Genomic DNA, 57,671 nt, shown 5'->3' with positions numbered 1-57,671 from the left:
AAAAACACCTCATAAAGGTGCTTGGTGCTACACATAATGGTCCTAGAGGCGTCTTTAATATGATGATCTCATGTTGTTCAACAAACGCACCCTCTAAAGGAAAATCGTTCTTCGTTATTTGCTTGCTAAAATCATTAAAAACATCGGTCTCCGATTTTCATTTTCCATTTGGGGATCATTTTTTAACATTTCATCAGAAGGGAATGATTCTTTAACTGTACTAATAATAAAACCTGCGTCAATCAAGTCGTTCATATATGTTGAGATTGTACGATGATATTTTATGACATTCTCATTTAGAAATAGTGCTTCACGCACTCCTTCTTTTTGATAATTATCAACTGGCCAATGCAGGCGATTCCCATATTCGTCATAGTACCAATCTTGTTCATTTCGAGAAGTGAAAATTGGGTGCTCAACAGAAAAAACAAAGCTTCCCCCAGAACTAAGAGAATCATAAACATTTGCACATATTGACTTAAATGACTCAATGTAGTGAAAAGCAAGCGAACTTATTACTACATCAAATTTGGATTCTGAATAAGCATAGTCTTCTATAGAAGATTTGACGTATGATATTAAGGAATCACTCGTCAGTTCACGGGCTCTTTTAATCATATTTTCGGAAATATCTACACCCACAACTGAACTTGCTTGCTGCTCACGAGCATATCGACAATGCCAACCAAAACCGCAACCTAAATCAAGAACATTTTTATTTTTTAAATTCGGTATTAATTCTTTTAGTATATGCCATTCTCCAGCACCTTTAAGTCCTTTAATAGACCGAGGCATTTGTTCATATGCGAAAAAGAAATTTGAATCATCATATTTATTTTGTTTCATCGATAAAACATCTCCTGTTACTTTAATCATTTAAGTAGCTATTTGTGGCTCTATGAACATAGAAACCACTTGTTTGGATAGTACCATAATTAATAACTTATCGATACTTCACTTATATGTTTGCCACGACGTGTTATGGTCCGAATGCGTCATAAAAAAGACCGTCTGTCACGATCTCTTGTTTTTCAACAAACGCGCCCATTTGTTGAATCATCATCTACAAGCCATTCGATAAACATTAGCACTTGTAGGTACAAAGAAAAAAATCATTTTTTTCTATTTATCAAACGTACAATGCCAAACACAATAAGAATTAGAGCAATTGGTAATGTATAAAATTCATTAATAGGTGTTAGAAAACCTATAAAGAAAGTTACAATACCCAACAGTATTATTCCGATATCCAAACTATTCACCCCGTTTATACATTGTCTTTCTAGCCCGATTGCGGAACGAAATCTAATTATTCCACAATACCATAATAAACCAATTCTGAGTAATAAAAAAACACCTCATATAAGGTGTTGTTACGACACTTTATGGTCCTGGTCCGACACAAAAGCCAACAATTAGTATGTTGACTTCAGTAATCCGTATTATATGGGTACAGTTCAAAGAATCACTTCACAAGGTACTTACTAATTTGAAGTCACTTTTTTAGTTCTGATTTGCTTTTTTTTCTAATTTTGAAATAGCATTAAAAACCGCATTACGATTTTTGGCAGATTTCATCCACAAAGGTAGCCTACTTTCTACACTAAGATAATAAGGACGACATTCTCTTAGTTCAGCTTGAACATAGTTTTTAAGATACTCTAAATGTTCGAGGTTATATGCCCATGAAGTCTGACCACAACACAGGATTTGTAAATATAAAGGATAGCCAAAATACCAGTCAAATGCCCCTCCAATGTTTTTAAATCCCTCATTCCAATTACTACTATATGATATTATAGATTGATTAAAGCTGTTGTTTTTTGGAATAATTTCATTGGTCATTCCACAGTTTAAACAAATAAACCTTTTTGTAATTCCTGTGCTATAAGGGTAGTGTTCACCCAATGGAATAACCTTTGATTTACTATTACAATTGGGACAAGCTACAAGGAATTCATAACTGAAACTTTCTAACATTCGGTGCTCATTTTTAAAGTCTTTTTTCATTTATATGACCACGATTTATTTTAGATAAATTTATATCTCCACAAAATTTACAGTAATTCCTTATTGAACTAACCTGCCTCGTTTGTTGAATAACAGCATTCAATCCATAGCACCATAATAACCCATTTGAAAAGCATTAAAAAACACTTCATAGTAAGGTGTTGCTACGACGTGTTATGGTCCGGATACGTCATAAAAAAAAGAGTCCGTAGACGATCTCTTGCACTTCAACTAATGTCCGCAATGCTTGAACAATGATTCTTTAGAAATCAATAGAATTTGCTATCTGAACTAAAATTTCAGGAGTTATGCTATCAGAAACTTTTTTATCGATACTGAACACATATTGCCAATTATCTCTTTCAAACGCTAGCAAATTAAAACCAGGAATTGGTTTTTCCATATACTTTGCATCACTGCCGTTATTCAGTTTAAAGGTTCTGAGAACATAATTGTCACTAAACTGAATTTTATGTTTAGCAGGACGAACATCAATTTTGAAATGATTTTCAGAGAACTGATCATTAATAAATATTACTTCAAAAGTGTCATTAATATCGCCTTCTAAATTATTTAACCTACCGAAATAATGAGTAAAGCTTATTGGAGGTACTCTAAGCGGAAGCTTAAGCTTTTGTTTGAAATGCTGTTCAAAATCATCCAACGCACCTTCCACAGTTTTGTAACCTATTTCAGCATAAACTTCTTCGTAACGACTAGGCTTATCGTTTGCGACTGCATATATCGTCAACAAACAAAATGAAATCAACAATAGCGACAGAGTTTTGATCATTTTTAATCACCTCAAATATTCTTTAGGTGTATGATCCCCAGCTTTATTAAAATTATTAAATTTACATTGCTAATTAAACCAAATAGCTCGATAGTGGAGTAAAAGTATTTATACTATTGTTCCATAATCAACCAATTTGGACTCATTAAAAAAACACCTAATTATAAGGTGTTGTTACGACACTTTATGGTCCGAATGCGACTTAAAAAAGCCAACAAATAGTATGTTGACCTCAGTAATCCTTATTAAACTAAAGCACCCTAAGTGCAATAAGAAACTCATTTGATTCTTTCTAAAATTGATTTAATAAAATCCGCTTTTTCCTCTGTATACTTATGTTTATTATTTTTATTTGATGACGACAACTTTAGTTTAAGTTGTTCGTACTCATTTCTTGCCTGATTATTCTTTCTCAAATATTCTCTAAATTTAAGTTGTTCAAGTAAATATTCATTTCCACTTTGAAACATATGGATTTGATGAGTTCTAGGTTCACCTTTGCTAAAATAATGTCTATCAGGTAAAATATTTGTCCCTCTATACGAATAACCTATTTCGTCTAGAGGAGAAACACAGTCCTCTCCTTTGCTAAATTCTTCAACTTCCACAGCAATATCTAAGATTGGTTTTGCACTTAATTGTTTAACTGATGTGCTACCTATATGATAGACACCCACTATTTTTCTACCAAGTTTATTCTGTATTCTTTCTTTTTCTATTAAGAATTCAGTTTCCCACTCTGCTGTCCAAGGAACTAAAAACACCTCCCCCTTTGGTAAACCAAGCATATGTTACACCTTCCATCTACAAAGTTATTTGCTTCTTCTCAGTTTATACTATAATATTCACATTTCTTCTTCCACTATCATGCCAAGTTAGTTAAAGAACAAAATCTATTTTCATCGTACCATAATCACCCAATTAAAAGGCACTAAAAAAACACCCTATAAAAGGTGTTGCTACGACGCATTACGGTCCGGGTATGACCTAAAAAAACCTTCACTAGAAGATCCTTTCTTGTTCTACAAACGCCCCCTTTAGTTTAAGACCCAATCGTCCAACGATTCTTCAATAATGTTTTCTGTGGTGGTAAATGGGAGTGTGTGATATTCCCAGTCAAGGAAACCATTTTTAGACGCTCTAGTTAAAAAAATCATTTCAAGTTTATCTTCAACAAAGACTTGCGTTAAATAAATATTGTTTCCGGAGTATTTAGTATAGAAGTTGAGATCAATTATTTCTAACAGATTTTGTCCTTTTCTATCTCTTTCGGCATTTATTTCACTGACATAATAATCTGCATTACTTACTTTGTTTTCTTGTAACTTTAGGTACACTGTATCTAAATTCACCAGAATAACAACAACTAATATTACAAGAACAAACGATATAATTATCTTTTTCATAAACTTCCCCCATAAGTCAAGTCAACTTCTTCCTCTTCACTCTACTACCCTCTTAGCACAAAAGCTAAGTTCTTCTTCAACTCTTTGGCCCGCTTGCAGAACAAAATCTATTTATTCCATCGTACCATATTCCCCCAATTTCGAGGAATTAAAAAACACCTCATATAAGGTGTTGTTACGACACGTTATGGTCCGGATGCGTCATAAAAGACTGTCATTAAATGACCTAATGTTTTCTACAAACGCCCCCGATTGACGAAATGAAAAATCTTTATTCTGCTTTGTGTACTGAATCTATTGCCTGTTTGAATTCATCTGGTTTTTGAGTACCGATTACCACTTTGTTATACTTCAACCTTAATTCTACTCCCTTTTTCCCATTCAAGTTATAAGCCGTTTCACCCTTGGAATTAAAACGAATTCCCCAACCTCCAAAACGTTTGAGAGGGCTATAAGTAAGTGTTTCATAGTTACTAATTTCTTTAAATAGGAACTGCTTATAATGAATTTGGAAAGGAAATAAACGCACGTAAATTCCATCACTACGAACTTCAATAATTAACTTCAATACTCCAAGCATTAACACTGGGAGAGTAACTCCAAAAAGCACCCAAAGAATAATTATAACCACATCTGAGGCAGGATTATTACCTATTGGCACGTCAAAAACAATTTGCTGAATGAACCAGTACCACATATAGGCAGCTTCCAATAAAATCAGCACCCATAACCAAATTTGTTGTGGTCGTTGAATTTCTCGATACAATACTTTAATTTGTCTATCCACCTAGATACCTCACTTCCTCACAAATAGCCTGTTTGCGGAACAAAATCTATTTATTTCATCGTACCATAATCACCAAATTCTGAGTAATAAAAAAACACCTAATTCAAGGTGTTAATACGACACGTTATCGTCCGAATGCGACATAAAAAAGACCGTCAGTAGACGATCTCTTGTTGTTCAACCAACGTGCACGCTTATTGAATATAGAAATTACAGGGCTTTAATTTCGCTAATGAATAACAAGAGAATAAATCCACCAACAACTACAAAGCCTAAAATGAGCCAAATCAATAAAAGACCACTAGCGGTAAAAAATATTTTTTCAAACCATTTGCTATTGATAAACCTCATTTTCTACCTCCGTCCATATTGAATCTGACCCGTTTACGGAACAAAATCTATTTTTCCCACCTTACCATAATAACCCAATTGGGAGTCATTAAAAAAACACTTCATATAAGGTGTTGTTACGACACGTTATGGTCCGGATATGACATAAAAAAGACCGTCAATAGACGATTTCTTGTTGTTCAACTAACGCTATCGATAGCGGAAATACAGATTACTTAGTTCTTTTTGCAAAGATTTTTTTAACAAATTCCTCTTTGAAATCTGTATATTCATTTATTCCTGTTGAAGAATCTTTTAAGTACTCTAGTTTTATTTCTAAATATTGCTTCCTTGCATCTTCATTTGAATTTAGATGGTCTCTAAAAAAGATAAGATTGTTCCAGAGTTCTTTCTGAAATTCGACTAAGTGGATAAAATGCGTCTTTTCTTTGTAAGTGTCATCGGTAAACTTTGCTAGCACAATTTCTCCTGGCCTCTCGACTTTCAATCTTAAGAATCCTGCTTCACTAAAGCTCTTGAATAACGGCTTTTCTACCTCTTGAAGATCGTCAACCCCAACTATAATATCTATTAATGGTTTTGCAGACATACCTTTGATCGCCGTACTCCCAATATGCTCAATGCGATATTCCTCAAGATTTGTGTACTTCAATAATTCATTTTTGACTTAAATAAATTCATCTTTCCATTCGGGTGTATAGCTTTCTAACCTGACTTCATCACTTTTAAGTCCTAATTGCAAAGTATATTCCCCCTTAATGTTTCCTGTAACTGGTATAATCCTTGAATTACAGTATTTATCTCATCATACCATATTCACCCAATTGGGAGTCATAAAAAAACACCTCATATAAGGTGTTTTTACGACACGTTATCGTCCGGGTGCGACATAAAAAAGACCGGAAATAGAAAATCTCTTCTTGTTCAAATAACGCACCCGATGAATGGATAATAACTTACTTTATAGTGTTTCTAAAATCTCCTTGGCAATTTCATCAAGTTCTTCATAGAGTTCATTCTGTGTAGGCGTTTCGGACACCCTTGTTAAATATTCTTTAAACTGAACTTTTGACTCTACTGGCAATTCAATTACTAAAAAGTGCATAATAAACCACTTCCAGTTATCATCATTGGAAGAAAACACATCTTGCACATGTGGGACAATTTCCTCTGGAAAAGTTAAAAGTATTTTCAATACACTTGGTGCCACTGGCCAATTTATATCTTGAATCCATTCGAGTAAACCAGGCAATAATGGCAATATTTTATCTCTATCCATTTTTTTAATCATTTCCACGCGATCTGTATCGTACTTATGTCTGGGCAAAAGATCTATAAAACTTTCGATATATATCACTCCCTTTGATTTTTATACATGGCTCTAACTTTGGCATGAAAATTTGGAGCCCTAATCTAGCCAATAATTCAGGTAAGTGCAAATCATTGTTTAGGAATTTTGCACGATAGGTGAATATCAGCATTCATTAAAACATACCATAATCACCCAATTGGGAGTCATAAAAAAACACCTCATATAAGGTGTTTTTACGACACGTTATAGTCCGAATATGTAACAAAAAAGCCAACCAAAAGTTGACCTGTCTTGTTAAACTCAGGCACCCGTTAGTTTAATAAGATTATTCTTTAATAATCTTAATTTTGCTTGTAATCTATACTTCGACTATAATCGAAATATAAAATGCAGAAAGGTCGATAAAAATGAGTATTAATCCTAATGTAGCTGTAGTTGCATCCCTCCTTGGAGAAACCTCGCGGTCTACAATGCTTACAAGTTTAATGGATGGTCGTTTTCATACTGCTAGTGAACTAGCATTCATGTCTGAAATAACACCTCAAACTGCTAGCTTTCACCTATCTAAATTAGTAGAAGGCAACCTTATTAATGTTGAAAAACACGGACGGCACCGCTATTATCAGTTAGCCAATAAAGAAGTTGCACACCTTATAGAAACATTTCTCTCAATTTCTCCACCTCCTGAAGTACGTTCTTTAAAACAGTCTAATCAAGTAAAATTACTACAGGAAGCTAGAACTTGTTATGACCATTTAGCTGGAAAATTAGGAGTCACTTTAACCGACTCTATGTTGAACTCCAATTACTTAGAAAAAGAAGACAGAGTATTTATTGTTACACCTAAAGGAGAACAATTCTTTACTGATTTCGGCATAGATTTAACTGAATTAAAGAAAAAACGACGCTCATTTTCTCACGTTTGTTTAGACTGGAGTGAACGTCACTATCATCTCGGCGGTGCTTTAGGAAATGGACTGCTGACACACTTTTTTGAAATGAATTGGATCGTGCATATTCCATCTATTCGTGCTGTAAAAGTTACTGATAGTGGAAAAGAAGGATTTAAACAATTTTTCAATATTAATATTTAGTTAATGGGTTATATCCCTCTCCTTAGTGGACAGATTAAGTTCGTTTTCTTTTTCTGTCCACTAGTAGGAAGAGGATCTATTCGAGCTTAGACAGATTATTTATTAATTAAACTTTCTTCAATACTTTTCTTTGCTGGAAATTCCGATTCACTAGATAGATACCCATTATTATTAACAAGCCACCAACTATAAGTGACGGATATAAAGGCTCTCCTAAAAGTAGCCAACCAGACAAGACACCAAAGAATGGAGCTAAAAATAAGAAGGCGCTCGTCTTCCCTGAATCTCCTTTTTGTAAGAGATAAAACCACACAGCAAATTGAACAATAGAAGACATTATACTTAGCCATAATAAAATGGACAAGGATTCACCATTCAAAATGAAAAAAGGACTTTCAAGTGTGAAACTTCCAATTAATAGTAGTAATCCACCAAATAGCATCTGATAAGCGGATAGGACCCATGTATCGAAAATTGCCCCCCACTTTTTAGCTAATAATGTGGCCAGTGCCCAAAACACGGCGGAAAAAATGCCGAAAAGAATACCAATCTTAAATTCAATTTGTGCCCCCATTGTTATAATTACCCCTACCAACCCTAAAAGAACACCGATCCATTGATAACTTGTATAACGTATTTTCAAAAAAATGGTACCGAATACAACTACAAGTAATGGATTCATGAATGTTAGAATCGAGGATTCACTAGCTGTAATCGTTCGCAAACTCAAGAAAATACAGCCCATAACACCGGCTGTTTGGAAAGCTCCAATGATCAGCATTCTTATCCAATTCTCTTTAGATGTTGGATGTGGCCTCTTTAAAACGATAACGATGACTACCATTATGATTCCCGCAAGTATGAAGCGTAATGCTGCTAGCAGCAATGGGGATGCGTATGGTAAACCCATTTTAACGACAGCAAAAGATGAACCCATTAAAAATGTTGTTAAAAGTATCAACGATGTAAATTTGAAAGTATTCATTTCTTCTCTCCCTACATACTATAATGACCTATCTATGGTTATTATAAATGTAGATTACTTCAGCAAGTATCGAAGTATGGAATGCATTTCTCGAAAAAAAACTATCACAACCTCAAAGGTTATGGCAGTTCATTCTATTATTTCTCTTCCGAATACCTCGTATTATCAAATCCACGTTTAGCTTCTCTTCTTAAACTATACTGCGTCTTTAGTTGAATAACAGTATTTATTCCATAGTAGCATAATCACCCAATTGTGAGTAATTAATAAACACCTCATATAAGGTGTTGTTACGACATGTTATGTTCCGAATGCGACATAAACAAGACCGTCTGTCACGATCTATTGTTGTTCAACAAACGCACCCGATTGCTTTAATAAAAAGTTTTAGTAAAGATTTAAAATCAAAGTGGGAAGGTATTCTTTTTAAATTTACATTTCTTTTTTGCTTCTTTTTACTAAAGCAACTGTAAAAGTAACTACACCTATTAATAAACATACTGTTGAAGTGATAATAGCAGCTAGCAATAAATACATTTCCATCAACAAAGTGTCCCGATTGCGGAACAAAATCTATTTATTCAATAATACCATAATAACCCAATTAGGTGTAATAAAATAAACACCTCGTATTAGGTGTTGCTACGACACGTCATGGTCCGAATATGACATAAAAAAGAGCGTCAATAGACGATCTCTTGTTCAACAATCGCGCCCGATTGTTTTACGAGGAAATTCTTTTTTTATTTCTTATTACTCTGATAATAAACATGATAATTACGGTCGTTACAAGTAGAAATCCATTAACGAAAGTAAACGCAGCACACATTGCTGCAAGATAACCACCGCCTTCTCCTCCTCCGAAACGAAGAAATAATTCTCCACCTTTAATACCAAGAACATCGAAAACCATCATCATAATAATTCCTAAAATAATAACTAAACTAAGATTTCCTCTTTTCAACAATAAGAAGGATCCAATATTTAAAGAGATTAGTAATAAGAGAAATAGTAATACTATTAAACCAATAATTTTCTTCTCCTCCTTCTTAAATTTAGTATTAAAGCCTGAACTTGAATACAACAATTAATCTTTTATCTAGCCCGATTGCGGAACAAAATCTATTTATTCCATAGTACCATAATAAACCAATTTCGAGTAATTAAAAAAAACACCTAATATAAGGTGTTCATACGACACGTTATCGTCCGAACGGGTCTTAGACGTTCTGCTCTGAATGCGTCTTAGCCCATAGCCGCAATAGTCCGATTAGCGATTTCGATTTCAACTTCCGAACGGATTCCATAATCAATTCCGCCGATCAACTTAATTTCGGGAACATCTTCAATCTTCATGCGATCAGCCATAACTAATACTGCGTACGATTCTACCAATTTCTTTTGTATGATATTCATCTACAACACTCCTAATTCTATTAGTAAATCAACCACAATTAATTCCGTTTTTGCTTTATCCGCTTCATCTGCACCAGGCGTGATGGACTCTAAAAAATCACGTTCAGCATTTTCTTGTTGCATAATCGTTTTTTCTTCTTCTGTAAATTCCGATTCGGTCACTTCATTAGACTTACAGTTTACAAGAGCTCTCATTACCTCACCCCATAAAGAAGTATTTTTAAACCGGGTTTAAAAAGGCTACTATCCTCAAACTTTATTTTTATAGATGTGATTGGAGTGGATTTATTATACTTACCGACCACTAAACTAGTATTAGACGAATCATGCGAACCGATAACTGAAATGATTTTTTGGTTATTACTGGCATACTGAAAAACTTCTAACAAAGAACTAATGACCTTTCCTGCGCCCGCGTTATATGGGACGCCTAGTACTATTCTTTTATCCGCTATGCCCATACTTTGATCCGGTACTTTTAGTGTGTAAGATAACGTGTTGTCGTTATTTAATAATGCAATTAATGTCGTTCCCGAAATCTCCGAACGCTCTGCATTATAAACAAGTACTTTTTAATCCTTGTATCCCTGTGGAATATTAGAGAAAATCACCTCGGCGATTCCCGATCCGCTATACTCCTGTATTAATTCCATACTGCCACCGGGCAATGCACTTACACGACCATTTTCGTCAACGGTTAAATTATCCCCTACAACGACATGACCTAATTTAGTTAACGACGCTTTTTCCGCCTAATGCGTCTTAAGGAAAATCCGAATCTCCCGGATTGATACCACTAAATCCGCTTCATCAAATCCTTTATAAAGAAGCTAGCTTATAGACTTTGCACAATCTGTGAATACATATATACCTCATGCTGCTCGAAAAAACCTAATCTATCAAAAGCCGAATGGTCAAAAGAAATGTTTCATGCACTAGCATCTTTTTTGATTTTGAACATTTTATAAAGGGAACTGCTAAATTTAGGAGAAGTATTGCTTACCCGAGTACAAGTATTGATTCAAATTTTTCATCGATTCGATTTTGAAGTGTCTTTTCAAATCAATAGAGGAAGATATGCCTTTGGACAACCAATTCTAGGTGCCCCGAAAAACTTGAGGGCTTCATTCAGGCGCTTAATTTATAATTCACATCCACAACTACAAAAATAGTAGCGAACTGATGCTAAGTTGATCGTATTATTGATAAAAAAGAAGAAATTTCCCTTGAGCTTGAAAAGACTATGGATCTATAAGAGTAATTTCGAGAAGAGTGATAAATGTTGAGCAAGTTTATATATAGTGAGGCATTGTGAAGGGTCAGGACAAGCCCCTGGAGCACCTTTGACTGTACAGGGCACGCAACAAGCTGAGCAGTTAGCTGAAGTTCTTCTCAACTCTAAAGGTCCATCAAATCATTTCTAGTCCTTTCGAGCGCGCAATTCAATCGATCTTCCCTTTTGCACAAAAGGCTGTAATTCCAATTGCAACTGATGAACGTTTGAAAGAACGAGTGTTAAGCAACGAAAATCATGAGGATTGGTTAGACATATTGAAAGCAAGTTACGAGGATATGGAACACCGGTTCGATGGTGGTGAATCCAGCTCGGAAGCATCGAACCGAATTATTGAGCTGTTTGAAGAGATTAAAAGGTGTGAAGTGAAAACATCTATCAAAGTGACTCATGGTAATTTATTTTCCCTAGCGATAAAGTATTATGACCAGGCTTTTGGATTTTCCGATTGGAAGAAACTAAGTAATCCTGACATTTATCTACTCTAGCTTGGTGGTGATCAAGTAATTATTAGATGCTAATGGGAAGATCGTGAATAAATGTAATTAAAGAAATTAAAGATGCTAAAAATATATAATCCTTCAAATTGTTATTTCACTTAGTTTAAGTTATTTCAATTAGGCATGTTTTTATCTAAAGAATAACACCTGTTGAGCAAACAAAAAAATAACCACCGCGACTACTCGTCTTAGTAGTTGGGATGGTTACTTATAACACTCTTATCCTAGTTGTCAACCACGCTTCATACGATTATCACACTTCAAAAAGTTATTAGACCAATCCAATCTGCAGAGTTGGATACCAGAAATTCCTCTACAGTCTTGCCAATAATTTTCCGAGCTCTTCGCCCATTTTTGTCCAGGAATATTGAGCTCCCTCGATAGCACCTTGGCGTGCTTTTGTTTCTTCACTAAATCCTGTTTGTTCGAAATGCAGATTAGTTCCTCCATCTACACTCTCTTTTAACGTCCAAGTGACAGTAGTCGCTTCTCCAGCACTGACCCACGTGTAAGAAAGCGTATGGGGCTCATCTACTACTAATACTTCACTATCTACAATCCCATTCCACCATTCGTTTGGTTCTGAACGAAACTTAAATTTGTGTCCTACAATTGGTTTAAAGTCATTATCCCATATCCAATGTGCAAGCTTTTCGGAATTTGTTAGCGCATTCCAAACTTTCTCGATCGAACTTTTATATTGAAAATCTAAAGATACATCAGGCTTCATAAATCTTCCTCCAATAACTTGTTTAGTTTTACAAATCGGTCTTTCCAGAATCCTTCGTAGAAAGAGAGCCAATCTTGAATTTCTTTCAATGGTTCAGCGTTCAGACGGTACCTCGTTTCCCTGCCAACTTTTCGTGCGCATACTAGATCCGCTTCTTTTAGAATTGCCAAATGTTTTGAAACTGCTGTGCGTCCCATTTGAAAATGCGTCGTAATCTCATGGAGAGGCAATTCTTCCACATCTGCAAGTAGGCGAATCAATTTTCGTCTAGTTGGATCAGCAACTGCACCATAAACGTCCCCTGTTGGATTTTTCCCTCTCAAAATCACCCTCCTCCTTTTCTAATTATCCCTTTTACTACAATAGTTATACTTCATGGAAAACAAAACGACACCAATTAGTGTCCTAATAATTATAGGACACTAATTGGTGTCTCGTCAAATCTATTTGACTTTCTATTACGATAGTTAACTTTTCCTTTGAGCAGTTTTTTTATCTTATCTTAATCGATATCTTCCTCAACAAGTCTTTTAAGAGCAGACAGCTTATCCTCCCAGTATGGTTCGAATAATGCTAGAAAATCCTGTATTTCAACAAGGGGGTTCGCTTCAAGTATATAGCGGGTTTCCCGTCCCACTTTTCGACTTTTTACAATTCCAGCATTCGAAAGAATATGAAGGTGCTTATTTACTGCAGTACGACTAATAGGAAAATGATTGGCTATTTCTACAATCGACATTTCCTTCCCAGCAAGTAATTTCAATAGGGTTCGTCTGGTAGAATCGGAAATCGCTTGGAACACATCGTGCTTCCTTTGCTCAGACATATTAAACTTCTATATATGCAGGTAATTTCACTTTTACAATCTTTTCCCAACCGCCATTCATGGTATCTCGTACAGGTGCCTGTTCTGCATTCCATCCCGAATGGATAAGAGTAAATTCTGTTTGTTGTCCTTCTAATTCTTTCAATTCAAACGTTAGATGCCATCCTTTATCCCAGTCAAACCCTAAACGATGTGGTGGTTCAAGCTCCGTAACAGTACAAGGTGAATCACCATAAGGTCCTGCATGAAGAACAAAATCCTTTCCTAACGCGGGCTCAAATGTATTGGGCATCCACCATGCAGCCAGCCCTTCCGATGTAGAAACGGCTTTCCATACTTTTTCAATTTGCGCGTTAAGAATAATGGTTTTACGGATTTCTGGTAGTTTATCTTTTGTATTCATCTCTTCATTCCTCCTGAAAATAAGTAACACCTTTAAGTGTTACTTTGGATATTAACACGGGTCAGTTCAAATCACAATTTTTTTATTGTTAATCATCGTTTGTTATACATATATTAGAACAGTTCTGTTATACTGATAGTAGATCAGTTAGGAGGTGACCAGGTGTTCATCCAAATCGAACCAACATCCGATATTCCGATTTATACTCAATTAGCCAATCAGATCATTGAATTGATAGCACGAGGTCAATTAAAAGGAGGCGATACTTTGCCTTCAGTGAGAGCTCTAGCTTCAGATCTCAGTGTGAATATGCACACTGTCAACAAGTCATATCACGAACTTGAACATAAAGGGATCATTCGTATTGTGCCTAAATCCGGAGCTATCATTAATCCAATAGTTCAAGAAGGAATCACGAATGAAAACAGTCGCAGGATCATCGAGCAACTTAAGCCTATTATCGCTGAAGCTATTGTGCTCGGGATGAGTCCTGAGGTGATCCAAGAGCAGACTACATCTATTCTTATAACTTTGAAGGGGGAATAACCACATGTCCTTAGCGATTTTTCTAGTCACACTTGCTTTCTTGATTGTCCTACAATCCGCTATTCCATTTTTGTTAAAACGTACGATTGTCTTTGGAGTTACAATTCCCGAAGAGTATGCTATGGATTCATCACTTGCTTCGTTTAGACGCAAATATTCTACTATCATTTTTTTATCAGGTGCCATCTCACTGGCAGCTTTACTGCTTTGGTCAACCAACACATCCGCATCTGAGAACCAACTCGTTTTAACCGGATTAGCGATTCAATCTGGTCTTCTTTTATTAAGCATGGCTTTGTATCTCTATTTCCACGCAAAAACTACGAAATTAAAACAAATCAATAACTGGGGTTATGGTTTAAAACAAATTCGTATTGCCGATTTGCAAAGTCACGCAAAAGATTCCATGCTGCCAAATTTTATGTACGTACTACCTATGTTTGTAACGGTTGGGCTTATCGTTTACACAGCTAGCCAATATAGTCTGTTGCCTGATCAGATTCCAACTCATTGGGGCCCTAATGGTCAACCCGATGCGTTCAGTCAAAAAACACCTTTCTCTTCTATTGCCTTATTGCTTATGCTTTTGGTTCTACAAGTGATGATGCTTGGCATCAACGTGGCAACGAAAATGTCTGGAGTTAAATTGAATTCCAGCAGAAAAAAATCTTCTCAACTACAACAACTGGCATTCCGTAAATATTCAAGTTGGTTTTTATTGTTAACAACGATACTATTGACAATACTTTTCGGGTTCCTGCAACTAACAACAATACATGGTACATTACAAAACGACACGGTAATGATGGCTTTACCTCTTGCTTTTCTAGTTCTTATGTTGGTTGCCTCAGCTATCTATGCATTTAGAGTTGGCCAAGGTGGTTCACGTATTGCAGTATCTATTGCGGAAGAAGACACTACTAGTGTTTCAGAAGATGATATGGATGACTATTGGAAACTTGGTGTCTTTTATGTCAATAAACAAGACCCTTCTATCTTCGTGGAAAAACGGTTCGGAGTAGGTTGGAGCATTAACTTTGGTAATCCAATTGGATATTTCGTCCTCATCGGACCTATAGTACTAATCTTGCTCATTACTTTCTTTGCCTAACCTCTAGCTAGAGCATCCTTGTCTACCTTAACAATAGACAAGGATATTTTTCTGTTTCCATTTGGACATATCTCGCTGTTTTAAGTAAAATTTCGCTTTGATACAGATTTGTATATTACAACAAGGGTATTGGATTCTTTAGTAGAAGTAATACTTTAATGTAAACTAGAAGCGACTTTATATGAACAACTATCAGTTTTTCCTATAAGGAAGGAGTCATATTTGGTAGGACACTAGAGGTTGGGATGCCATTGGACAACCATATTCTTTTTTCTTAGTCGGGGAACAAAAGAGGCGGACTTCTCTTCAAAATATGCAGCTCTAGATACTGTTTTTTTCATCAATCATCATTCGGGTCTTATGACAATATTACTATTCAACCGTTCTACCTAGGTGATTATAAAGATGAAAAAGAAGTGGTTACATTGAGCTTGAAAAGACGATGGACCTATGAGAGTAAATAAGATTGGTGGGTTTAATGTTGAAAAAGTTATATTTGACGAGACATTGTGAAGCGGTAGGACAAGCTCACGATGCACAATTGACTAAACAAGGGATGCAACAAGCTGAAGTGTTAGCAGATTTCTTCTCGACTATTCAAGTTGATCGAATTATTTCTAGTCCCTACAAGCGTGCAATTCAATCCATATCCCCTTTTAAAATGAAAACTGGAGTCCCACTTGAAACAGATGAACGATTGACTGAACGCGTGTTAAGTAACGAAAATCTAGAGGATTGGTTCGAGAAATTGGAAGCTAGCTTCGAGGATATGGAATTACGATACGCAGGTGGCGAATCTAGCTTAGAGGCGATGAAACGAATTATTGAAGTACTTGAAGAGATAATTCAGAGTGATGTGGAGACTTCAATCGTTGCGACACATGGCAATCTTTTATCACTTGCGTTGATGCATTATGGCGGAGATTTTGGATTTGAGAATTGGAAGAATCTCAGTAATCCTGACATTTTTCTACTCGAAATTGATGGTGATCAAATAGTTATTGAACGGGTTTGGGCATCCGAGGATATCAAGGAAATTCTCTAAGCTTAAGACAAATACAAATTGCTATCATAGAGGGATCGACATTAGCGAAGTCATTCTGAACACCTTATTTCAACTTTCATGTAACGTTTCCATATGATTGTCCGTCTATACTCGGAAGGAGGTATTGCATGAAAAAGTCACTAATTCTTATTATGGTGTGCGTAGCTCTAATTGTTGCAGGATGTTCTTCAAAGGAAAAAGAAAAGCAATCACCAGAAAGCGCTAATTTGGTTGCTTCTGAAAAGACGTTGCCGAGTGGATTTGAAAGTATCGCTGAAGCGCACGATCCCAAAAACCATTTTGCTGTTCTTGTCACTAATCAGGAGGATTATGAAGCAATGTGGCAGCAGTTTCAACTCGACGGAGAAATTCCTGAAGTTGATTTAATGGAAAATGATCTATTTTTTATAGGGATGTTCGAATCCAGCAGCTGTCCATATGAAATTGACTCCATGGATGCAGAACCTGTAACAAAAGAGTTATCAATAAATTTTTCTCCGTTGGCTGACGCGTGTACTGCTGACCTGAGTCCGAGAAGTTTTGTGATTGCAGTCCAAAAAGAGATCTCTAGTCAACTTGATACACTTTTGTTAGTCTCTCAAGGAAAACAAACAAAAGTACCGATTCAACCCCATGAGGAGATTCTGAAAAAACCTTAATTTCAATCATGAATTAGAAGAAGAGAACCCCAATCTTGACGGGTCCTCTTCTTCCTTTTATATTGATTTTATTCATCTTTTTCTGAGTACTTGCTCTCTAAATCCCAACTCATCACAGGTTGGTCCGCTTCCTTTGCACATAAATTGATATACTTTTTTATCTTTCGATGTAGTAATTTCTACAATATAATCGAAAGGGTGGTCAAAACTTCCTTGTTTCGGGTCTCCGATAACTTGAACAGTTTTCAAATCCACAGACGTCAAATTTAGTTGTTGATAATCAGGGGATCCCGCTAATAGTAATAGTAACGTATTTTGTTCATTTGACAGATACTTAGGTTCGCTAACATAGGCTTCATAACTAATGAAAACAACTTGCAAGACAAGCAACGTCGTAAATACTAATTTTATGACGCTAGACAAATTTCTCCATAATTTACACAGAATTAAAATCAAAATAGAGCTAATTAAGAAGAGGACTGTGTATTTAAACATGACATCATGAAATTGAATCCCATTTCTGAAAAGAATTAAACCATACAGTACAAGCAATGCAATACCGATAGTCGCCATATAATTCCTCATTTCAGTGAGTACTCCATAAACCCCTCCGATTAATGACTACATCAGATAAAAATATCCTGAAATCCAGAAAGAAATCCGTGTAATTTGACTATTCACATTCATTATACCTTGTAGTTGTCTAATGGATTCCTGTTTTTTCTTTAGAATTTACTACATGAATAGAAAGGTGATTGCATGAAGACTGAATCCGGCAATAATATCACATCACCCCACAGTGACACTACTCACTTTCGTAAAGAATCTCGTAACAAATTCTCCAAATAAGTGACATCCGTAATTTTCCCATTACATTCATGACTGTCTACACAAATCAGATTGCCAATCGTTCTGAAGTAATCTGGATTATTTTGCTTTTTCTCTTTTGTAATCGTAGTAAAAAAAGTGACAGCTCCCTGACCATGGCAAATCGAACACGTATTATTTGACGAATTAGGTGAAAACGAACATTCGATCCCTACTAGTTTGCCATCCAGCTCGTACAATATGTACTTGCGATTGGATCTACTATCATTCCAACTTAAATACGTAATCTGTTTTAAATCTATGGTCGTTAAATCCGGTAGTTTTAGCTTTTTAGTTTTCGGAAAAAGCTTTTTCAATTGTTGCTCGGTTATTGTAGGGAATGATAGGCGATATGGATCTAAATTCACGATCGCCTGGTCGTATTCTTCTACTGTTTTTAAATTGGAAAAATCCAAAATATCTCTTTGTTCTGGAGTCATGTTCGGGATGCAATTCATTATTTTTTCATTCGATAGATCATAAACTGAAGCTAGTACACCAGGAGGTATATGTTGCCTTACGCTATCTCTTATGAATGTCACTTGCTTACAAATATAGTTAAATTGTTCATTTTTAATAAATCTATCAGTCATTACCCATCGCTCCTCACTACTAGCTGCTACTTCAATAGATTTATTGTAATTGAAAACAAGTCCAACTACTAGGGAGAGAACTAGTTAGAGTCATTTTAGACATATAAACCCCTTTGCAAAACTATTTCGCATAGGGGTTCAGACTTATACAATTAATGAGAGTAGACAATCTTTTTGATGGTATCAACCGCAAGATGATTGTGATCCGCTAATTCTTCAATAGTTGCACCTTGCACAAAATTTTCACGAATTGAAGCGTTACGCCGATCTAATCTCTTTCTGTTGCCACTAGTTTCTCCCCACTTTTTGAATTTATCTTCTTGTTTTGGAATATATAGAGTTTCACCTTGCACATACTTTTGGATCTCTACAATCAATTCTTCAGGTAAAACATTGTGTGCGTTCACATACGTCAATTTCACTCGCTCCTTATTTTAAATTCGAATAAGGGAGCAAAGCCAATTGATCAGAAAAGCACTAGCGATATATTTAACTTAACCGCCCCATACAAAGTATCGCCTTTCTAACAACTGGCTTTGCATGAGTGCGGCTCGTATCAGACAATCGTCGTACATTGTCCAACTTTAAGCACCTCCTTCAAAAGTACATTCAATCCTGGTTCTTCCAAAACATATCTAGATTATTGTCCAATCCCGTTAACGATTAAAAAAATAATTTCATCAATTTCCTCGTCACTAATTGACTGTCTGTTTAACAAGACAAAGCGAGAAATGAAGAATCCTGAAATCACTGTACCTAATGTTTTTAAGATAAATTCTGCCGGTTTATTAACGAGTTCTCCTCGTTTTTGAAAATTCTCGATAACTTTAGTCAAACGCGATGATCCATTCTCTATAATATAAGGAAGCAGTTCATTCTTCAAATTTTCTTTATAGATTAATTCCTTAATAAAGATTTGAAAAACTTCTCTGTTTTCTAAAAAAAACTCACTTCGGTTTTTGAGTAAATTTTTCAAGAAGCCTTGAAAGGAAGTCTCCTGAGTCATAAGATCATCCATTAATTCATCCGCCATAACAGGTAGAAAATCTCTGAGAAATGGAACCAACAAGGATAATAACAAATTTTCCTTTGTTCCATAGTGTTTGAATATAGTCCCCTCTGCCACCTCTGCCATTTTGGCAATTTCCGCTGTGGAGGTATTGGAGTATCCTTTTTCCGCAAAGAGTATAATAGCCGATTCTATAATTCTTTCCTGTTTAACGGTTTTCTTACCAGACGGTTGCATCGTTCCAGCCAATGCGTTTAACAAGTTTTTATCTATCATATTAGGTCACCAGCTTTTATCATTCTAAATACATCTTCTGCTTACAGTTTACGATATCTTTTAAGTGCAAACAAATTCAGCACAATGAATACCGCTGCGAATGCTAACAAAATGTAGAGGTCTCCGCTAATGTCAGAAAAGTTGAATCCCTTATACATAACCCCTTTTAACGCATCCGCTGCATAATAGAACGGCATGAGTTTTGCTATGAATTGTAACCACCCTGCCATCCCATCAATAGAAAAGATTCCAGAAAAAAAGATTTGCGGCACTATGACGAGTGGAATGAATTGCACCATTTGAAATTCTGAGCTAGCAAAGGTGGAAAGTAACATCCCAAGTGACAATGCGACAAGCGCTACGACCACATTTATTAGAATCACATTCCAAACGGAACCTACGATCGTCAAATCTAATACATTGATTGAGTAAACAACGACTAAAATCGTTTGCAATAACGCTAACAGCCCATATCCAATGAGATACGCTGCAATAATTTCTCCTCTTTTAATGGGAGTGGCGAGTAATCGCTCTAGAGTACCTGTCGTTCTTTCATTTAGTAGCCCGATGCCGGAAATTAAGAAGACGAAAAAGAAGACAAAAAATCCGACTAATATAGGACTGAATGTGTCAAAAAACTCTGTGTCGCTACTTCCATATACATAGCTGGTTTCTACAGAGTCTTGTGAATTCGGTTTCTCCTTCAAGGCGTTTTTTCCACTCATCATTTGCAACTGGACTTCTTTGTTGAGGACTGACTTCACTTTCATCTCCAAGCTTTTTGAGACACCTGGATCATCATTCAGTAAGGTTAATCTTTGATCTTCATCATGTATTTGTAAAAATCCATCAAGATTATTTTTATGAATTGCGTTTTCTACATCGGAAACGTTATTATATTCTTTCACATTGATGTCTGCATCTTTTAACATGTCAATCGTTTGCTCGCTTGAATTTTCAATCCCTAATACTGGATCTACGGTTTCTCCATTAAAGACTAAGTTCATAAGTGTTAATACTAATAATGGAGCGATGAAAAGTAGTGCGAGTGTTCGTTTGTCTCGGACGATCTGCAATAGAATTCGTTTTATGAGTGCTATGATTCTCATTTCATTTCACCCCCTGCATGTAAGAATACACCGTCTAGCGTTTCCACCGAATACTGTTCTTTTAGTTGACTTGGTGTGCCATTCGCAATGATTGATCCCTCTCGCACCATTGAAATGTGATCGCATTTTTCGGCCTCATCCATTACGTGAGTCGTTACAATAATCGTTTTGTCTTCTTCATTTTTCAATCTAAGTAATTCGTTCCAAATGCTAACTCTTAGTTGTGGGTCGATACCTACCGTTGGTTCATCCAAAATGAGAACTTTTGGATTTTGAATTAAGGCAATTGCCAGGGACAAACGACGTTTCATGCCGCCTGAATAGTTGGATACTTTCTTATTAAGTTCGGATGTCAAGTTGACTAATTTAGAAGTATACTCAATACGCTCAGCTCGTTCCGCTTTGTTAAGTTTATAGAGTGAGGCAAAAAATTGAAGGTTTTCCTTACCTGTTAGTGCTGAGTACAAAGCATCTGATTGAGCCATATACCCGATCTGTTGAAGAATATCCAAGTTTGGCATTTTTTTATTTAACAGAAACACAGTCCCCTTTTCAGGAACGTCCATACCAACAATCATTTTGACGATCGTCGTTTTACCTGCACCAGAAGGCCCGATTAGCCCGTAAATTTGACCGGCTTCACTCGAAAAATCAATATCTTCCAGTACAACATGTTTGCCGTAACTTTTACTCACGCCTTGAATACTCACTGTGTGTTCCATTTAAAATCCTCCCATCATTATAAATTGAGTGGTTACTCACTTTCTTTCATTATATTGATAGATAGAGACTTTCACAACTAAAAGTGAGTGGATACTCAATATATTTTTCTTACTATCTAAATGTCCCTAAAAAAGAGTGTCTGCACAAGGAAACTGGATTCCTCGATGAGCAGACACTCTTTTTATTTCACCGTATGTTGAAGAAACTGTTGTACTTTTTCCTTGTATGCTTCAGGTGCTTTTGCGTAGGATTCTCCATGGTTCGCCTCGTCTACTAAGAAGAGCTCGGTGCTACTTGAGGTTTTCTCGTACAATTCAATCGCATTTTTAACTGGAACAAAAGTGTCTGCCTTCCCATGGATGTAGAGAATCGAGACATCTGTACGTTGCACTTCTTTCAATGCACTGGCTTCTCTAAATAAGTATCCGGCACGTGCCTTTGTGACGAGACTTGTGCTATCGAGTAAAGGAAAGGCGGGCAGATGGAACATACGCTTCATTTGATAGGCGAATAGTTGGTAGACCGATCCATATGGGCTATCTGCCACGATTGCTTTCACTTGTGTCGGTAACTCTGCTTCCCCACTCGCCATCAGGACAGTTGCTGCCCCCATTGATAACCCATGATAGATGACGTCTGTGTCCGTCCCTAATTTATCAACCAGTAAGTCCGTCCAGTCAATTAAATCCAAGCGATCCGGCCATCCAAATCCATAATAATTCCCTTCACTCTTTCCATGACCTCGCGCATCTGGCATGAAGATGTTATAACCTAATTCCTGATAATAAAAAATACCGAACAGCCCCATTTGCTTCGCGTTCCCTAAATAGCCATGCGTCAAAATGACAAGTTTATCCGTTGGTATAGTAGAAGGTAAAAAGTAGCCTGACAATTTTAATCCATCTCGTGATTCTAACGTTAGTTCTTCAAAGTTCTGTTCGTGAACCCAGTCAACCCAACCGCCATTTACATACAGATCCATTGTTTCATCAGCGACCTCTAAGTCTGCATTATTTTGCAAGAAATCTTTCGGTCCTCTCTTAATAGCTAGATCATAAAAAAATATCCCACCAATGACTTGGATACTGAAAAACATAATGACCACTAGTAGCAAAACTTTTTTCCAATTTCTCTTTATCCTCTTCATTCAATTACCCTCAGTCCTTCATTATCTTTCTGATTATAAGTATACAGGAATGAGAAAGAGAGTATGAGGACAAATCTATAGAATAAATGGATATTATTTCTTGTGATGATGAAGAAAGGAGGTTTGTGCTTGTGTAAGTAGTTATAATGTATTTTTAAACATTTAAAGAAGATTTATCCCGATGTAGATATTAGTATCTACAAAATTGAAGGTACAATTACGCAAAAATAACGACGAAAAAGGAACGCTGCCTTCGACAAGACGGTCGCTCCCGTGTTTTCAAGCATTCATTCTTTTTTAGTTTCCGCATAGGTTTTGTTCATCAGGTCACTGACTGTAACAAATTCATACCCTTGTTTTTTAAGTTCCGGTATAATCTTTTCAAGAGACTGAACTGTTTGAGATCGATTTCCTCCACCGTCATGGAACAAGATCACATCTCCTGGTTTTGTTCCAGTCAACACTTTTTCAACTATTTTTTGAACTCCTGGATTCTTCCAATCCTCAGTATCTTGATGCCAGGACCACATGATTACTTTAAAGTTCTGCTCAACAGCAATATTGATCAGGCGATCATTATAGTTTCCTTCAACCGGCCTGAAAAGTTTTGGATAGGTCCCTGTGATGCCGTAAATCACCTCGTTAGTATCAATCAATTCCTGTTTTAGGTGTTTACTTGTTTTAAAGCGGGAGTGTGAAAACGTATGATTCGCCACCTCGTGGCCATCATTGGATTCTCGAAGTATGATATCTGGATGCTTTTCTGCATGTTGACCAAGCGCGAAAAAAGTAGCTTTAGCTTGATGTTTTTCCAAAATATCTAAAATTTCTTCGGTATATTTAGGATGAGGTCCATCATCAAATGTAATTGCGACAATTTTATCTTCTGTTTTGATATCCCACAATACGTACCCCTTCTCTTCGTAATATGGTCGTCCTTTGTCCGTAGCGAAGACATTGAATGTGAAAAGAATGATTGTTAGAGCGCTAGCAATGATAGCCAAAATCCCAATACGTTTCATGGTATCCTCCCCTCGCATTTTCAAGCATTACCATATTATCTGCCAAGGGATTTGATTTATACTAGATGATTATTCCAACACTTTTTAAAAGATTATCCTCCTAATCACGTCTAAAACAAAAAAATATATAAAAATAATTATTCCTTATCATTTCCTGGGAAATTAAGATAGAAAATTCGTACTTCGATGAAATTAGTATTGAATACCAAAGTATTCTACACAATAATTATTGACTGGAAGTGATCATGATGAAGTATTTCTCGGTCTTTCTGATGGTTGTATCCATGCTGTTTCTCTTGATGGGCTGTACTGCTACCTCAACGGGCAATCCAACCGCAAAGGATATTTTAAAGGAGGATAAAGAAGCGGATATTATTAAAGTCGGGAGCCTAATCTATACGAAAAACAACAATCCAGTAACCGAGTCTGCATATGAACGGCCAAATTTGTATAAAATTGGGGATATAAAAAAGCAAACTACCCGTGAATTGTTCTTTCAAGATTTCTATGCGAGTCAATTACCAAAAGGCACGGAAGTATTTTCTACTGAGGAGTACAGCCATGGAAGAACTCCCTATGTACTAATTGTAGAAAGTTCAGATGAATACTTTGAATATCATGCTTTAATAGAAGGATAATCGTCATTCTCTGTTGCAATGTACGGTTCCAACTATTCAGGTTGTTGCGCTTACACCTGATAGTTATTCTTCAAATGATGGGTGTATCCACCATTCATCCGCAACAATCGGTAAGTTTTCTACCTTGAATTTCTTACGGTCTTCATTCAATCGTTTTACTGTAGCATCTGTGTATTTAGATTTAATGACGTATCGATTAGAAGAATTACCATATTTATCAACAAATGGATATTTCACATTAACTGAAATATGATCTATATTTAAACCGAGTTCTTTTATAGCATACACGGCATCCCGAACAGTTAGTTGAATACATTTTATTGTCATTTTTTCAGAGAGATTCTCTTTTCCTTTGTATTCGATTTCCAAGGAATAGGGTTCTTGACTATTCAGTCCTTCCACGTGAATAAAATCGCCAAACATGGTGTCTTTCAAAGCAGACTCCACTATTTTTTGTCGCATTTCAAGGTTTTTCTCACTAACAACTGACACTGTTTTTAATTGCTCTGCCATTTCCTCATGATTATTGGATTTCACATTTTTCAAACCTTCATAATTTCCACACGCTGTAAGTAGCAGTGAACACATACCTATGAAAAACAATAGTCTCATGCTGATTCCCCCTCCCTATTCTTACAGAATGCCTCAAGTGGCCCTGCTTCATACAGATATTTTTAATCAGATAAATGACGTCTGGGATGAACAACATTCTTAACATCCAGTAAGTCATGATTTTTTCTAGCAAGCATTTCTCCCACTCTTTCCTATTTTAATAAAAAAAGCATCTGATGCAGCACACCTCCATAATCGGTGTGATGCATCGGATACTAATTTAAGCGTTTTTAGACCAACGGGACGGGAGCGGGAGTTAAACATGTACATCAGTCGATAGATTTGATTAATCTTCACTTCTTACGTAAATGACTTTTCACGTAAGAAATGATTGGAGGTAGAATCGAAAGCATAATTACAGCCAGAATGATTGTTGAGAAATTATCTTTTACAAAAGAGATATTTCCAAATAGGTATCCTACGATTGTGAAAAGCCCAACCCAAAGAGCCGCGCCTAAAATATTGTAGGTGAGGAAATATCGATAATCCATTCGGCTAGAACCAGCAATGAAAGGAATAAATGTCCGAATGAATGGCATGAATCGAGCAATTACAATGGTTTTTCCACCGTGTTTGTTAAAGAACATTTCTGCCTTATCGATTTTTTCCTGATTGACCAAACGGCCGATCCAACGATTTTGCGTAATCGCGGTTCCTAATGTTTTCCCGATATGATAATTGACAGTATCACCAATAACTGCGGCCGCAAAAAAGACAAAGATTAGAAGGCCGAGATTAAATACGTTGTTTACTGCTGCGAGAGCACCCGCCGCGAACAGGAGTGAATCACCGGGTAGAAACGGAAAAATCACAATTCCTGTTTCCACGAAGACAATTAGAAAAAGAATTACATAGGACCAAGATCCAAAGTTTCGGATGATTTCATTTAAATGTTCGTCGATGTGTAAGATAAAACTGATAATATTCTGAATGAATAACATGTGGATTCTCACTTTCGCAATTTAAATAGTCTTACTTTTTTCTTAATACTTTTTCCCGTATTTCCAAGTAATCTTTATTATCATACTTTAATTTGGCTGACTTGTCGTGATAGAGCTCGTCGAGTTCCGAAGATTAAAAGAAATTCTTAATAAAAGTCCCATAGATAAAGTTCTTTGAATTTCATATTACTATAATCGTCTATGTATTCAACCACCATTCCAAAGTAATTATCATAGAACCACAAAAGAAACCAGTTTCGCTACCTTTAAAATGTAGTGAAACTGGTTTCTTTATTATATTATTATTTAGATTAGACTCTTATTGTTATTGAGTATCATTCATGACGGTTAAACTTAGTTCACATTAAATATGTTGCGGCACTACTAGGCAATCCCTAGTCGGAATGGGCTGAGTATTGTTTTCCACCTTCTGCCGAAAGTGCCCCTGTCGCGGGACAGAGATGTGCCGCGTCTCTGTGAGTATTAGTATATGCGGGAATTCTACGTCTTATTCATAAGCATAGTAACAATTTTTGAAGCGTATTATTGAAGTGTAAAATGTGAGGAGAGGAAGGTAAAGATTGATTCATACAACAAGTGCTTTATTAACGAAGGAAGATTTTGACAAAAGGAAGGATTTACCTGAGTGGTTGTTGTGTGAGTATGAAACGTTCAAGAATACAGTAACAGATAAGACATTTCCTTGCTATTTCGGCATCAATGGTCAGCTGAAAGGTGAATTACGATATTCCTATATTACACAGAAAGATTGGAGTAATCTCCCTCTAGCACTCTATGATTTTTTAGCTCTTTTTAAAGATCCGAAACACAAGCGACATGGATTGTTTGTTTTTGTTGAGCCTTTTGAAACTCATAGAGCACTTGAAGATTATCGAGATCAGTTCTGGAAAATCCTTCAGTACTTACACGAAGTCGATGAAATCAGATGGCCAGACGAAAGCCCACGGGACCCTGACCATTATTTGTGGGATTTCCGATTCCATGGAGAAGCCATTTTTGCATTTGGCAATACCCCTGCATATAAACAAAGAAAGACACGTGACCTAGGAAATGCAATGGTAATTGGATTTCAACCACGTAAAATCTTCAAGGGCTTAAAAGGGACTGAAAAAGGTGGAATCATGTCACGGGATAAAGTTCGGGAACGTGTTGAAGCTTGGGATCATTTGTCGAAACATCCCGATATTAGCCATTTTGGAGACCCAGAGCATAATGAGTGGAAACAGTTCTTCATCGGAGACGACAGTGAACCGATTCAAGGGAAATGCCCTTTCACGCATAAGGAAATGAGACGAAGGCCGTCCTGAGGGGCGGCTTTTCTGTCTCTATATAAGCGTATATTAGCAGGGTAGTTATATCGCAGTAACAACAAAACTGTTCAATGAAAGTTCTTTGTGTTGAGAATCATTCATTAACTCATAATAACTTGTTAAAAGTGGTTCCATTCGTGGAGCAGCTTGTACGAACTCTGTACGGATACTATTTGCATATCCCTTTTCCCACTTTGCGTCAGGCAAAAATGTTGCATCCACTGTCGTTTGCTTTTCAACTAGGAATCCTGCTTGATCAAGTAGTTGCCGGATTTGGGATTTGTTAAATAGATTTTGCACATTACTCTCATTCTCTACAAATTGTGAGTAGAGGGCAAGTATCGATACTGCAACGAAATGAGTTTGCTGTGGCAATTCTGTAAATTGAATGTCCCATTCTGCAAAACAAATTCGCTTTGTCATTCCGCGAAGTCTTTTGAGGAAGGTAAGAAGCTCATGGGGATCTTTAAAGTACCAGGAGCAGTGAGAAAATACTGCAACATCGAAAGGAACTGTAACTTCAAAATCATTAAAATCCGTGTCTAAGTGAAACGCAATCCGTTCTCCTAAAGAAGATTGCAAAATGTGGTCCGTTGCTTCGCCTAGCGTGAATGGTGCTCCGTAATCTCGGCTGGCGTTGTCGATGGCAATTACCTTCCCTTTGTCACCTATTGCATGAGCAATTGCCATAGTTGTATCGCCTTGCCCACATCCGATTTCTAAGATTCTTCCGCCTTTAGGTAAGTTGAATGCTTCCACAAGGCTCAAACGATGTTGCAACTGAATTTGTTGGATTTCATCGTTTTCGTATAATTTATGTTCGTTTAAAAAGTCGTTTGTTTGTTCATTTAATTGAAATGCTGTCATGTGTTTCCCCCCTGAAACTAAGTTTGTACAGCTTGTGATTTCGTAGAATTTACCATCTACAATCTAAAGAATATGATTATACCCGATTTCTAACTCAGTCATTTTATTTTACCTAGTGATTGACATAATGGATTTTGATTTCTATTCCGATTAAAGAACTTCTTGAGAGAATCGTTAAATTGTTGAAGAGCAAAATAGAAAATACGTTATAAGAAATGAAATGCTGGCGATTTAATAGATCACCAGCATCCCATTTTATCTACAAGCTTTATAATCAACTGAGTTTCATTCCTCTTCACCAAGTTCGAATATTTTCTTTGAAAGTGTCGGATCCTTCTGGCCAAGGACGAAGCCTCCAATTTTTCCGTCTTTCGTTGAAAAAATCGCTTTCCCTTCAATTTCATGCTGTGAAGGCTCTTCACCAGGTGCTGTGAATTCAACTGTCGCTTTAATATGATACTGATTACTCGCTGTATCGATATCACTTTGCTTCACTTCGGAATCTACAAGTCTAATTTGGTATTCTTTATCGAAAGTATAGAAATTTTGGTATTGAAATAACATACCTATACTCTCTGCTACCATTACACCGTCTTCTGTGAAATAGGGAAGGTACTTTTCTTTTATATAACTAGTTAGTTTCATCTCATTTTCTTTTTGTTTCACACTGTCCGGATCTTCTGTTCCACCCATAGCTGCATTTACTAACTGAACGTATTCTTTATCAGGTCCATTTAGCTCTTGTTGCAAAACCGCTTCTACAATTTGAATATTCATTTCTTCATTTGATACGTTTACTGTTTCAGTTGTAGCTGGAACTTCGCTTTCTTTCACTTCAATTACTTCGCCTTGTTGTGTGCATCCAGCAGTAATTACGCAAGCAAATACTGTCGCTGTAAATAACCTTATTCTTTTTTTAGTGAGTGGACCTTTCAACGTAAACCCTCTCTTCTAATAGTGTATAAAATGCGAATGAAATCTATTAGGTTTTGTTTCAGTTGTTCTGACCAAGTTCAAATATCTTATCTGAAAGTGTGGGATCCTTTTGACCAAGATAGAATCTTTCAATTTTCCCTTCCTTCGTTGAGAAGATTACTTGACCTTCTACTTCGTGTAGAGAGGGTTCTTCGCCAGGTGATGTTAACTCAACTATTGACTTAATGTGATATTGGTTACTTGCTGTGTCAATGTTGCTCTGCTTTATTTCTGATTCCACAAGTCTAATTTCGAACTCGGTATCGTAATAACTATGATAACTCTTTAAACCACTAGATTGGAATTCTTTCAAGCCTTCCTCAGTGAAATATTGTTGATATCTTTCTTTGACGTAACTATTTAATCGCACTACATTTTCTTTTTGCTCTACACTATTTGGGTCGTTATTTCCACCCATAGCAGCATCTGCTAATTGACCATATTTAATATCTGGACCATTGAGTTCTTCTTTCAGTACAGCTTCAATTGTTTTGATATTCATTTCAACTGAGGATTCTGCTGTTTGAACAGTTTCAGTTTTAGTCTCTTTCCCTTCACTTGCCTCCCCTTGTTGGCTGCAACCAGCAATAATCACACAAGCCATTGCTACTGCAGTAAAAATCCCTAATCTATGACCCTTCATCGCTATCCCTCTCTCTTCTCTAAGTTTGCTAAGCGTATGAATTGTAGTTCCTTTAGTAATGTATACGTACTATCTCAGTATTAGTTTCAATTTTCCCTCTTTTTTAACAAATTTAAAGCCATGTGCTGGATGAGCACATGGCTTTAAAATTACAATTCAACAACCCATGTCACAAAAATGATGACAATAGCTGCTGGAACAATATATCGTACAAGAGTCTTCCATATTTTATGGAGAGTAGGATTCATATTTAATTCATCTGCAGTGTCTTTTTGACTTAGCACATAACCTGCGAAGATTGAGACAGCTAGTGCTCCCAGTGGCATAGCAATTCGACTTGTGAGAAGATCAGCGAAATCGAATATAGAACTGCCAAAGAGTTTAATATCCCCCAGAACGCCAAATGATAATGCACTTGGAATTCCAACTAAGAAAATCAATCCACCGAATATCCAAGCTGCTCGTTTGCGGCGATCTTGTTTCTTACGGATTCCTGTTGAAACAACTATTTCAAGCATCGCAATCGCTGACGTCAACGTCGCAAACAACATTAAAATGAAGAATACGATTAAGAAAAATCCACCAAAAGGAATTTCATTGAAAATTGCTGGAAGAACGACAAAAATAAGTCCTGGGCCTTCAGTCGGTGATTGGCCAAGTGCAAACACTGCAGGGAAAATGACGATTCCCGCGAGTAGAGAAATGACGATATTCAAAATCGATACGTTGAAAGCGGATTGACCTAGACGCTCTTCTTTTTTCAAATACGAAGCATAGGTCATCATCGATGTTACACCTACACTCAGCGAGAAGAATGCTTGACCGAGTGCCATGAGAACCGTTTTACCCGTCAAATAGCTCCAGTCTGGTACGAACAAGAAGCGTATTCCTTCCATTGCGCCATCAAGTGTCAGTGAACGGACTGCAAGTAAGATGAAAAAGATGAAAAGTAATGGCATCATCCATCGACTTGCACGTTCAATTCCACCTCTAATTCCACTCTGTACAATCCAAACCGTAATCGCAAGGAACGCTGCTTGTGCAATTAGCACTTCCATTGGATCAGCAATAATATTGTTAAATAATCCTCCATAGTCAGCTCCAGAAAGACCACCAGTCAATGACCGAATGAGATACGATAAGATCCAGCCGCCAACAACGCTATAAAACGATAAAATGATGAACGATGCAATAAGGCCCATCCACCCGACCCAGTTCCAGTTCCGGCCTTTCGATAACTTCTCAAGCGACGTGACGACATCTGCCTGTCCACGTCTACCGATAACGAATTCCGCTAGTAAAATCGGTAATCCAATCAACAGTGTACTCACTATGAATAGCAGAACAAACACGCTACCGCCATTCATTCCCGCCATATAAGGGAATTTCCATATAGCACCCAGACCAATTGCGCTTCCCGCTGCTGCTAATATAAATCCAATTTTAGATGTCCATTGTTCCCGTTCTTTCATCTTTCAAACCCCGTTTCAAGCAAACCAAAAAGTTTACAATTCATTAAGTTGTTTCAGTTCGCCTGTCACGGCATCTATACATTCCTCAGAATCTAGCAATCCACATAATTTGTATGTTCCCGAGCGTTGATGGTAGACATACCTAGGTTCAAGTGTAATATACGGAACCATTTTTTCAAAGGCTTCTTCCTGAGAAACAGTATCGACACGTGGTTGTGTAAATCCTTCAAAAAGTTGAGCCATTTCGCTTGAATCCATGAAATTTAACACTTCGTATGTATCCTTGTTAAGAATGAGTAAAAGCTTCCTCCGAAGTGGACCCGCAATTTCGCCTAATTTTCGGCATACGACTTCAATAATTCCAGGTTGCTGCATAATCCGATAAATTTCCCATTCGCCTGATTCTTCTGGGAGCTCCGAAGACAAAAATGCAGTTGCAGATTGTATACAGCCCTGAAGTTCTTCCTCAGTTACTGCGTTAAAAGGTTGGTTAAGAGCAGTAAAGGCTTCTTCAGCGGTTAGTTCAGGCCCAAATGGCTGAATCGCTTGTTTTTTAAAATGGTGGTTTGAAGCTGATGTCCATTGTATAACAGTCTGTGGAAACCTCGCTGACTGTTCCTCAGGGAAATAAGGCAAAACAGTTCCATCTTGTGCGATGAACACCTCATCGATTGCATAGTAATCTGCAAAACGCGCTTCGTCCTCAATCGGCAATCGAATTGGAGTGAGTTGTTGCCGTACAAGTGGTTCAATCGCCTCGAGTGTTAGTGAAAAATGGTCATCTTCAAACGGATTGGATGCAAGGAGTGGTAAATTGCACATAAGAATTCTTCCTTGCTCGTCCCATTCCATTTCCAAAAAGCTATTGGTTTGAACAGGAATATCGTTATGCATAAGCGTGCCTTCGAATCCGTATTCAGAACGATTAGTCAGGACGAACCCATTGCCCATGCGTAGCCCATTTTGGTTTTCTACCCACTGAACGAATTGTGCTTCAGTTGAACCGATAGATTCAGCTTTTGAACAATTGCCGACTGTTATAACCGAACGTAGTTGTTCAAAACGTAGTGAATAAGAAATTGCGACAGCACCCTCCGGAAGCATGTCTTCATCTTCTGGTGAATCCACTGTAAGCGGAAGCAATTCTGCAGTTAGCAAGATGTCAAATCCGCCAAATGCAGAAACTTCTTGTGAAAGTGAGTGTGTATGAAGAACGAACAGCTGAAGTCCAAGTGTTTTTTTCAATGTCTCCAGCACAGTTTCAATTCGTTTATCCAAAGTGCTCGCCTCCTTTTAACTTACTCGAAAAAGACTTTGTCTGTATTGTATTTAGCTTTCATCGTGTTAATGATGTACGTTTCATAAATTTCGCGTTCCATCGCATCATCCACAACGATTACAGAAATTTTATTTACTTCATCGCGATGTGGTTTTAATGGCGAAACGTTATCTTCTAGGTGCTTTTTCACGCGTGGACGTAGCTTTCTTGCTTTCCCGACAAACAGCAATTCGTCTTGTTTGTTGTAGAACAAAATGATTCCGCCTTTGTCGCGTGGGATTTCATGCAAGTCCACAAACCCGCAAATCGGTTTGATCGGAACAATATTTGCAGATACTTTTTGGAGCCGTTGTTCAATTTTTACATCAATTTCAGGAATAGTTATAGAAATCATTAATGTCACGTCCTATCTAGTTTTGTTATAAATCCTACCACAGTTTTGCCCAGAATGCGATTTGTCAATCTATTGCGACGAAAAAACCGTCCCTTGTATCAGGACGGTTTTATGATGACTGTTATTTTTCGAATACTTCGTGTAGAACTTTATCCGGGATGGAATTGTTCAAATTTTTATGGATAACACTTTTTGGCTTTTTGTTGAGAGCAGATGCGAATGATTGAGATGACTCTGCTTCTCCAACGACATGAATCTCGTCCCAATTCCGTTCTTTCTTCATTTTTTCCACATCTGCTGCCATTGATTTATAAAAACGCTCTAAGTTTTCCTTCATCCGTTGGTCGAAATCATCGGACTGGCTACCACCTGTACCTCTATTTCCTGATGGATTCATATCATTTTGTTCACGCCATACATCTAATCCGGAGTCGAAATTGTAGACCAAATCATCTGCGACAAATCCCATCGCTGTATCAATAATACGGACGCTGCCTATACTCGGCATGATGATTCCTGAATTAGGATATGCTTTCAGCATGTAATGCAGTTCCTCAATTACTGGATGGTTTTCCCAGTGAAAACTTGTCTTGACCGCAATTTGTACATAATGGACGGACCATAAATCCGGGTCGTCCGCCGCAAAAATAACGACGCCTTTTTTTAAGTCGTTATGATTTTTTTCAATTTCTTCCGTTACACGGGCTTTTGCTTTTTTAAATGCTGTAAGTTCTTTGTCATTCGAAGCTTCCAAATATTCTTCCAACCGCTTTAAGCCAGATTTTAAATGGATTTTCCAAGCACCTTTTTGCTGATCTGGATCAGCTGGATTCGTATTCAAATACACACTTAGTACACACCGGTCCTCGCAATGGTAATCTTTCAGAGTCTGAAGTTCTTCACTTAATGTCATTAATGCTTCGACCTCCTCATGATCTGCTTCTCTATGTGTGATACCCTTCTATCCAAAAATTAAACGAAATCAAACTTATGAAAAAACCGGAAATTGAGTTGTCACTCCATATACATGAGATGCTATAGAGAACGTGCACCATCAGTTTGAAAGCTTGTTTTAAATCTGCCGACAGTGCTATACTTTTACAAACAAAAATTGCAGACAGGTGAGGATAGAATGAATTACGATGTTTTCCTTTTCGACTTAGACGATACACTTTTAGAGTTCGATACAAGTGAGCAAAATGCTTTTCGCAATGCATTTATTGAAGCTGGACTTGAAGAAGGGCTCGATGCATACCGAAAAGAATATAGAGCCATCAGTAAAGTACTTTGGAGGCAATTGGAGGAAGGCTCAACGACTATGGAAGAACTGAATGTTAGTCGTTTTAGTCAGTTATTTGATAAATTTGATATTGAGCTTGATCCTGTAGGCTTTTCAGAAACTTATTTATCGCTGCTCGGTAAAGAAGCTCATCTAATAGATGGTGTCATCGACATGTTGGACAGCTTAGGGAATGTACGTCTTGCGATTGTGACGAATGGCTTCATCAAAGCTCAAATTGCACGAGTTGCTTGTTCTACGTTGAATAATCGCTTTGAAACGATCGTATCCTCTGATGAAGCAGGGTTCCAAAAGCCGCGTCCTGAGATTTTCCAAGAGGCTTTGGATCGTCTTGGCGTAACGGATAAATCCCGTGTTTTGATGACGGGGGATTCCCTTACTTCAGATATTCGGGGTGGTAATAACTTTGGAGTCGATACATGTTGGTATAACCCAAATGGTTTGGAAAATACAACTGATAGCAAGCCGACTTATGAAATTAGTAATTGGAAAGAATTTAGAGTTAAAGAAAAAGCTGCATTTTGAACTCAAACAGCTGCTGGATGTCAGGTTATCTGATGTCTGGTGGTTTTTTGTTTTTAGGATTTTTGGGTAATGATCTCTTTTCAAAGTGTATGGAGTTAAGGTGTACTCTGAATCATGACTTGTCCTTTAAAATAGCGAAGCGCTACCAATTAATCACTTACATCTTGTTGAATTGTGTCCCATTATCGAGAAACTTTACTAAGGGATGAAGAAATAAACGGAGGAGATCGAGAAATTCGCTTGAATGATCGAGAAACCTTTTGCGATGTCAGACAGTCATCAAGATTTGTCGGAGAACGCAGAACCCTGTTTCTACTGAGTAACCGTTCGAAAAAAGCGAAGCGCTACCAATTAATCCCTTGAACTTTTCTGGATCGTCCCATTTGTCGATTAATTACCTCTTAGTGCCGATTCTACTCTAAATAATTCCCATACTTACCATTAAACTGCAAGAGCTGCCGTCAAAGTTCCGATGATGACTTTTGTTAGGTGGCATTCCTAGTTTTATACGCTCCTACTACGATTTATGATCACTTTCTAACCTTTATGAGCACTTTCTAACCTTTATGAGCACTTTCTGCGTTTTATGATCACTTTCTAACCCTTATGAGCACTTTCTGCGTTTTATGATCACTTTCTAACCCTTATGAGCACTTTCTGCGTTTTATGATCACATCCCAAGTTTTATGAGCACGATCAATAATTTACGAGCAAAACACATCAAAAACCCTTCACAGACAAATAGACCCCATACTCAACTAGAAGTATGGGGTCTACCTATATATTTATGCGTTCGCTTTCATTGCTGCATATTCCGTGATTCCGTTGTAATAACGGTTTAGCGAGGATGGTGATACCTCGAATTCATCGGCAATTGCTTTTACAGTGAGCTCAAGCGTTTCAAACAATGCGTGTTCTTGTCCGTAACGGATAGCACCTGCTGCTATCGCTACATCTTTTCGCGCATTTGGTTGCTCCTCGACTAAGTAATCCTCAATCAATTCCATGAGCTCATCTGATTTACGATCATTGAGTTCTAGGAATGATGCAATCCTAGCGAGCACTCCCTGTTCAAAATCTGTGAACTCTTCCCCTTTATAACCATTCTCTGCTAGTTTTTCCCAAAGAGTAACCGAGTGATTCTTCATATACGTTTCCGTATCTTGATCTACATTTGCAAACTCAGTCACAAATTCTTCAAACACAGAACTTTGGTCTACTGGGAAAAAGATCAGCGTCGATACTGCGAGCAACCCATCTGCTCCATCTGGAAGTGTGAAGCACCAGAGATGAACATCTTCAGGAACCGGCTTCTCAGATTCTCTGCGTAACAAGACAGTCTGGTTATTTAACCGGTCATACACCGTCAAATAAGACTCCTCCGTTTTAACTACTTGTCCAAGCAACGTTCGTGGTACCGACCAACCATCTAGGACCTTGATAACCGATGGACGGACTGTCTTTTTCAATTGCTTTTGCACAAAGCCTTCCCAGATATCCGTTCGATTATGGAAAAAGAACTCATCTAGCGCAATTGCCTCGATCATTTCTTCCGAATATGCTGCGGAAAGAGGGAGCTTCCATTGGATTGCAAACTCGCGATAATCACCGAAATCTTTTTGCTTTGGGTATTCATCATAAAAAGATTGCAGAATTCGTTCCAATTCTTCTGCTTGTACAATTTCAACTGTTAGTTCTTCTTTGCCTGCACAACATTTCTTGTATTTCTTACCGCTTCCGCAAAGGCACGGATCATTTCTTCCAATCATCTTCAACACCTGCTTCTTTTTAAGCTGTTGTCCAGTTTACCACTTTTCTAAGAGAGATGGAAGTTAGCCTACACGCGTTTGTTCCTTTCAGGCGCATTGACAACTTTATTGCGACCAGTTTCCTTTGCATGATACAAACATTCGTCTGCTAGTTCAAGTAATCGTAAGAAATGTTCTGCGTGTTCTGGTATGTTTGCAACACCTGCTGAAAATGTTATTGGTTCACCTACTGGACTGATTTCGGAAGCAACGTCAATTCTTAACTCATCTGTAAATTCAGTTGCTTGTTCGTATTCTATATTAGGGTACAAGATAACGAACTCTTCCCCTCCAAATCGATAGCAAGTTCCTATGTCTTTCACGTGATGTTTTAATTTATCTGAGAGATATTTTAGAACTTCATCTCCCCTATTATGGCCATAAGTATCGTTGACTCTTTTAAAACGATCGATGTCTAAAATTACTAATGTAAAGTGTACTTTTTGTTCGACAAGTATTCTCGCCTGCTCGTTAAGGGCTCTTCGATTCAATAAACCTGTAAGTGGGTCTGTAGATGATTCCAAAATAAAATGATCGACTTTTTTCTGAAATCTGTCGAAGCTATCTGTTAAAGCCAGATCCAGCTGAATCGCCTCGTGATACCAAGCACCGCTCTCGAGTGGTGCATGACCATCTCTTTCTAATTGGTCCGTCGCATAACTTGCTAATTTCTCAAGTGGTTTAGCAATTTGTGAAGCGAAATATAAAATGATCAGAGCGGATAGAGCAATAAAAGGAAGAGACTTCAAAATCATTTCACTCAACATTCCTTTTGAGGATGCCAATGCCATTTCGGTTGGCCTTTGTGAAACCACTCCCCATTTAGTCAAAGGAATTAAAGCGTATCCTGCCAACATATCTTGGTTTTTGCTATTCAGCAGTCTCATACTGCCACTGTGACCCTTTCTCAATTCTGCAATTACTGGATTCTGTGTCACATACTCACCTACACGATCTTGATTCAGGTGATACATTAGCATCCCATTTTCATCTACCACATACACGTAAGAACCATCTTCATAAAAGTGTTGTCCTAGGAGTTCGTTCAGAACGTTTTCTTCCTTGAGGTAGATACTTCCACCAATCAGTCCAATTACGTTACCTTTCATATCTTTAATCGGGGCTGCGATAAAAATAACCAATCTGCCTGTCTTGCTTTGGTAAGGCTTACTGATAGTTGCCTTTCCTTTTGTCAATGTTTCAATACCACCCTCATCCAAAAGAGGTTTGCCGATAAATGATCTAACGTCTGAAGAAGTTCCTAGAATCATTCCTCGATTATCAGTGATGATAACCGAGCTCAACGATTCCGCATGAACGACTAACCGTTCTGCCTCATGATTTAAATACTTTGAATTGGCATGGTCTAATGATAAAGACAACTCGCTAGCTGAGTATGCAAGGATTCGCTCCGTCCTCAAAAAGTAGTCTTCAGTCATTTTCGCTAATTTTTGCGCGTATGCAAAATTAGTTTCCAAGGTGTTTTTTTCTAGAGTTTGCTGGTCAGCACGGTATCCTGCATAAAGACTACTAGCAAGTGTTAATGCGATAGAAAGCCAGGCGATTGCTAATAGCAAATGTTTTAAGGATATCTTCACACAGAACACCGCCCTTCCAACGACACAGTCATATTCCTTATGACTATTATACCATTTTCCGACAAAAAACAACATACAGATTTACTTTATTATTCAAATAATTTTCGTTAAGATCGACGTCTTTCCCCACTGCTTTAAAAAGTTTGTAGCTGATACTTCTCCACTAATGACAAGTGCATCTTTTTGCTCGTCAGGCAAATCGAACTGGACAGCTGATATCCCGTCAGTTGGAATGAATAAAACGTCTTTTTCAAGTCTTTTTGAGACATGCTTTTCATCATGTGCATCTTTCATTGTCGTAAATAACGCTTCATAAAGTCCTAATCCATTACGGATCACTGTTTTTTTCTTATCTGCTGGATTATGACTCAATTTCATGCCAACAATCGGGCGGGAGTCACCATTTTCGGGTTCATTGAACACCCATAGAGGAAAATTACTAAGGACACCACCATCTACTGTCACAGAGTTTCCGGCTAATGAATGAAGAACGACTGGTTCGAAAAAGAAAGGAATACTTGTGCTCATCCTTAGTGCACGTGCCACAGGAAAGAAGTCTGGTCTCAAGCCATACTCACCTAAATCATCAGGAAGTACGATTAGTTTTCCGTTCGTTAAGTCGGATACTATAATTTTTAGTGATCCTTCGGGTAAGTCTGTAAATGTATACACCCCTTTTTCAGCTAATATATCGCTAAACCAATTTTCTAGAGCCGTTCCTTGGTAGAGCCCCATACGCCAATATAGTTGAAGCCACTTCATAAATGGAATCGGTATGAATGTCTTCCTTGCATCGAGGAGTTCCGGAAAGTTTTGTTGCTGCATAATATTTTCCATTTCCTGGGCAGTGTATCCTGCAGCTAACATCGCAGCGACAATTGCTCCTGCACTTGTTCCTACAGTGCGTTTAAATGTGTATCCTTTTTCTTCGAATACTTTACACGCTCCCACTAAAGCTAGCCCTTTTAATCCTCCACCAGAAAAGACGCCATCTATTTCCACTCTTTCTCCACCTTTCTGTAGCTTATAGCTTACTGTAAGAAACTATCCTTCCTTTTAGAACCAGATTGCTCATTCCCCCCAACTCCCTATAAATTCTTGTTGACACAGTCTAAACGTGATGGTATGATTAACAAGTTATAACCAGTTAGCTGATTCTTGAATACTGGCATTCTGCGGAATGTTTACCCATTATACGTATTCAAACTGGCGCGGCTATAGGGCCGCAAGGACGCAAAAGTAGGTAGGGTTTGCGTTGCTTATGTTAGGAAACAACTGCTGAACAACGACCGCGGCAATGATCGTTGTGAGTAAGTACACAATTCTTGATTATAAAAAGAAGTAACTTTTTTCTCATATTCAATAATCGGCTAGACAAAAAAAAACAAAGGGACGCCCAAGCGGGCGTCCCTTTTCCAATTCTCTACTCTTCTTTATCCCCTATAAAAAATGCTAATACAAGCATTCCTAAAAATAACAAACCAAATAGAGCGATTGTCAATTGATGGTTTCCTGTAGCATCGTACAGTACCCCAATGACAAACGGAAAAATTCCACCAATGATATATCCTCCAGTTTGCATCATCGCTGTCCATGAATTCGTTTCTACCGCATTTATAGTCTCATCTAGCGGCAGTACGAGCGCGATTGGAAACATGCCTCCAAGAGGAACGCCCATTAGTAACGCCCCCACCCATAGCAAGGGTAGATTATCTGTCCAGAATAGCATAACTGCAACTACACCTATTGAAAGAATAAATAATAGCCACATTTTACGACCTGGGTAACGTTCCATCATTAGGGGGATTGTAATATTCAAGGCAATTTGGACTGCCGTCATGACACTCACTAGCGTTCCGGCTTGTACAAGTGTCATCCCTTTTTCGATAGCGATTGGCGCGAGCCAAATAACAATTGAGAAAAACCCCGCAGACTGCAATCCAAAGAACAATAAGAACAACCAAGCTTTCTTGTTTTTCCACGGTGTACGAACCACTTTGGATGATTCTTTTAATGAGGTTACTTGCTGCTGATGAACTACCAGTTGATCTGTTCCTGATACAAGCCAAGCTGCAATACCCACCAAAGCTAAAACGGACCAAATGCTAAGCGCAAACGAATAAGATCCAGTAATCTCATAAAAGAATGCAGATAAACCCGTGCTTGCTGTAGCGCCTGCCCCGAGACCGAACGAATAGATCCCAATGATAGGACCAGCCCGATGTGGAAAGTTTTGTTTGATCATCGCGGAAAGTAATGGACCCGCAACCGCGATCGCAATCCCAACTCCAATAGACGAAACTAAAAGCATTGTATAGGTGGGGATGAATTCACGGAGAGCTGTCATTAAACCAATAACTCCAACCATAAAAACCATGGTTGCATTCAATCCGAACCGCATATTTAATACTGGTGCTAGCGAAGCAAAGACTCCCATACATATAACAGGCAACGCTGTAAGTAGACTAACTTGTGCATTCGTCAATGATAATTGGACCCGGATTGTATCCAATAGCGGACCAATTGAGGTGATAGCAGGTCGCATATTTATAGACACAGCAAAAATAGCAAAAATCAGGAGCATTGTTTTTTTAGTAGTCAGAGAATTTGAATTCATAAGGATTCCTTTCTAATAATATTTCATCGAACTTGCGTTTGTTTTTTTAAGGACGTATAATTTTCTGTGAAAGGATGACATTTATGAAAATAATTCATTGGTCCTATACACGGAAGTATCAAGTGAAAAGTGTTTTTGACTCATTTCCCGACATAGTCGCTGTGTTCCGGCAAATCAATGGATACTACTTCATTTACACAATGAAAGGTCTCGATTCGATCGAATTACCTTCTCGTAAACATTATGTGCAAATGGAATATTTAATCAATAAAGAACTCGGTACTTTACCGGCTTATAAAAATCGTAAAGCCTTGCAACAGAGAGAAAGTTCCTAAACAGTTTCTTTTAATACCGTCGAAAGACTTATGATTGTATTGTAAGCTTGAAAATCCATTTTTACCACTGTAATTTCCCCCACCCTAGCGACAATCCGTGCTATAATGGGCAAAGTGTGAATTTTAGGAGGTCAATTATGTTAGCAGTAAGTAATGTAAGTCTTCGCTTTGGAGACCGGAAACTTTTTGAAGATGTTAATATACAATTTAACCCAGGGAATTGTTATGGGCTAATCGGTGCGAATGGTGCCGGTAAATCAACATTCATTAAAATACTTTCCGGTGAAATAGAACCACAAACAGGTAATGTCATTTTAAATAATGACGATCGCCTGGCAGTATTGAAACAAGATCACTTCGAGTTCGAAGGTGTAGAAGTTCTTGAGACTGTTATTATGGGTCACAAAAGGCTCTATGATATTATGTCCGAAAAAAATGCTATTTATATGAAGGAAGATTTTTCTGATGAGGATGGTATGCGTGCAGCCGAACTCGAAGGTGAATTTGGAGAGCTAAACGGATGGGAAGCTGAATCCGAAGCGGCAATCCTATTGCAAGGTCTTGGAATCTCAGAAAAATTGCATACGATGAAGATGTCAGAGCTCACAGGTTCTGACAAAGTGAAAGTCTTACTTGCTCAAGCCTTATTTGGTAAACCGGACGTCTTACTACTGGATGAGCCGACGAACCACTTGGACTTAAAAGCAATTCAATGGTTAGAAGAGTTCTTGATCAACTTCGAGAATACAGTTATCGTTGTTTCTCACGACCGTCACTTCTTGAACAAAGTATGTACGCATATAGCAGACTTGGACTTCAGTAAAATCCAAATCTACGCAGGTAACTATGATTTCTGGTATGAGTCTAGCCAACTAGCTCTTAAACTTTCCCAGGAACAAAACAAGAAAAAAGAAGAAAAAGTGAAAGAATTGCAAGCCTTCATCGCTCGATTCAGCGCCAATGCTTCTAAATCGAAGCAAGCGACTTCACGTAAAAAGACTTTGGATAAAATCGATCTTGACGACATTAAGCCTTCTTCACGTCGCTATCCATATGTGAACTTCCAAATGGGCCGAGAAATTGGTAATGATGTATTAATGGTCCGCGATGTTTCTAAAACTCAAGATGGGGTTCAATTGTTAAAAGATGCCTCATTTACATTGAATAAAGAAGATAAAGTTATTCTAATCGGGAACCCACTTGCTAAAACAGCTTTGCTTGAAATTTTAGCTGAAGAGCAAGATGCTGATTCTGGAACTGTTAAATGGGGAGTTACCACCTCACAAGCATACTTCCCTATTGATAACAACAAATTCTTCCAAGGTAACGAGAAATCACTCGTTGAGTGGTTACGTCCGTATTCACCTGAAGATGAAACAGAAACGTTCTTACGTGGTTTCCTTGGTAGAATGCTCTTCTCTGGTGAAGAAGTGAACAAAAAGCCTTCTGTGCTATCTGGAGGAGAAAAAGTTCGTTGTATGCTCTCTAAAATGATGCTCACTCATTCAAACGTCTTGTTATTAGATGAGCCGACGAACCATTTGGATCTCGAATCGATTCAAGCATTGAACAATGGTCTCATTGCTTACAAAGGAGTAATGCTCTTCACTTCTCATGACCATCAGTTCATACAGACGATTGCAAATCGCGTCATTGAAATTAACGATGACGGTACAATTTTCGACAAAATGATGAGCTATGATGAGTATTTGGAATGGAAAGAAGCACAACCATCTTCAAAATAATTTCATAGCATATGTAGGAGTTACAACAAAGAGCAACTGCTATTTTTAGCGGTTGCTTTTTTGTTTTTCTTTACAAAAATCTTGAGAGTTTCAACTGCACATACTTTTCTTGAAATCGGTAATACTATTAGAAAAGGAGTGGTTGACTATGAAGAAATTAAAATTTATGCTTTTTTTACTCATTAGTCTACTCGTCGTCTCCGCTTGCTCCAAACTGAATGGTGAAGACGTTACTGCACCTAATAATTCTGGGAACAGCGGCGAACAGAGTCCCGTCGAAAAAGCCGATTCGGATGCCGGTGGTGAAATAAAGGATAAGGATCATGATGATGATGGTGTGGAAGAGTTAGATGATCCGAATGGCAAAGTTAAAGATCCTGCAATGCTCGACTATTTGCTACCCGACAGTTCAAAAGCTCATTATGAAGGTGAAGGAAATGAATATGCGGAGCTGGATATCCAGGTATCTCATCCATACGAGGAGTACGTGATGATCTATGAGAACAATGGAGGCTCTCTATTGCGGAAGATATACAAAGTGGAGAAAGATCGAATTCTAACTTTAGAAGAAAAACAAGTTGATGTGGAAGAAAATGCGCCGCCCGTTGCCGAACTTAAAAAGATGAAAGTGACAGGTGTTTATTTGCAAAAACCTTTTGAAAAAGGGGCTACTTTTGGGAAATGGACGATTGTAGATACTGACACTACTGTTGAAACTCCCTATAAAAAGTTCGAGCATGCGATTGTCCTTGAAGAGAAAGGTGACAATTATATCAATCGAAAATATTTTGTTGAAGGTTATGGAGAAGTTAAACGGGAATCCGTCATGACTACTAAAGGTCAAGCAGATATGCTTGTCACCTCTTCGATGGATTCAGTTACTAAACCGTAAAGCAAAAAAAATAGAACCCACTATTTAAGCGGGTTCCCTTTTTTTTGTTATTAGAGTTTCGTAACGTTAGCAGCTTGTAGACCGCGGTTACCTTCTACGATTTCGAACTCAACCTGCTGGCCTTCGTCCAAAGATTTGAAACCTTCGCCTTGAATAGCTGAGAAGTGTACGAATACGTCGTCTTCTCCGTCAACCTCGATGAAACCGAAACCTTTTTCTGCGTTGAACCACTTAACTGTACCTTGTTTCATAAATGAAAACCTCCAAATAATAATTGCTAATACATGAACTAGCTACAAAAAAGAAAATTCACGTATTACAAAAAGTACCGACGTCGCCGATCACTTTTTGTAATACGTGAATACGTTTCTCGTCGCGAGCGCTTGCTATTAACCTTAGTACTACTATACCATACCACTTTTAAATGTCAAATAAACCTTATGAAATATTCAAATTATTTTTCCGTGACAAAAGAAATAACTTCGTTGCCCTTCAATAAAAAGATCCCATGATACAATTGCATATCATCGTCACACCCATCACAGTATGTTCTTTCACCAGGATTCCAAAAAGCAGTAAAAGCTCCTTTACGAGTTTTTTCTTTTGAAAAGCAGCCTCTCATTTCATCCATTAGTGAGTGTGCAAATACTATCGCTTCGTCCAATTCTTCAAACGATTGTCTTAAACGAACCATCTCTTCCCATCCTTCAAACATCCACCAAGGTTCATAATCCGCTTTCATATAAATTACTTCATACATGCTAAAACCTCTTTTCCTATACAGTTGACAATTATACAAAGCACTAAGAGTTTTTCCAAGCAATCTGTACTAATTTGCATTTCAAATGTTCGTCTGAATGGGTCTAATACGGTATACTAAAAAGGGATTAGTGAATCGATGAAACTTTTACTGCCATTCACACGTAATAATGATATATATATACTAACGATAAGGAGGGCTGACCGAAGATGAAAAAAGTCAAACAGTTTTTTACGCGGCACTTCATCGTGGCGCCCGTCAGTTTTGGAACATACCTCTTTTTACTGCTTGGAACTGGCATTCCTTTTTTGGCAGCAACGGGGATTCTCATAACGATGTACCTAGGAGGTACTTTTGCCATTAAACAAGTCCAGATTAGCTCATCAGTAAAAGAACTCGGAATGACACGTTCTGAATATCGACATATTGAATTACAACTTCATGAAGCCAAGCAAAAAATTAAAAAGTTGAATAGTCTATATGGACAGGTTCGCTCGGTTCAGGCTTTTCGTCAAGTATATGAGCTGAGTAATCTATCTAGAAAAGTGCTCGCAATTGTACGAAACGATCCTAAGAAATTCTACCAGACTGAACAGTTCTTCTATGCACATCTAGATTCTGCAGTTGAACTGACTACTAAATATGCATTGCTAGCCAATCAGCAACTGAAAGAAAAAGAGGTTCGCATTGCCCTGCAGCATACTCGAGAAACCATCACCGATGTTACCCATCAGTTGGAAAGTGATTTGCAGGATGCCCTCTCCACTGATTTGGCAGCCCTGCAACTTGAACTCGACTATGTAGATATTACAATGGCACGTAAAAAATCCTTACCGAACACGAAAGGGGAAACGTTAGATGACCGAAAATCAGCCAATGAATAATGACGTAAAATCTTTTGATGATCTACTCAGCAGTCCATTTGATCGAAGTGAACCGATGCTCCCTAAAGAAATGCAAACAGAGCAAACTGAAAACAATGCTTCTGTAGCACTAATGGACCGTCTATCACCTGAGGAACAGCAAAAAGCTAAGGAACTCGCTGATCAAATTCCTGTTGGCGATTATGAAGCAATTTTAACCTATGGAGCTACAGCACAAAACGAACTGTCCCGTTTTTCCCATAAAATGTTGGATCACGTTCAAAGTAAGGATATTGGTCCTGTTGGAGACGTCTTAAACGATTTAATGGGGAAGCTATCTGAAATCGATCCTGACGATCTTTCTGAAAAGAAAAAGAGCGGGTTGAGCCGCCTTTTCAATAAAGCCTCTCGTTCTATTCAAGAAATGATGACGAAGTATCAAAAGCTTAGTACTCAAATTGACCGTATCGGGGTACAACTGGAACACTCTAAACGGGGGTTAATAGAAGACGTTCATATGCTCGATAATCTATACGAGCAAAACAAAACTTATTTTCAAGCTCTGAATGTCTATATTGCCGCTGCGGAAATAAAACGTGACGAACTCGCAAACATAACGATACCTCAGATGCGTGCAGATGCACAAAATTCCAATGATCAAATGGCAATCCAAGAAGTAAACGATATGAGTCAGTTTCTCGATCGCTTGGAAAAACGGTTATATGACCTGCAGCTTTCCCGTCAATTGACGATCCAAAGTGCACCTCAAATTCGCATGATTCAGCAGACGAACCAAACACTTGCTGAGAAGATTCAATCATCGATCATGACGTCAATCCCGTTATGGAAAAACCAAATTGCCATTGCACTCACTCTGAATCGCCAAAAGAAAGCTGTCGAATCCCAACGACTTGTAACGAAGACAACAAATGATCTATTACTACGTAATTCCGAGATGCTAAAATTGAATTCAATTGAAACCGCAAAAGAAAACGAACGCGGCATCATTGAAATTGACACGTTGAAAAAGACTCAAGAAAACTTAATCCAAACAATTGAGGAAACTCTTGTAATTCAGGCGGATGGTCGCGTGAAGAGAAAAGAAGCAGAACGAGAAATTGGTAGAATGGAAGAAGAGTTAAAGCAACGCCTTCTTAATATCCATGAAAAAACGCAAAACCGCCCGTTATAAGGGGGTTTTGCGTTTTTCATTGAGCCGCAATTGCCAGCAACTTTCTAAGTATACGAAGTGTCTGGCCAGCGAATTCCTCCACAGAATCTGAGGCAGCGGTTTTGTTCCCAAACATTGTAGCAAACAGTTCTTTTTGTTCTTCAGTCGGTTGTTGTGAAGATAAAAATAAATGTACGACAGATATCCCCCGCTTCTCGGTTTCCCAAACAGCCTCCGCTGTATCGACAATCCCATTGCGATCATATCCGAATGCTGATGGTTCACCGTCAGAGAATACAAGTAAAAATTTATGTTGTTCATTTCGTCCAGCAAGTCGATTAGCCATCCATCTAATCGCGAACCCGTCGCGGTTATCTTCATGAGCTTCAAAATTCATAATTGCTGGTCCGCTGTCGATTTGTGTTTCTTCGAACGTATGCATGACTTCGAAAAAATTTGGTTGCTCTTCTTTAGTTGCTTCAAATGCATCTTCGTAATACGAAGTAATTTCATGGGAAACATGAAGCTTCCGTAAGACATCGTGAAAAAGAACAACTGCTTCTTTTGTCTCCTCAACCTTGTCGATCATAGATGCCGACCCATCTACGAGTAATCCGAAAACGGCATCGAGCTCGGGTGAAGGTGCTTGTTTCCTATAGAATGGTTTCGGTCGTTCCTCTGTTAACATGGTGGTTAACTTTGAAGATAGTCGCCCTTTTGTTAAGTTTTCACGCTTTTGCTGTTTTTTTCGCTCTAATCTTTTTTTCATCTCAGTAACAAGTGCACGAACGATTGGTAAATGATTGTTTCTCCATTCACTGAGCGTTTTTGCTGATGTTGCCTCTTCCCTAGTCGGCATTTTCGTTATTCTAAACGTGACATGCGTATGTGCTGGACCATAATCAGAACCTGCCTTAAGGGGTCTTTCCTCTATTCTGTCTCCAGTAAGGTCTGCTTCATTATTCGGCAGTCCTTCTTTATCATTTCCTTCTGATTTTCCCATTCCAAACTGTTGTACCTCTGCATTGTCATCTCCAGGGCTTGAGTCTGAGGCATCTGCAGCCCCTTGAGTACCTTGTTGTAGCTCAAATTCCAGATGAGTCCCCTTTTCATCATCTGTTTCCTGATGCCACGTGCGAAACTCTTCTTCAATTGTTTCTTTCACTTCCTGATCCTCTAAATCTTTTGGATCTGACATAGCTCTCACGTCTGTATTCATCATACTACCATCTTCGAAAGACTCTCCAAATGTATATAAAGGAAGTATTATATCCCCAGTCAGTTGCTCCTCCACCAGCTCTATTATCCTTTTTGCTAAAAATCCACTTTGTTTTGTTGTTTCTAACTCATAAGCCTGTTGTATAAATTGCCGGATACGATCCATAGGTAAATGATTGAACGCATCGTGAGGTGAAGCTGTCATCCCCATATGAATATCTAAAAATAATTGGTTGACTAATGCATCCGATACGAATCCCCGCTGTGCATTTGACAGAAGTCGATCCCTATGAAACTCCGCGTAAACTTCACTGCGTACCGTAAATGCTTTCTGCGTTCCGACACGTGTCTTTTGAATGGATTCCATTAATCTAAATTCTTCGAGCATCATCAATAGTTGACCTGCCAATTTAGGATGATGGCTAGATTTCATATCCGACGTGAAAGCCCTCCAGGCCGCTAAGTCAAAGTGTCGATAAAAACCTGCAGCAAGCAGATAGATATCTGAAAGACGACCTAGATGAGTTACCTGTTCTGAACGATGTCGCCAAAATACGCTCATCGCGAGAGTTGCATCTTTTGGCTGATACTCGATTAACTGACGCTCCGTTATTTTCACAAATGGAGCGTTGGCTAACGACTGTGCAATTCTTTCGTAAAGCAGAATTTTTCTCGTCTCAACGGATTCGTCATTAAACTGTATGAACCGACTGACTTTATCCATCACGATCCCTCATTTCACCCAAGTAGCTGTCAATTCGTTCACGAGATCCCGTTCCATTTTGTCTTCCAACAGTTCAGCGATAGCATACGTCACAGCGCGATCTACAGGCATATGAACGGCGAGTTGAAGAGCATCAATCAGACTTCTTACAGAAGCTGCTTCGTCAGCAAGTAATCCGCTAGCGGCTTGTTTTGATAGATCCTCTGAAAGATTCATCATCATATTCACAACAGATGCGTCCGCTTCGGGAACTGCATTCTCCAATACAGTTCTTAATTGCTCTGCCTCCAAGTACGGAATGGAAAAAGATACGAACCGGTTTTTTAGTGCTTCGTTCATCGGGGACGTTCCAATATACCCTTCATTGATAGCGGAGATGACCGAAAAATCTTCGTGTGCTACGATAACTTCCCCTGTAAATGGATTTGTTAACATTCTCCGATGATCCAGAAGACTATGCAAAATCGGTAACGTTTCAGGCTTAGCCATGTTGATTTCATCTATATATAAAATATGGCCATTCTTCATAGCAGTCACTACTGGACCGTCTACAAATTCAATAACACTTTGAGCGTCTTTGGTTACAATTGTTTTAAAACCTAACAGCGCTTCCGCATCCAGATCTACAGAACAGTTCACGCTTTGCATTGGCTGCTTAAACAACGAAGAGATACTCTGAGCAAGACGCGTTTTCCCGCTGCCAGAAGGGCCTTTCAAAAGGATCGGCTTTTTTAATGATATGGCAATTAAAATATCATCAAACAAATGAGGAGTAGGGCTTACATAGCCCCCCTCTTGTATAAGTAGTTGCTCTTCTTTTGTATACGACCTATTTCCACGCGATTTTAAAGTTTTTTCAATTATCGGGTTCATAACATCTTGTCTCCTTCTATAAAAAACGACCTGATGCAATTATAGCATCAGGCCGTTTATGGATCAGTGTTTACGTATAGCTACCTGCATCTCACTCAAAATATGTTTTGTAATATCCGCCTACTTTACCAGTGTTGTCAACGACGAAAAGAAATTCTTCCGTTTCGTTTTTCACATCATAGGTCTTGCCAGGAGTGAGGACGTTTGTTACTAAATATTTTTCAGCGTCTGCGTGTTTGCAGACAACTTGCCGAATTGCTGGTGCATGAAGCCATTCTTTGAACGAAGACATTCTAGGACCCCGCCCTTCCTATAGAAAAGTGTAAGAGTAAATCCGTCCGCAAAAATGCGGACGGTGAAATTTAGTTATTAAGATCCAAGAAGTAGGTCTTCTGGATTTTCGATTAATTCCTTAATCATTTTCAAGAAACCAACCGAATCTTTTCCATCGATGACACGGTGGTCATAAGATAGTGCAACGTACATCATCGGACGGATTTCAACGTTATTACCGACAGCAATCGGGCGTTTTTGGATTGTGTGCATTCCAAGAATACCAACTTGAGTTCCGTTAAGGATTGGTGTAGATAGAAGTGATCCGAACACGCCACCGTTTGTAATTGTGAAAGAACCGCCAGACATGTCAGCAAGCGTCAATTTGTTGTCGCGAGCTTTTTTAGCAAGTTCTCCGATAGTTGCTTCAATTTCAGCGAAGTTTTTACGGTCTGCATCGACAACGTTTGGTACAACTAGTCCGCCATCAGTAGAAACCGCGATACCGATGTCGAAGTAGTTCTTCATGATCAAATCATCTCCATCAAGCTCTGAGTTGACTTTAGGGTATTTCTTAAGTGCAGCGACAACTGCTTTAGTGAAGAATGACATAAAGCCTAGGCGTACATCATTCTTATCAAAGAATTCATCTTTTTTACGTGAACGAAGTTCCATCACGTTAGTCATATCAATTTCATTGAACGTTGTAAGCATTGCAGTGTTTTGCTTAACTTCAAGCAAACGCTTCGCAATCGTTTGACGACGACGGCTCATTTTCACGCGTTCTACGCGTCCATCATCCACTTTTGCTTCCTGTTTAGCAGCAGGTGCTGCAGGTTGTGCTTTAGGAGCAGTACCATGTGCTTCTACGTCTTGAACGCGTACACGCCCCATTGGATCTACAGGTGAAATGTCGGCTAAGTTAATGCCTTTTTCACGTGCTAGTTTACGAGCAGCAGGACTTGCAATCAAACGATCTCCTGATGTTGCTTCTTCAGCAGGTGCTTGCGCAGCAACGGGTTCAGACGCTGCTGGTGCAGGCTGTTCTTGTGCAGCTTGAGCGGGAGCAGCTGGCTGCTGTGCAGGTGCTCCAGAACCTGCCCCAACAATTGCAATGACTTGACCGACTTCAACAGTGTCGCCTTCAGCCGCCATTAGTTCTTGAACTGTTCCAGCTTCTTCTGAAATTACTTCAACGTTTACTTTGTCTGTCTCAAGTTCAACGATGAATTCACCTTTATCTACTGATTCACCTGGCTGTTTTAGCCACTTTGCAATTGTTCCTTCAGTAATCGATTCTGCCAGTTCAGGTACTCGGATCTCTGCCACAATAATTTCCTCCTCTAATATCGTTCAAACGTTTAGGATTTGCTGTAATTAGTTTTTAAGTGCTTCTTCAATGATACGTTGCTGTTCAAGCTTATGCATTGTGCCATTTCCTTCAGAAGGACTTGCACGATGAATACGCCCCACGTAATTCACTTTCAGGCCTTGAGAGATCTCATACAGATATGGAAGTGCGAATGACCATGAGCCCATATTCTTAGGCTCTTCTTGTACCCAAACAATTTCTTCAGCGTTCGGATATCGTTGAATGATAGCAGCTAATTTGTCAGATGGGAATGGATATAATTGTTCCACACGTGCAATGTGTAAGTGGTCGAATCCTTCTCCATCTTTCACTTTTTCTGCTAGGTCAATTGCCATTTTACCACTAGTCATTATCACTTTCTTAACGCTATCCACGTTTTTACCAGTATTCGGTTCTTCGAGTACAGTTTCAAAGTGGCCTTCTGTCAAATCAGCAAGATCCGCTCCTACGAGTGGATGACGCAGTAGTGATTTAGGTGTTGCGATGACGAGTGGACGTTCTGCTTCGTCTCCAAGTATTGCAGCTTGTCTGCGAAGTAAGTGGAAGTAGTTGGCAGCACTTGAAATGTTCGCCACTGTCCAGTTGTTTTCGGCACAAAGCTGTAAATAACGCTCGATACGGCTGCTTGAGTGTTCCGGACCTTGCCCTTCGTAACCATGTGGCAGCATCATGATCAAACCAGATTGCTGACCCCATTTCGCGTTACTAGAAGAAATGAATTGGTCATACATCACTTGAGCCATATTGGAGAAGTCTCCATATTGTGCTTCCCAAACTGTAACGGTCTTCTCTTCTTCTAGATTATAGCCGAATTCATAGCCAACAACTCCCGCTTCAGTCAACGGACTGTTGTAAGCAACGAACGACGCGTTTGAATCACTGATATGATGCAGTGGAACGAATTCTTCCCCTGTTTTTTCATCATGTAAAACTAGATGACGATGTGCAAACGTACCTCGCTGAATGTCTTGACCCGACATCCGGATTGGCTTGCCATCTTGAAGAATTGAACCGAATGCAAGTTGTTCTGCATGCGCCCAGTCGATTTTTCCTTTTCCATTGAACGGATCTTGGCGTCGTTTTAAAATACGATCCAACTTACCGAACACATTGAAGCTTTCTGGGTAAGAGAGCAATTCTTCATTCATCCGACGTAGTCGTTCTTCTGATACACCTGTTTGAAGATCTCGAGGATAGCCTGCGAGTACTGCTTCAGGTGTTGCATTGGAACCATTGCTTGAATCAGACGTAGACTCTTTCACCTTGTCATATGCACGCTGCATCTCAGCAAATACCTCTGCATCCAATGCCTCAACGTCTTGGGCAGATAAAATGCCTTCATTTGCTAACTTTTCTCCATACAACTGTCGCGCTGTAGGATGGTTATGCACATCTTGGTACATAACTGGGTTTGTTACCATCGGTTCATCCATTTCGTTGTGTCCGTAGCGACGGTAACCGATAAGATCGATTAGAACGTCCTTACCAAATTTCTGACGATAGTTAAACGCGAATAGTGCTGCCCCGATAACATCCTCTGGACTGTCTGCATTCACGTGTAGAATTGGCACTTCAAATCCTTTTGCCATATCTGAAGAATAGTGCGTTGAACGTGAATCGTAATACTCTGTTGTAAACCCAATCATATTGTTCGCAATGACGTGAATAGATCCGCCAGTTTGGAACCCACGAACACGACTGAAGTTAAATGTTTCCTGTGTAATTCCTTCACCAGGGAAAGCAGCATCTCCGTGAACCATAACTGCATAAGCAGCATTCGTGTCTTGCACGGGAATTCCAGGGTGATCTGTATTTTCTTGCGCAGCTCGTGTTTGACCTGCAATCACCGGATTTACAACTTCTAAGTGTGATGGATTGTACGCTAGGAAGCGATCCATGCCTGTTTGACCTTTGTACAAAGCACCAAGGTGATACTTCACATCGCCAAACCAGCCGCGAGTCACTTCTACTGAACCATCTTCAGGGAGAAACGGTCCTGATGGAACACCCGCAAACTCTGCAAACATCATTTCATAAGGTTTGTTCAAAATGTGCGTAAGAACGTTCAAACGTCCTCTGTGCGCCATTCCTATCAACATTTTTTTTGTTTCTGCCTCTTCAGAACGTCTCACTAACTCATCAAGGAAGATGACAAGCGTGTCAAGACCCTCAATCGAGAATCGCTTCGCTCCTACAAACGTTCTGTGGATGAACTTCTCAAAGCCTTCGATTCTAGTTAATCGATCTAACAATTGTTTTTTATCATCAGCTGTGAGAGAAACAGCTAATTTACCAGATTCAATGTTGTCTTTAATCCATTGTTTTTCCTCTACCTCAATCAAATGAGCGAATTCGTAAGCTATTTTCCCGGTGTAAAGGGATTTTAAATAGTTCACTGCATCCAGCGCATTCTCGACTTGAACAGGCACTTCTGTTAAGAAGAGAGATGCGGGCATTGCTTCTAAATCACGTTCAGATAGGTTATAAGCTGAAAGTTCAATTCGTGAAGCGTCTTTAGGACGGTCATTCAGCGGGTAAATATCAGCGTTTAGGTGTCCGTATGCCCGAATTGCATCCATGAGTTTGTAAGCGGAAAGTACTTTACGGAAATCAGCTGGACTTCCTTGAGCTCCATCTGCTGTTGCTATACTTGAGAAGTCATCGCTTCCCGTTTCAGGTCTACCATTTCGCTTGAAAAATTCAGCAAGTTCCGGATCGATGGATTCTGGTGCATTTTTATAAAGCTCATACATCTCCATTACATAGCCAAGGTTCGGACCTGAAAAAGCTGCATACGGTGAACGCTCGGAACCAACACTGTTCGACATGAGTTATTACCTCCACATTTGCCTTTTGGCATGTTGCGCAAATTTTTATATCCATTTCTATGTTACCATGCAAACACTTGAACTGAAAGGGTTTCGTTCTAGTAACTACATGTATTATCCGCGGACTAGTTTACACCTTGTAGACTCTCTATGCAAGAATTTTAAAAAGGCAAGTGTCTATTATGTGGATAAATGGTTTTATACACTCGTTCGACATGAGAGAATCAGATTCGCCATTTCTTCTGGCGTTTTCGTTGCATCTGTCTGTTCCATAATGGATACTATGTTCGATTTGTCATCGGCCAGCCTAATAAGTCCCGATAATAATGATGCTTCTGTGATATCTTCTTCGTTAATCACGTGTGCAAAACCAAGCTTCTTAAAGTGCTCGGCATTCAATATTTGGTCTCCGCGACTTTTTTCAGCAGACAGAGGTACGAGAAGCATCGGTATACGAATGGCTAGTAATTCAAATATTGCGTTCGAGCCTGCACGGGATAGCGCTAATTCTGATGCTGCCATCAGGTGTGGTAATCCTTCAGTAACATACTCAAACTGGACATACCCAGCTGTTTGGTCAAGTGACTCGTCGAGATTTCCTTTACCGCACAGATGAATGATTTGAAAGTCCTTTAAAATAGCTGTTAAGTTCCCTCGTAATGCATCATTGAGAACTGCAGAGCCTTGACTCCCCCCCATTACAATGACAACCGGCTTCTCCTCGGATAATCCGGACATCCTCAACCCCGTCTTCCGATCCCCTTCAAATAGTTCAGGACGAATTATGGCTCCTGTACAAGAAGATCTCTCTGAGGGCACGTAGGAAAGTGTTTCTTCAAAGACAGTAAAGATGTGCTTGACAAAAGGCAGTGCGATTTTGTTTGCTAAACCAGGAGATACGTCTGATTCGTGAGCAACGACTGGAACACGTGCAAGTTTAGCAGCAAGTACTACAGGAACTGATACAAAACCACCTTTAGAGAAAATGATTTCCGGTTTCAACTTACGCAAAATCGAAAAGGCTTGTAGAACGCCTGCACCTACTCTAAAAGGGTCTGTGAAATTTTTCATTGAAAAATAACGTCTTAGTTTTCCACTATCAATTGCATGGTAAGTCACTTCTGGATGACCTTTACCGATTAAATCTCGTTCAATTCCTTCATGGGATCCGATGTAATGTATCTCGTATCCTCGTTCTATAAATGTCGGGATAATTGCTTCGTTAACCGAGACATGACCCGCCGTTCCTCCACCTGTTAACACGATTACTGGCCGTTTCATTAGGGCCGTTCACCTCTACTATTCGTAAAAAATTTAAATCATACTCAAATGTTTCTTTTGATAGTATACCAAAATAAGCATGATACAATAAGGGTTGAAATAAAAAGGAGGGAAATCGATGGAATCTTCTCTTCCTCTGGAAAGAAAATCATTCCGTTTTGCCAAGATTGTCATGCCCATTTTAATCACACAGGTTGCACTGTACTTAGTAACATTCTTTGATATCCTTATGACCGGAAGATACGATACATACCATTTAGCAGGTGTAACGATTGGTTCTTCGTTCTGGGTACCTGTTTATACAGGTCTTGCAGGAATTCTGATGGCGCTGACTCCAATTATTGCGCAACATGTAGGAGCCCGTCGGAACGAGCATGTTCGACCATCTGTTCAACAAGGAATCTATGTATCCGTTGCGTTAGCAGCAGTCGTTTTCGGATTAATTCTCTTCGTATTCTTCCCAATCATTCGCACCATGTCACTCGAAGCACCAGTTAGCGTTGTTGCGGTTGACTATTTAAAAGGGATGAGTGTCGGTCTTGCACCATTGTTCGCATATACCGTATTGCGATCATTTTTCGACGCGCTCGGTTCTACTCGAGTATCAATGTTCATTATCCTAATTTCCGCTCCTATCAACGTGTTATTGAACTACTTATTAATCTACGGCCATTTCGGCTTCCCTGAGCTTGGAGGAGCTGGTGCTGGTTACGCTTCAGGAATTACGTATTGGATTGTGTTTGCTATCGCCGGAGTAGTCGCAGTGGCTGGTAAACCTTATCAAAAATACGAGCTTTTGCATCACTGGAAGTTGCCAAGTTGGTCTTATTGGAAAGAGATTTTGTTCATTGGCGTACCAATTGGAATGTCTATTTTCATTGAGACCAGTATTTTTTCAGTCGTTACTTTGTTAATGAGTTCTTATTCAACCGAAGTGATTTCTGCGCACCAAATCGCACTAAACTTCACATCCTTGTTGTATATGATTCCACTTAGCATATCAATGGGAGCGACCATACTAGTCGGACAATCGATTGGCGCAGGGCAATCTAATGACGCAAAGAAGTATAGCTTGCTTGGCATTAGTTTCGCTGTGATTTTCAGCTTTATAGGCATCGCAATTTTATTAGGGTTCCGGGAGCCAATCGCTTCGTTGTACACGACAGACAAGTCCATCATTACTTTGGCTGCACAGTTTTTCATATTTGCATCGCTATTTCAGTTATCGGATGCAGTTCAAGCACCTATACAAGGGGCATTACGAGGTTACAAGGATGTCAACATTACATTCCTAATGGGCTTTATATCCCTATGGGTGATTGGGCTTCCTGTCGGTTATGTATCAGCAACCTTTACTGATCTTGGCCCCTTCGGATATTGGGTAGGTTTGATTGCCGGGCTTACGGTTGGAGCAATTACGTTAAGTATTAGACTAAAAGTTGTTCAGAAAAGACATGACTTTCAAGTGAAATAAATGAAGTTATTGTTAAATTGCTACTTTCTATAAACGAAACAATCCGTTGTTGGGAGTGAAAGGCTATGACTCCGGAGCGATTAGCGAAGATTGAAGTCCCAACAGGAAGCGTTAGCGACCGAGGCAACCTAAGTTCGCGACGTCCTGTCGCAACGGTTGCATGACCAACGTCCTGTTGGCCCGAGGTTGAAATCAAGCCTCTTTGAAAGCTTCCTCCTGAAAGGGAAATTAACACCGTTGCAATAACAACTTAATATAAAAAAGGCTGTCCGAGAAAGTCGTATTTCGACTTTCCCGGACAGCTCTTTTTTTATTTTTGAATGAATTGTTGTGTCCAATAGTTACCTTTTGCATCGTAACCAATTCCGATGTGAGTGAAGCCAGGTGTCAAGATGTTTTGACGGTGTCCTGGTGAATTCATCCATCCTTTGACAACTTCTTCTGCACTACGTTGTCCCATTGCAATGTTTTCAGCAGCAGCACGGTACGTAATACCATTGGCTTTCATCTGGTCAAATGGTGAGCCGTATGTTGGACTCGTATGGGAGAAATAATTTTTCGAAGCCATGTCTGCAGATTTTGCACGAGCAGTCTTCATCAATTTATCATCCATTTGAAGAGGTTTCAAACCTGCTTTTTGACGTTCTGCATTGGTAAGCGTCAAGACCGCTTTTTCGATCTGACTTGCAGAAACTTGCCCTTGTCCCGGTGTTTGGTCGGGTTTTTCTTCAGGCGTCTGATTCGTTGGTGGTGTTGGTTTTTCTACTGGTGTGTCTGGTTTTTCTACTGGTGTGTCTGGTTTTTCTACTGGTGTATCTGGCTTTTCTTCTGGTGTATCTGGCTTTTCT

61 protein-coding genes and 1 pseudogene are annotated in these 57,671 nt (G+C 38.6%); 15 read left to right on the top strand and 47 right to left on the bottom strand.

Features of this window, described 5'->3' with window-relative positions:
- Positions 1-114: 114 nt before the first annotated feature.
- The 9 genes and pseudogenes from N693_RS0108370 to N693_RS0108330 form a co-directional block, all read right to left on the bottom strand.
- Complete coding sequence (locus tag N693_RS0108370; protein WP_025784346.1) at positions 115-846, bottom strand: bifunctional 2-polyprenyl-6-hydroxyphenol methylase/3-demethylubiquinol 3-O-methyltransferase UbiG; 732 nt, start codon at positions 844-846, stop codon at positions 115-117.
- Between the two features lie 657 nt (positions 847-1,503).
- A complete protein-coding gene (locus N693_RS0108365; RefSeq protein WP_025784345.1) occupies positions 1,504-2,010 on the bottom strand; it encodes a hypothetical protein in 507 nt (168 codons plus the stop codon).
- A 262-nt stretch (positions 2,011-2,272) separates the two neighbouring features.
- Entirely contained in the window at positions 2,273-2,803 is a 531-nt protein-coding gene (locus N693_RS0108360) for a hypothetical protein (RefSeq protein WP_025784344.1), read from the bottom strand.
- A gap of 278 nt (positions 2,804-3,081) precedes the next feature.
- Positions 3,082-3,591, bottom strand: coding sequence for a GrpB family protein (locus tag N693_RS0108355; RefSeq protein WP_025784343.1), 510 nt, complete (start codon positions 3,589-3,591; stop codon positions 3,082-3,084).
- A gap of 249 nt (positions 3,592-3,840) precedes the next feature.
- Positions 3,841-4,209 (bottom strand): hypothetical protein, encoded by a 369-nt coding sequence (locus N693_RS0108350; protein WP_025784342.1) that lies wholly within the window; start codon positions 4,207-4,209, stop codon positions 3,841-3,843.
- 271 nt (positions 4,210-4,480) lie between these two features.
- A complete protein-coding gene (locus tag N693_RS0108345; protein WP_025784341.1) occupies positions 4,481-4,996 on the bottom strand; it encodes a DUF6141 family protein in 516 nt (171 codons plus the stop codon).
- A 210-nt stretch (positions 4,997-5,206) separates the two neighbouring features.
- Positions 5,207-5,347, bottom strand: coding sequence for a hypothetical protein (locus tag N693_RS20185; protein ID WP_156028889.1), 141 nt, complete (start codon positions 5,345-5,347; stop codon positions 5,207-5,209).
- A gap of 211 nt (positions 5,348-5,558) precedes the next feature.
- A pseudogene (locus N693_RS19035) lies at positions 5,559-6,089 on the bottom strand (GrpB family protein).
- A gap of 219 nt (positions 6,090-6,308) precedes the next feature.
- Complete coding sequence (locus N693_RS0108330; protein WP_256378130.1) at positions 6,309-6,704, bottom strand: DUF5071 domain-containing protein; 396 nt, start codon at positions 6,702-6,704, stop codon at positions 6,309-6,311.
- Between the two features lie 362 nt (positions 6,705-7,066).
- Between N693_RS0108330 and N693_RS0108325 the strand changes: the two genes are divergently transcribed.
- Positions 7,067-7,753 carry a helix-turn-helix transcriptional regulator gene (locus N693_RS0108325; RefSeq protein ID WP_025784339.1) on the top strand — a complete coding sequence of 229 codons (687 nt, stop codon included), beginning with the start codon at positions 7,067-7,069 and terminating at the stop codon, positions 7,751-7,753.
- A gap of 106 nt (positions 7,754-7,859) precedes the next feature.
- Here N693_RS0108325 and N693_RS0108320 read toward each other — a convergent pair whose 3' ends face one another.
- The 4 genes from N693_RS0108320 to N693_RS0108305 form a co-directional block, all read right to left on the bottom strand.
- The gene (locus N693_RS0108320) at positions 7,860-8,738 is read right to left on the bottom strand and encodes a DMT family transporter (protein ID WP_025784338.1); all 879 of its coding nucleotides are present in this window, start codon (positions 8,736-8,738) and stop codon (positions 7,860-7,862) included.
- Positions 8,739-9,462: 724 nt separating this feature from the next.
- Complete coding sequence (locus N693_RS0108315) at positions 9,463-9,822, bottom strand: hypothetical protein (protein WP_025784337.1); 360 nt, start codon at positions 9,820-9,822, stop codon at positions 9,463-9,465.
- 161 nt (positions 9,823-9,983) lie between these two features.
- On the bottom strand, positions 9,984-10,154 hold the full coding sequence (locus tag N693_RS20180; protein WP_156028888.1) for a CD1375 family protein: 171 nt from the start codon (positions 10,152-10,154) through the stop codon (positions 9,984-9,986).
- A complete protein-coding gene (locus tag N693_RS0108305; protein ID WP_025784336.1) occupies positions 10,155-10,349 on the bottom strand; it encodes a hypothetical protein in 195 nt (64 codons plus the stop codon).
- 1,185 nt (positions 10,350-11,534) lie between these two features.
- On the opposite strand from N693_RS0108305, the gene N693_RS19030 reads away from it, so the two are divergent.
- Positions 11,535-11,936, top strand: a complete 402-nt coding sequence (locus tag N693_RS19030) for a histidine phosphatase family protein (protein WP_371257555.1) — start codon at positions 11,535-11,537, stop codon at positions 11,934-11,936.
- Positions 11,937-12,261: 325 nt separating this feature from the next.
- Here N693_RS19030 and N693_RS0108290 read toward each other — a convergent pair whose 3' ends face one another.
- From N693_RS0108290 to N693_RS0108275, 4 genes are all read right to left on the bottom strand, one after another.
- Positions 12,262-12,678 (bottom strand): SRPBCC domain-containing protein, encoded by a 417-nt coding sequence (locus tag N693_RS0108290; protein ID WP_025784334.1) that lies wholly within the window; start codon positions 12,676-12,678, stop codon positions 12,262-12,264.
- On the bottom strand, positions 12,675-13,001 hold the full coding sequence (locus N693_RS0108285) for a helix-turn-helix transcriptional regulator (RefSeq protein WP_037592988.1): 327 nt from the start codon (positions 12,999-13,001) through the stop codon (positions 12,675-12,677). Before N693_RS0108285 ends, N693_RS0108290 begins: the two co-directional genes overlap by 4 nt.
- Positions 13,002-13,180: 179 nt before the next feature.
- Positions 13,181-13,504, bottom strand: a complete 324-nt coding sequence (locus N693_RS0108280) for a metalloregulator ArsR/SmtB family transcription factor (RefSeq protein ID WP_025784332.1) — start codon at positions 13,502-13,504, stop codon at positions 13,181-13,183.
- Position 13,505: 1 nt separating this feature from the next.
- Positions 13,506-13,907 (bottom strand): SRPBCC domain-containing protein, encoded by a 402-nt coding sequence (locus N693_RS0108275; RefSeq protein ID WP_025784331.1) that lies wholly within the window; start codon positions 13,905-13,907, stop codon positions 13,506-13,508.
- A gap of 162 nt (positions 13,908-14,069) precedes the next feature.
- On the opposite strand from N693_RS0108275, the gene N693_RS0108270 reads away from it, so the two are divergent.
- The 4 genes from N693_RS0108270 (at position 14,070) to N693_RS0108255 (ending at position 17,268) form a co-directional block, all read left to right on the top strand.
- A complete protein-coding gene (locus N693_RS0108270; protein WP_025784330.1) occupies positions 14,070-14,453 on the top strand; it encodes a GntR family transcriptional regulator in 384 nt (127 codons plus the stop codon).
- A gap of 4 nt (positions 14,454-14,457) precedes the next feature.
- Positions 14,458-15,564 carry a DUF1648 domain-containing protein gene (locus N693_RS0108265; protein WP_025784329.1) on the top strand — a complete coding sequence of 369 codons (1,107 nt, stop codon included), beginning with the start codon at positions 14,458-14,460 and terminating at the stop codon, positions 15,562-15,564.
- Between the two features lie 478 nt (positions 15,565-16,042).
- Entirely contained in the window at positions 16,043-16,609 is a 567-nt protein-coding gene (locus N693_RS0108260) for a histidine phosphatase family protein (protein ID WP_051508710.1), read from the top strand.
- Between the two features lie 128 nt (positions 16,610-16,737).
- A complete protein-coding gene (locus N693_RS0108255) occupies positions 16,738-17,268 on the top strand; it encodes a hypothetical protein (RefSeq protein WP_025784327.1) in 531 nt (176 codons plus the stop codon).
- A 72-nt stretch (positions 17,269-17,340) separates the two neighbouring features.
- Here N693_RS0108255 and N693_RS0108250 read toward each other — a convergent pair whose 3' ends face one another.
- The 8 genes from N693_RS0108250 to N693_RS0108215 all read right to left on the bottom strand — a co-directional run bounded on the left by N693_RS0108250 (position 17,341) and on the right by N693_RS0108215 (position 24,014).
- Complete coding sequence (locus tag N693_RS0108250; RefSeq protein WP_025784326.1) at positions 17,341-17,841, bottom strand: hypothetical protein; 501 nt, start codon at positions 17,839-17,841, stop codon at positions 17,341-17,343.
- A 236-nt stretch (positions 17,842-18,077) separates the two neighbouring features.
- Positions 18,078-18,728: a FusB/FusC family EF-G-binding protein gene (locus tag N693_RS0108245; protein WP_025784325.1), complete on the bottom strand. Its 651-nt coding sequence runs from the start codon at positions 18,726-18,728 to the stop codon at positions 18,078-18,080.
- A gap of 152 nt (positions 18,729-18,880) precedes the next feature.
- Positions 18,881-19,144, bottom strand: coding sequence for a CD3324 family protein (locus tag N693_RS0108240; RefSeq protein ID WP_025784324.1), 264 nt, complete (start codon positions 19,142-19,144; stop codon positions 18,881-18,883).
- 224 nt (positions 19,145-19,368) lie between these two features.
- Entirely contained in the window at positions 19,369-20,013 is a 645-nt protein-coding gene (locus tag N693_RS0108235) for a TetR/AcrR family transcriptional regulator (RefSeq protein ID WP_025784323.1), read from the bottom strand.
- A gap of 41 nt (positions 20,014-20,054) precedes the next feature.
- The gene (locus N693_RS0108230; RefSeq protein ID WP_025784322.1) at positions 20,055-21,122 is read right to left on the bottom strand and encodes an ABC transporter permease; all 1,068 of its coding nucleotides are present in this window, start codon (positions 21,120-21,122) and stop codon (positions 20,055-20,057) included.
- Positions 21,119-21,844, bottom strand: a complete 726-nt coding sequence (locus N693_RS0108225) for an ABC transporter ATP-binding protein (protein ID WP_025784321.1) — start codon at positions 21,842-21,844, stop codon at positions 21,119-21,121. The genes N693_RS0108230 and N693_RS0108225 overlap by 4 nt, the downstream gene beginning before the upstream one ends.
- 182 nt (positions 21,845-22,026) lie before the next feature.
- The gene (locus N693_RS0108220; protein ID WP_025784320.1) at positions 22,027-22,992 is read right to left on the bottom strand and encodes an alpha/beta hydrolase; all 966 of its coding nucleotides are present in this window, start codon (positions 22,990-22,992) and stop codon (positions 22,027-22,029) included.
- A gap of 287 nt (positions 22,993-23,279) precedes the next feature.
- On the bottom strand, positions 23,280-24,014 hold the full coding sequence (locus N693_RS0108215) for a polysaccharide deacetylase family protein (RefSeq protein ID WP_025784319.1): 735 nt from the start codon (positions 24,012-24,014) through the stop codon (positions 23,280-23,282).
- A 245-nt stretch (positions 24,015-24,259) separates the two neighbouring features.
- Between N693_RS0108215 and N693_RS0108210 the strand changes: the two genes are divergently transcribed.
- Positions 24,260-24,652 (top strand): hypothetical protein, encoded by a 393-nt coding sequence (locus tag N693_RS0108210; protein ID WP_156028887.1) that lies wholly within the window; start codon positions 24,260-24,262, stop codon positions 24,650-24,652.
- 63 nt (positions 24,653-24,715) lie between these two features.
- Here the strand turns inward: N693_RS0108210 and N693_RS0108205 are convergent, their stop codons facing one another.
- Both N693_RS0108205 and N693_RS0108200 read right to left on the bottom strand, forming a co-directional pair.
- Positions 24,716-25,264, bottom strand: a complete 549-nt coding sequence (locus N693_RS0108205; RefSeq protein ID WP_025784317.1) for a hypothetical protein — start codon at positions 25,262-25,264, stop codon at positions 24,716-24,718.
- A 293-nt stretch (positions 25,265-25,557) separates the two neighbouring features.
- A complete protein-coding gene (locus N693_RS0108200) occupies positions 25,558-26,205 on the bottom strand; it encodes a DedA family protein (RefSeq protein ID WP_025784316.1) in 648 nt (215 codons plus the stop codon).
- 581 nt (positions 26,206-26,786) lie between these two features.
- Here N693_RS0108200 and N693_RS0108195 point away from each other — a divergent pair.
- Positions 26,787-27,533, top strand: coding sequence for a YqcI/YcgG family protein (locus N693_RS0108195; RefSeq protein ID WP_025784315.1), 747 nt, complete (start codon positions 26,787-26,789; stop codon positions 27,531-27,533).
- Positions 27,534-27,578: 45 nt separating this feature from the next.
- Here N693_RS0108195 and N693_RS0108190 read toward each other — a convergent pair whose 3' ends face one another.
- From N693_RS0108190 to N693_RS0108160, 7 genes are all read right to left on the bottom strand, one after another.
- Positions 27,579-28,403: a class I SAM-dependent methyltransferase gene (locus N693_RS0108190; protein WP_025784314.1), complete on the bottom strand. Its 825-nt coding sequence runs from the start codon at positions 28,401-28,403 to the stop codon at positions 27,579-27,581.
- Between the two features lie 285 nt (positions 28,404-28,688).
- Positions 28,689-29,339 carry a hypothetical protein gene (locus tag N693_RS0108185; RefSeq protein ID WP_025784313.1) on the bottom strand — a complete coding sequence of 217 codons (651 nt, stop codon included), beginning with the start codon at positions 29,337-29,339 and terminating at the stop codon, positions 28,689-28,691.
- 58 nt (positions 29,340-29,397) lie between these two features.
- Positions 29,398-30,021: a hypothetical protein gene (locus N693_RS0108180; protein WP_025784312.1), complete on the bottom strand. Its 624-nt coding sequence runs from the start codon at positions 30,019-30,021 to the stop codon at positions 29,398-29,400.
- A gap of 149 nt (positions 30,022-30,170) precedes the next feature.
- A complete protein-coding gene (locus N693_RS0108175; RefSeq protein ID WP_025784311.1) occupies positions 30,171-31,493 on the bottom strand; it encodes a sodium-dependent transporter in 1,323 nt (440 codons plus the stop codon).
- Positions 31,494-31,526: 33 nt separating this feature from the next.
- Positions 31,527-32,771, bottom strand: a complete 1,245-nt coding sequence (locus tag N693_RS0108170) for a hypothetical protein (protein ID WP_025784310.1) — start codon at positions 32,769-32,771, stop codon at positions 31,527-31,529.
- 20 nt (positions 32,772-32,791) lie between these two features.
- The gene (locus N693_RS0108165; protein WP_025784309.1) at positions 32,792-33,166 is read right to left on the bottom strand and encodes a nucleotide excision repair endonuclease; all 375 of its coding nucleotides are present in this window, start codon (positions 33,164-33,166) and stop codon (positions 32,792-32,794) included.
- Positions 33,167-33,287: 121 nt separating this feature from the next.
- Positions 33,288-34,079, bottom strand: a complete 792-nt coding sequence (locus N693_RS0108160; RefSeq protein WP_025784308.1) for a VLRF1 family aeRF1-type release factor — start codon at positions 34,077-34,079, stop codon at positions 33,288-33,290.
- A gap of 219 nt (positions 34,080-34,298) precedes the next feature.
- Here N693_RS0108160 and N693_RS0108155 point away from each other — a divergent pair, with 219 nt between their 5' ends.
- Positions 34,299-34,991: a YjjG family noncanonical pyrimidine nucleotidase gene (locus N693_RS0108155; protein ID WP_025784307.1), complete on the top strand. Its 693-nt coding sequence runs from the start codon at positions 34,299-34,301 to the stop codon at positions 34,989-34,991.
- 785 nt (positions 34,992-35,776) lie between these two features.
- On the opposite strand, the gene N693_RS0108150 is transcribed toward N693_RS0108155, so the two are convergent.
- The 4 genes from N693_RS0108150 to N693_RS0108135 form a co-directional block, all read right to left on the bottom strand.
- Entirely contained in the window at positions 35,777-36,760 is a 984-nt protein-coding gene (locus N693_RS0108150) for a YecA family protein (RefSeq protein WP_025784306.1), read from the bottom strand.
- A 68-nt stretch (positions 36,761-36,828) separates the two neighbouring features.
- Positions 36,829-38,397, bottom strand: a complete 1,569-nt coding sequence (locus N693_RS0108145; protein ID WP_025784305.1) for a sensor domain-containing diguanylate cyclase — start codon at positions 38,395-38,397, stop codon at positions 36,829-36,831.
- 93 nt (positions 38,398-38,490) lie between these two features.
- On the bottom strand, positions 38,491-39,399 hold the full coding sequence (locus N693_RS0108140; protein WP_025784304.1) for a patatin-like phospholipase family protein: 909 nt from the start codon (positions 39,397-39,399) through the stop codon (positions 38,491-38,493).
- A 421-nt stretch (positions 39,400-39,820) separates the two neighbouring features.
- Positions 39,821-41,014 (bottom strand): CynX/NimT family MFS transporter, encoded by a 1,194-nt coding sequence (locus N693_RS0108135; RefSeq protein ID WP_037592985.1) that lies wholly within the window; start codon positions 41,012-41,014, stop codon positions 39,821-39,823.
- 83 nt (positions 41,015-41,097) lie between these two features.
- Here N693_RS0108135 and N693_RS0108130 point away from each other — a divergent pair, with 83 nt between their 5' ends.
- From N693_RS0108130 to N693_RS0108120, 3 genes are all read left to right on the top strand, one after another.
- Positions 41,098-41,349 (top strand): hypothetical protein, encoded by a 252-nt coding sequence (locus tag N693_RS0108130; RefSeq protein WP_025784302.1) that lies wholly within the window; start codon positions 41,098-41,100, stop codon positions 41,347-41,349.
- A 137-nt stretch (positions 41,350-41,486) separates the two neighbouring features.
- Positions 41,487-43,094, top strand: a complete 1,608-nt coding sequence (locus N693_RS0108125; RefSeq protein ID WP_025784301.1) for an ABC-F family ATP-binding cassette domain-containing protein — start codon at positions 41,487-41,489, stop codon at positions 43,092-43,094.
- Positions 43,095-43,242: 148 nt separating this feature from the next.
- Entirely contained in the window at positions 43,243-43,986 is a 744-nt protein-coding gene (locus N693_RS0108120; protein WP_025784300.1) for a hypothetical protein, read from the top strand.
- Positions 43,987-44,036: 50 nt separating this feature from the next.
- On the opposite strand, the gene N693_RS0108115 is transcribed toward N693_RS0108120, so the two are convergent.
- Entirely contained in the window at positions 44,037-44,237 is a 201-nt protein-coding gene (locus tag N693_RS0108115; RefSeq protein WP_025784299.1) for a cold-shock protein, read from the bottom strand.
- A gap of 203 nt (positions 44,238-44,440) precedes the next feature.
- Positions 44,441-44,746, bottom strand: coding sequence for a DUF1033 family protein (locus tag N693_RS0108110; protein ID WP_025784298.1), 306 nt, complete (start codon positions 44,744-44,746; stop codon positions 44,441-44,443).
- 209 nt (positions 44,747-44,955) lie between these two features.
- On the opposite strand from N693_RS0108110, the gene N693_RS0108105 reads away from it, so the two are divergent.
- Complete coding sequence (locus N693_RS0108105) at positions 44,956-45,630, top strand: 5-bromo-4-chloroindolyl phosphate hydrolysis family protein (protein WP_025784297.1); 675 nt, start codon at positions 44,956-44,958, stop codon at positions 45,628-45,630.
- Positions 45,605-46,801, top strand: a complete 1,197-nt coding sequence (locus N693_RS0108100; RefSeq protein ID WP_025784296.1) for a toxic anion resistance protein — start codon at positions 45,605-45,607, stop codon at positions 46,799-46,801. The genes N693_RS0108105 and N693_RS0108100 overlap by 26 nt, the downstream gene beginning before the upstream one ends.
- Before the next feature lie 16 nt (positions 46,802-46,817).
- On the opposite strand, the gene N693_RS0108095 is transcribed toward N693_RS0108100, so the two are convergent.
- From N693_RS0108095 to N693_RS0108070, 6 genes are all read right to left on the bottom strand, one after another.
- A complete protein-coding gene (locus N693_RS0108095; protein WP_025784295.1) occupies positions 46,818-48,722 on the bottom strand; it encodes a nitric oxide reductase activation protein NorD in 1,905 nt (634 codons plus the stop codon).
- A gap of 9 nt (positions 48,723-48,731) precedes the next feature.
- Entirely contained in the window at positions 48,732-49,595 is an 864-nt protein-coding gene (locus tag N693_RS0108090; protein ID WP_025784294.1) for an AAA family ATPase, read from the bottom strand.
- 91 nt (positions 49,596-49,686) lie between these two features.
- On the bottom strand, positions 49,687-49,887 hold the full coding sequence (locus N693_RS0108085; protein ID WP_025784293.1) for a DUF6501 family protein: 201 nt from the start codon (positions 49,885-49,887) through the stop codon (positions 49,687-49,689).
- Positions 49,888-49,964: 77 nt separating this feature from the next.
- On the bottom strand, positions 49,965-51,197 hold the full coding sequence (odhB, locus tag N693_RS0108080) for a 2-oxoglutarate dehydrogenase complex dihydrolipoyllysine-residue succinyltransferase (RefSeq protein WP_025784292.1): 1,233 nt from the start codon (positions 51,195-51,197) through the stop codon (positions 49,965-49,967).
- 48 nt (positions 51,198-51,245) lie between these two features.
- A complete protein-coding gene (locus tag N693_RS0108075; protein WP_025784291.1) occupies positions 51,246-54,068 on the bottom strand; it encodes a 2-oxoglutarate dehydrogenase E1 component in 2,823 nt (940 codons plus the stop codon).
- 198 nt (positions 54,069-54,266) lie between these two features.
- Positions 54,267-55,349: an undecaprenyldiphospho-muramoylpentapeptide beta-N-acetylglucosaminyltransferase gene (locus N693_RS0108070; protein WP_025784290.1), complete on the bottom strand. Its 1,083-nt coding sequence runs from the start codon at positions 55,347-55,349 to the stop codon at positions 54,267-54,269.
- A gap of 118 nt (positions 55,350-55,467) precedes the next feature.
- Here N693_RS0108070 and N693_RS0108065 point away from each other — a divergent pair, with 118 nt between their 5' ends.
- Entirely contained in the window at positions 55,468-56,823 is a 1,356-nt protein-coding gene (locus N693_RS0108065) for an MATE family efflux transporter (protein WP_025784289.1), read from the top strand.
- Positions 56,824-57,133: 310 nt separating this feature from the next.
- Here the strand turns inward: N693_RS0108065 and N693_RS19025 are convergent.
- Positions 57,134-57,671 (bottom strand): CAP domain-containing protein (locus N693_RS19025; protein WP_025784288.1); only part of this gene is annotated, 538 nt, incomplete at its 5' end.

This window comes from Sporosarcina sp. D27, from assembly GCF_000586555.1.
Taxonomy (GTDB): domain Bacteria; phylum Bacillota; class Bacilli; order Bacillales_A; family Planococcaceae; genus Sporosarcina.
Note: the sequence above shows the minus strand (reverse complement) of the source record. Positions and strands in the feature narration are given on the sequence as shown.

Coding starts and splice junctions, on each gene's coding strand:
- N693_RS0108370 (WP_025784346.1), bottom strand. CDS start 846: ATGAAACAAAATAAATATGATGATTCAAATTTCTTTTTCGCATATGAA.
- N693_RS0108280 (WP_025784332.1), bottom strand. CDS start 13,504: ATGTCTGAGCAAAGGAAGCACGATGTGTTCCAAGCGATTTCCGATTCT.
- N693_RS0108155 (WP_025784307.1), top strand. CDS start 34,299: ATGAATTACGATGTTTTCCTTTTCGACTTAGACGATACACTTTTAGAG.
- N693_RS0108165 (WP_025784309.1), bottom strand. CDS start 33,166: ATGATTTCTATAACTATTCCTGAAATTGATGTAAAAATTGAACAACGG.
- N693_RS0108265 (WP_025784329.1), top strand. CDS start 14,458: ATGTCCTTAGCGATTTTTCTAGTCACACTTGCTTTCTTGATTGTCCTA.
- N693_RS0108085 (WP_025784293.1), bottom strand. CDS start 49,887: ATGTCTTCGTTCAAAGAATGGCTTCATGCACCAGCAATTCGGCAAGTT.
- N693_RS0108065 (WP_025784289.1), top strand. CDS start 55,468: ATGGAATCTTCTCTTCCTCTGGAAAGAAAATCATTCCGTTTTGCCAAG.
- N693_RS0108075 (WP_025784291.1), bottom strand. CDS start 54,068: ATGTCGAACAGTGTTGGTTCCGAGCGTTCACCGTATGCAGCTTTTTCA.
- N693_RS0108210 (WP_156028887.1), top strand. CDS start 24,260: ATGATGAAGTATTTCTCGGTCTTTCTGATGGTTGTATCCATGCTGTTT.
- N693_RS0108115 (WP_025784299.1), bottom strand. CDS start 44,237: ATGAAACAAGGTACAGTTAAGTGGTTCAACGCAGAAAAAGGTTTCGGT.
- N693_RS0108150 (WP_025784306.1), bottom strand. CDS start 36,760: ATGATTGGAAGAAATGATCCGTGCCTTTGCGGAAGCGGTAAGAAATAC.
- N693_RS0108180 (WP_025784312.1), bottom strand. CDS start 30,021: ATGAAGGGTCATAGATTAGGGATTTTTACTGCAGTAGCAATGGCTTGT.
- N693_RS0108230 (WP_025784322.1), bottom strand. CDS start 21,122: ATGAGAATCATAGCACTCATAAAACGAATTCTATTGCAGATCGTCCGA.
- N693_RS0108120 (WP_025784300.1), top strand. CDS start 43,243: ATGAAGAAATTAAAATTTATGCTTTTTTTACTCATTAGTCTACTCGTC.
- N693_RS0108105 (WP_025784297.1), top strand. CDS start 44,956: ATGAAAAAAGTCAAACAGTTTTTTACGCGGCACTTCATCGTGGCGCCC.
- N693_RS0108070 (WP_025784290.1), bottom strand. CDS start 55,349: ATGAAACGGCCAGTAATCGTGTTAACAGGTGGAGGAACGGCGGGTCAT.
- N693_RS0108130 (WP_025784302.1), top strand. CDS start 41,098: ATGAAAATAATTCATTGGTCCTATACACGGAAGTATCAAGTGAAAAGT.
- N693_RS0108175 (WP_025784311.1), bottom strand. CDS start 31,493: ATGAAAGAACGGGAACAATGGACATCTAAAATTGGATTTATATTAGCA.
- N693_RS0108100 (WP_025784296.1), top strand. CDS start 45,605: ATGACCGAAAATCAGCCAATGAATAATGACGTAAAATCTTTTGATGAT.
- N693_RS0108290 (WP_025784334.1), bottom strand. CDS start 12,678: ATGAAGCCTGATGTATCTTTAGATTTTCAATATAAAAGTTCGATCGAG.
- N693_RS0108305 (WP_025784336.1), bottom strand. CDS start 10,349: ATGAGAGCTCTTGTAAACTGTAAGTCTAATGAAGTGACCGAATCGGAA.
- N693_RS0108095 (WP_025784295.1), bottom strand. CDS start 48,722: ATGGATAAAGTCAGTCGGTTCATACAGTTTAATGACGAATCCGTTGAG.
- N693_RS0108350 (WP_025784342.1), bottom strand. CDS start 4,209: ATGAAAAAGATAATTATATCGTTTGTTCTTGTAATATTAGTTGTTGTT.
- N693_RS20180 (WP_156028888.1), bottom strand. CDS start 10,154: ATGAATATCATACAAAAGAAATTGGTAGAATCGTACGCAGTATTAGTT.
- N693_RS0108245 (WP_025784325.1), bottom strand. CDS start 18,728: ATGACTGATAGATTTATTAAAAATGAACAATTTAACTATATTTGTAAG.
- N693_RS0108325 (WP_025784339.1), top strand. CDS start 7,067: ATGAGTATTAATCCTAATGTAGCTGTAGTTGCATCCCTCCTTGGAGAA.
- N693_RS0108190 (WP_025784314.1), bottom strand. CDS start 28,403: ATGACAGCATTTCAATTAAATGAACAAACAAACGACTTTTTAAACGAA.
- N693_RS0108215 (WP_025784319.1), bottom strand. CDS start 24,014: ATGAAACGTATTGGGATTTTGGCTATCATTGCTAGCGCTCTAACAATC.
- N693_RS0108255 (WP_025784327.1), top strand. CDS start 16,738: ATGAAAAAGTCACTAATTCTTATTATGGTGTGCGTAGCTCTAATTGTT.
- N693_RS0108260 (WP_051508710.1), top strand. CDS start 16,043: ATGTTGAAAAAGTTATATTTGACGAGACATTGTGAAGCGGTAGGACAA.
- N693_RS0108235 (WP_025784323.1), bottom strand. CDS start 20,013: ATGATAGATAAAAACTTGTTAAACGCATTGGCTGGAACGATGCAACCG.
- N693_RS0108275 (WP_025784331.1), bottom strand. CDS start 13,907: ATGAATACAAAAGATAAACTACCAGAAATCCGTAAAACCATTATTCTT.
- N693_RS0108125 (WP_025784301.1), top strand. CDS start 41,487: ATGTTAGCAGTAAGTAATGTAAGTCTTCGCTTTGGAGACCGGAAACTT.
- N693_RS0108205 (WP_025784317.1), bottom strand. CDS start 25,264: ATGAGACTATTGTTTTTCATAGGTATGTGTTCACTGCTACTTACAGCG.
- N693_RS0108220 (WP_025784320.1), bottom strand. CDS start 22,992: ATGAAGAGGATAAAGAGAAATTGGAAAAAAGTTTTGCTACTAGTGGTC.
- N693_RS0108200 (WP_025784316.1), bottom strand. CDS start 26,205: ATGTTATTCATTCAGAATATTATCAGTTTTATCTTACACATCGACGAA.
- N693_RS0108320 (WP_025784338.1), bottom strand. CDS start 8,738: ATGAATACTTTCAAATTTACATCGTTGATACTTTTAACAACATTTTTA.
- N693_RS0108090 (WP_025784294.1), bottom strand. CDS start 49,595: ATGAACCCGATAATTGAAAAAACTTTAAAATCGCGTGGAAATAGGTCG.
- N693_RS20185 (WP_156028889.1), bottom strand. CDS start 5,347: ATGAGGTTTATCAATAGCAAATGGTTTGAAAAAATATTTTTTACCGCT.
- N693_RS0108110 (WP_025784298.1), bottom strand. CDS start 44,746: ATGTATGAAGTAATTTATATGAAAGCGGATTATGAACCTTGGTGGATG.
- N693_RS0108250 (WP_025784326.1), bottom strand. CDS start 17,841: ATGGCGACTATCGGTATTGCATTGCTTGTACTGTATGGTTTAATTCTT.
- N693_RS0108225 (WP_025784321.1), bottom strand. CDS start 21,844: ATGGAACACACAGTGAGTATTCAAGGCGTGAGTAAAAGTTACGGCAAA.
- N693_RS0108355 (WP_025784343.1), bottom strand. CDS start 3,591: ATGCTTGGTTTACCAAAGGGGGAGGTGTTTTTAGTTCCTTGGACAGCA.
- N693_RS0108135 (WP_037592985.1), bottom strand. CDS start 41,014: ATGAATTCAAATTCTCTGACTACTAAAAAAACAATGCTCCTGATTTTT.
- N693_RS0108360 (WP_025784344.1), bottom strand. CDS start 2,803: ATGATCAAAACTCTGTCGCTATTGTTGATTTCATTTTGTTTGTTGACG.
- N693_RS0108160 (WP_025784308.1), bottom strand. CDS start 34,079: ATGACATTAAGTGAAGAACTTCAGACTCTGAAAGATTACCATTGCGAG.
- N693_RS0108365 (WP_025784345.1), bottom strand. CDS start 2,010: ATGAAAAAAGACTTTAAAAATGAGCACCGAATGTTAGAAAGTTTCAGT.